Annotated in this window: 39 protein-coding genes, 1 tRNA gene and 2 pseudogenes; 16 read left to right on the top strand and 26 right to left on the bottom strand. The window is 32.8% G+C overall.

Annotated features, from left to right (window positions below):
• Window positions 1-102: 102 nt before the first annotated feature.
• From ACKOWY_RS06015 to ACKOWY_RS05980, 8 genes are all read left to right on the top strand, one after another.
• Entirely contained in the window at window positions 103-738 is a 636-nt protein-coding gene (locus ACKOWY_RS06015; protein WP_408940535.1) for a Crp/Fnr family transcriptional regulator, read from the top strand.
• A 64-nt stretch (window positions 739-802) separates the two neighbouring features.
• Entirely contained in the window at window positions 803-1,606 is an 804-nt protein-coding gene (locus tag ACKOWY_RS06010; RefSeq protein WP_408940534.1) for a sulfite exporter TauE/SafE family protein, read from the top strand.
• Between the two features lie 125 nt (window positions 1,607-1,731).
• Window positions 1,732-3,138, top strand: a complete 1,407-nt coding sequence (locus tag ACKOWY_RS06005; protein ID WP_408940533.1) for an MBL fold metallo-hydrolase — start codon at window positions 1,732-1,734, stop codon at window positions 3,136-3,138.
• A gap of 288 nt (window positions 3,139-3,426) precedes the next feature.
• Window positions 3,427-3,597, top strand: a complete 171-nt coding sequence (locus tag ACKOWY_RS06000; RefSeq protein WP_408940532.1) for a hypothetical protein — start codon at window positions 3,427-3,429, stop codon at window positions 3,595-3,597.
• Between the two features lie 109 nt (window positions 3,598-3,706).
• Window positions 3,707-4,369, top strand: a complete 663-nt coding sequence (locus tag ACKOWY_RS05995; protein ID WP_408940531.1) for a YggS family pyridoxal phosphate-dependent enzyme — start codon at window positions 3,707-3,709, stop codon at window positions 4,367-4,369.
• A gap of 41 nt (window positions 4,370-4,410) precedes the next feature.
• On the top strand, window positions 4,411-5,772 hold the full coding sequence (locus ACKOWY_RS05990; RefSeq protein WP_408940530.1) for an exonuclease domain-containing protein: 1,362 nt from the start codon (window positions 4,411-4,413) through the stop codon (window positions 5,770-5,772).
• On the top strand, window positions 5,772-6,707 hold the full coding sequence (miaA, locus tag ACKOWY_RS05985; RefSeq protein ID WP_408940529.1) for a tRNA (adenosine(37)-N6)-dimethylallyltransferase MiaA: 936 nt from the start codon (window positions 5,772-5,774) through the stop codon (window positions 6,705-6,707). Before ACKOWY_RS05990 ends, miaA begins: the two co-directional genes overlap by 1 nt.
• Window positions 6,698-7,423, top strand: a complete 726-nt coding sequence (locus ACKOWY_RS05980; RefSeq protein WP_408940528.1) for an acyl-[acyl-carrier-protein] thioesterase — start codon at window positions 6,698-6,700, stop codon at window positions 7,421-7,423. The genes miaA and ACKOWY_RS05980 overlap by 10 nt, the downstream gene beginning before the upstream one ends.
• Window positions 7,424-7,549: 126 nt before the next feature.
• On the opposite strand, the gene ACKOWY_RS05975 is transcribed toward ACKOWY_RS05980, so the two are convergent.
• The 13 genes and pseudogenes from ACKOWY_RS05975 to ACKOWY_RS05915 all read right to left on the bottom strand — a co-directional run bounded on the left by ACKOWY_RS05975 (window position 7,550) and on the right by ACKOWY_RS05915 (window position 22,282).
• Entirely contained in the window at window positions 7,550-8,254 is a 705-nt protein-coding gene (locus tag ACKOWY_RS05975) for a response regulator transcription factor (RefSeq protein ID WP_408940527.1), read from the bottom strand.
• Between the two features lie 5 nt (window positions 8,255-8,259).
• Window positions 8,260-9,843 (bottom strand): sensor histidine kinase, encoded by a 1,584-nt coding sequence (locus ACKOWY_RS05970; RefSeq protein WP_408940526.1) that lies wholly within the window; start codon window positions 9,841-9,843, stop codon window positions 8,260-8,262.
• Window positions 9,844-9,910: 67 nt separating this feature from the next.
• Window positions 9,911-10,585, bottom strand: coding sequence for a dephospho-CoA kinase (coaE, locus tag ACKOWY_RS05965; protein ID WP_408940538.1), 675 nt, complete (start codon window positions 10,583-10,585; stop codon window positions 9,911-9,913).
• Between the two features lie 18 nt (window positions 10,586-10,603).
• Window positions 10,604-11,599: pseudogene (locus tag ACKOWY_RS05960) on the bottom strand (glycosyltransferase); the annotation flags it as partial.
• 87 nt (window positions 11,600-11,686) lie between these two features.
• Window positions 11,687-14,515, bottom strand: a complete 2,829-nt coding sequence (locus ACKOWY_RS05955) for a GEVED domain-containing protein (RefSeq protein WP_408940525.1) — start codon at window positions 14,513-14,515, stop codon at window positions 11,687-11,689.
• 103 nt (window positions 14,516-14,618) lie between these two features.
• A complete protein-coding gene (gene fabV / locus ACKOWY_RS05950) occupies window positions 14,619-15,809 on the bottom strand; it encodes an enoyl-ACP reductase FabV (RefSeq protein WP_408940524.1) in 1,191 nt (396 codons plus the stop codon).
• Between the two features lie 75 nt (window positions 15,810-15,884).
• Window positions 15,885-17,537: a DNA repair protein RecN gene (gene recN, locus ACKOWY_RS05945; RefSeq protein ID WP_408940523.1), complete on the bottom strand. Its 1,653-nt coding sequence runs from the start codon at window positions 17,535-17,537 to the stop codon at window positions 15,885-15,887.
• 11 nt (window positions 17,538-17,548) lie between these two features.
• Window positions 17,549-18,433 carry a DUF4835 family protein gene (locus ACKOWY_RS05940; protein ID WP_408940522.1) on the bottom strand — a complete coding sequence of 295 codons (885 nt, stop codon included), beginning with the start codon at window positions 18,431-18,433 and terminating at the stop codon, window positions 17,549-17,551.
• Complete coding sequence (gene coaBC / locus ACKOWY_RS05935; RefSeq protein WP_408940521.1) at window positions 18,426-19,634, bottom strand: bifunctional phosphopantothenoylcysteine decarboxylase/phosphopantothenate--cysteine ligase CoaBC; 1,209 nt, start codon at window positions 19,632-19,634, stop codon at window positions 18,426-18,428. The genes ACKOWY_RS05940 and coaBC overlap by 8 nt, the downstream gene beginning before the upstream one ends.
• Window positions 19,635-19,650: 16 nt before the next feature.
• Window positions 19,651-19,959 (bottom strand): DNA-directed RNA polymerase subunit omega, encoded by a 309-nt coding sequence (locus ACKOWY_RS05930; RefSeq protein ID WP_353083639.1) that lies wholly within the window; start codon window positions 19,957-19,959, stop codon window positions 19,651-19,653.
• An 8-nt stretch (window positions 19,960-19,967) separates the two neighbouring features.
• Window positions 19,968-20,762: an outer membrane protein assembly factor BamD gene (locus ACKOWY_RS05925; protein ID WP_408940520.1), complete on the bottom strand. Its 795-nt coding sequence runs from the start codon at window positions 20,760-20,762 to the stop codon at window positions 19,968-19,970.
• A 121-nt stretch (window positions 20,763-20,883) separates the two neighbouring features.
• Window positions 20,884-21,762: a 4-hydroxy-tetrahydrodipicolinate synthase gene (gene dapA / locus ACKOWY_RS05920; RefSeq protein WP_408940519.1), complete on the bottom strand. Its 879-nt coding sequence runs from the start codon at window positions 21,760-21,762 to the stop codon at window positions 20,884-20,886.
• Between the two features lies 1 nt (window position 21,763).
• Window positions 21,764-22,282 carry a DUF6913 domain-containing protein gene (locus tag ACKOWY_RS05915; protein WP_408940518.1) on the bottom strand — a complete coding sequence of 173 codons (519 nt, stop codon included), beginning with the start codon at window positions 22,280-22,282 and terminating at the stop codon, window positions 21,764-21,766.
• A 47-nt stretch (window positions 22,283-22,329) separates the two neighbouring features.
• Here ACKOWY_RS05915 and ACKOWY_RS05910 point away from each other — a divergent pair, with 47 nt between their 5' ends.
• Window positions 22,330-23,109 (top strand): 5'-nucleotidase C-terminal domain-containing protein, encoded by a 780-nt coding sequence (locus ACKOWY_RS05910; RefSeq protein ID WP_408940517.1) that lies wholly within the window; start codon window positions 22,330-22,332, stop codon window positions 23,107-23,109.
• 4 nt (window positions 23,110-23,113) lie between these two features.
• Window positions 23,114-24,025 (top strand): bifunctional metallophosphatase/5'-nucleotidase, encoded by a 912-nt coding sequence (locus ACKOWY_RS05905; protein WP_408940516.1) that lies wholly within the window; start codon window positions 23,114-23,116, stop codon window positions 24,023-24,025.
• Between the two features lie 39 nt (window positions 24,026-24,064).
• Here ACKOWY_RS05905 and ligA read toward each other — a convergent pair whose 3' ends face one another.
• The 5 genes from ligA to rpsF form a co-directional block, all read right to left on the bottom strand.
• A complete protein-coding gene (gene ligA, locus ACKOWY_RS05900; protein WP_408940515.1) occupies window positions 24,065-26,059 on the bottom strand; it encodes an NAD-dependent DNA ligase LigA in 1,995 nt (664 codons plus the stop codon).
• Window positions 26,060-26,134: 75 nt separating this feature from the next.
• Window positions 26,135-26,605: a DUF6495 family protein gene (locus tag ACKOWY_RS05895; RefSeq protein ID WP_408940514.1), complete on the bottom strand. Its 471-nt coding sequence runs from the start codon at window positions 26,603-26,605 to the stop codon at window positions 26,135-26,137.
• A gap of 67 nt (window positions 26,606-26,672) precedes the next feature.
• A complete protein-coding gene (gene rplI / locus ACKOWY_RS05890) occupies window positions 26,673-27,113 on the bottom strand; it encodes a 50S ribosomal protein L9 (protein ID WP_408940513.1) in 441 nt (146 codons plus the stop codon).
• Window positions 27,114-27,179: 66 nt separating this feature from the next.
• The gene (gene rpsR / locus ACKOWY_RS05885; RefSeq protein WP_408940512.1) at window positions 27,180-27,473 is read right to left on the bottom strand and encodes a 30S ribosomal protein S18; all 294 of its coding nucleotides are present in this window, start codon (window positions 27,471-27,473) and stop codon (window positions 27,180-27,182) included.
• 2 nt (window positions 27,474-27,475) lie between these two features.
• Window positions 27,476-27,817, bottom strand: a complete 342-nt coding sequence (gene rpsF / locus ACKOWY_RS05880; RefSeq protein ID WP_408940511.1) for a 30S ribosomal protein S6 — start codon at window positions 27,815-27,817, stop codon at window positions 27,476-27,478.
• Window positions 27,818-27,988: 171 nt separating this feature from the next.
• Between rpsF and ACKOWY_RS05875 the strand changes: the two genes are divergently transcribed.
• Window positions 27,989-28,684, top strand: coding sequence for a LytR/AlgR family response regulator transcription factor (locus tag ACKOWY_RS05875; RefSeq protein WP_408940510.1), 696 nt, complete (start codon window positions 27,989-27,991; stop codon window positions 28,682-28,684).
• On the opposite strand, the gene priA is transcribed toward ACKOWY_RS05875, so the two are convergent.
• From priA to nadC, 4 genes are read right to left on the bottom strand one after another with little or no spacing between them, the layout of a single operon-like run.
• Complete coding sequence (priA, locus tag ACKOWY_RS05870) at window positions 28,681-31,128, bottom strand: primosomal protein N' (protein ID WP_408940509.1); 2,448 nt, start codon at window positions 31,126-31,128, stop codon at window positions 28,681-28,683. The genes ACKOWY_RS05875 and priA overlap by 4 nt on opposite strands.
• A 56-nt stretch (window positions 31,129-31,184) precedes the next feature.
• Window positions 31,185-31,619, bottom strand: coding sequence for a DUF2147 domain-containing protein (locus tag ACKOWY_RS05865; RefSeq protein ID WP_408940508.1), 435 nt, complete (start codon window positions 31,617-31,619; stop codon window positions 31,185-31,187).
• A complete protein-coding gene (locus tag ACKOWY_RS05860; RefSeq protein WP_408940507.1) occupies window positions 31,600-32,547 on the bottom strand; it encodes a YihY/virulence factor BrkB family protein in 948 nt (315 codons plus the stop codon). Before ACKOWY_RS05860 ends, ACKOWY_RS05865 begins: the two co-directional genes overlap by 20 nt.
• On the bottom strand, window positions 32,547-33,407 hold the full coding sequence (nadC, locus tag ACKOWY_RS05855; protein ID WP_408940506.1) for a carboxylating nicotinate-nucleotide diphosphorylase: 861 nt from the start codon (window positions 33,405-33,407) through the stop codon (window positions 32,547-32,549). Before nadC ends, ACKOWY_RS05860 begins: the two co-directional genes overlap by 1 nt.
• 187 nt (window positions 33,408-33,594) lie before the next feature.
• On the opposite strand from nadC, the gene ACKOWY_RS05850 reads away from it, so the two are divergent.
• From ACKOWY_RS05850 to ACKOWY_RS05840, 3 genes are all read left to right on the top strand, one after another.
• Window positions 33,595-38,676: a T9SS type B sorting domain-containing protein gene (locus tag ACKOWY_RS05850; RefSeq protein ID WP_408940505.1), complete on the top strand. Its 5,082-nt coding sequence runs from the start codon at window positions 33,595-33,597 to the stop codon at window positions 38,674-38,676.
• On the top strand, window positions 38,676-38,825 hold the full coding sequence (locus ACKOWY_RS05845) for an SsrA-binding protein (protein WP_408940504.1): 150 nt from the start codon (window positions 38,676-38,678) through the stop codon (window positions 38,823-38,825). Before ACKOWY_RS05850 ends, ACKOWY_RS05845 begins: the two co-directional genes overlap by 1 nt.
• 104 nt (window positions 38,826-38,929) lie before the next feature.
• Window positions 38,930-39,003 (top strand) — tRNA-Arg (locus tag ACKOWY_RS05840).
• Window positions 39,004-39,038: 35 nt separating this feature from the next.
• Here the strand turns inward: ACKOWY_RS05840 and ACKOWY_RS05835 are convergent.
• Window positions 39,039-40,328 carry an MFS transporter gene (locus tag ACKOWY_RS05835; RefSeq protein WP_408940503.1) on the bottom strand — a complete coding sequence of 430 codons (1,290 nt, stop codon included), beginning with the start codon at window positions 40,326-40,328 and terminating at the stop codon, window positions 39,039-39,041.
• Between the two features lie 147 nt (window positions 40,329-40,475).
• Between ACKOWY_RS05835 and ACKOWY_RS05830 the strand changes: the two genes are divergently transcribed.
• The gene (locus ACKOWY_RS05830) at window positions 40,476-41,048 is read left to right on the top strand and encodes a pentapeptide repeat-containing protein (RefSeq protein ID WP_408940502.1); all 573 of its coding nucleotides are present in this window, start codon (window positions 40,476-40,478) and stop codon (window positions 41,046-41,048) included.
• Window positions 41,049-41,177: 129 nt separating this feature from the next.
• Complete coding sequence (gene ygiD / locus ACKOWY_RS05825) at window positions 41,178-42,011, top strand: 4,5-DOPA dioxygenase extradiol (protein WP_408940537.1); 834 nt, start codon at window positions 41,178-41,180, stop codon at window positions 42,009-42,011.
• A 69-nt stretch (window positions 42,012-42,080) separates the two neighbouring features.
• Here ygiD and typA read toward each other — a convergent pair whose 3' ends face one another.
• The 3 genes and pseudogenes from typA to ACKOWY_RS05810 form a co-directional block, all read right to left on the bottom strand.
• The gene (gene typA, locus ACKOWY_RS05820) at window positions 42,081-43,877 is read right to left on the bottom strand and encodes a translational GTPase TypA (protein WP_408940501.1); all 1,797 of its coding nucleotides are present in this window, start codon (window positions 43,875-43,877) and stop codon (window positions 42,081-42,083) included.
• A gap of 193 nt (window positions 43,878-44,070) precedes the next feature.
• Window positions 44,071-44,322, bottom strand: coding sequence for a 30S ribosomal protein S20 (gene rpsT / locus ACKOWY_RS05815; protein ID WP_408940536.1), 252 nt, complete (start codon window positions 44,320-44,322; stop codon window positions 44,071-44,073).
• Between the two features lie 321 nt (window positions 44,323-44,643).
• Window positions 44,644-44,850, bottom strand: a pseudogene (locus ACKOWY_RS05810) (PAS domain-containing protein); the annotation flags it as partial.
• Window positions 44,851-44,873: the final 23 nt, after the last annotated feature.

The following is a 44,873-nucleotide window of genomic DNA, read 5'->3' as shown; positions in this document are numbered from 1 at the left end:
ATCGAATTCGATGCCTTTAAAAATGAGTCAGGGTCGAATAGCTTTGCACTTACTCCCCAAAAATGGATTGAAATGTACGAAAAGGCCTTCGTTAAAAAATAGATGAAGGAACTTCTCACTCCCATTTTCAAAACCGTTTTTGAAGAAAAATTAATTGATGAAATTGCGAATTTTGCAGTTTTCAAAAATTTTATTGAAGGTGAAATTCTTTTAGACATTGGAAACTCGTCAAATTGGATGCCTTTGCTCTTAAATGGAACTTTAAAAATATCTCGTGAAGATAAACATCAAGGCGAATTACTTTTATATTTTATTGAAAAAGGAGATACCTGTGCCATAACACTAACCAGTTGCTTCAACAAATCTAAAAGTGAAATTCGCGCCACTGCTGAAACAACTGGACAAATAGTTTTTATTCCACTTGATAAAATGGAAGATTGGTTGGAAACATTTTCTAGTTGGCGCAACTTTATTTTTTTTAGTTACAACAACCGAATGAAAGAAATGTTAACCGCAATAGATTCGATTGCGTTTTTGAGTTTGGAAGATCGAATTTGGAGTTATTTAATAGATAAATCTAAAATCAAAAACACAAGGGACATACATTGTACGCACCATGAAATTGCTATAGATTTAAATAGTTCAAGGGTTGTAATTTCAAGAATATTGAAACTTTTAGAACAAAAAAATCGAATTCAATTAAGACAAGGTATAATTACGCTAAAAGATCAAATCTAAAATTGATTAAATTTTTGAATTGAAATGTTGTATTTTTACAATTCAATAAATGCCCTAAATAGAAATGGAATTAAATCTGTTAATTGGTTACCTTTTTGCAACATTGGTTGGTATAACCTTAGGATTAATTGGTAGTGGAGGTTCCATATTATCTGTTCCTATTTTAGTATACATTCTAGGGATAGAACCTATTTTAGCCACTGCTTATTCCCTATTTATTGTTGGAACAACGGCTTTATTTGGAGGAATCCAAAAAGCAAAACAAAAATTAGTTGATTTCCAAATGGTGATTTTATTTGGTGTCCCAACTATTCTAAGTGTTTTTATAACACGAAGAATAATTGTGCCAAAATTACCCGAAATTATCTTCTCAACTTCTTTTTTCACCATGCATAAATCGGTGTTCATCATGATCGTTTTTGCTGTCGTGATGATTTTGGCTTCTATCAGAATGATACGACCAATTCGAATTGAAATTCAAGAAACCAACACTAAATTAAATTACAGCAAAATAATATTACAAGGGATTCTGATTGGATTAGTTGCAGGATTTGTAGGTGCTGGAGGCGGGTTTTTAATAATTCCAGCATTGCTTTTTCTAGCCAAAACGCCTATGAAAAAAGCAGTTGGAACTTCTTTATTTATTGTTGCCGCACAATCTTTAATAGGATTTTTAGGTGATTTACGAAGTGATCAAACTCTCGGTTGGAATTTACTCCTTACTTTCACTATCTGCTCAATAATTGGTGTTTTTATTGGTAGTTTTTTGTCAAAAAAAATAACCGGTGACAAACTAAAAACTGGATTTGGATGGTTTGTGTTATTCATGGGTGTTTATATTATATTGAAAGAATTATTCTTAAAATAAAGTATATTTTTAGGTTTTTATTAGGATTCATTTAAATCGGAATCACTACAATATTCCCTAACTTTGTAACAAAGGTTACCAATATCATAGGAAAGCCTTAATATCTTTACATAAAATTATTGCATATGAAAATTGAACAAATTTATACTGGATGTTTAGCACAAGGTGCTTATTACATTGAAAGCAATGGTGAAGTTGCTATTATTGATCCGTTGCGTGAAGTTCAACCTTATATTGATAAAGCAAATGCAGACAATGCAACAATAAAATACATTTTTGAAACCCACTTTCATGCCGATTTCGTTAGCGGACATGTTACTCTTGCTCAAAAAACAGGTGCGCCCATAGTTTTTGGACCAAATGCTACACCGGAATATGATTCAATTGTTGCTACTGATGGGCAAGTTTTTCAGTTGGGAGAAATTACCATTACTTGTTTGCACACCCCAGGGCATACCATGGAAAGTTCGTGTTATTTATTGAAAGACAAGACAGGAAAAGATTACGCTTTATTTAGTGGAGACACCGTATTTTTAGGTGATGTAGGAAGACCCGATTTAGCTCAAAAAGCAGCTCATATGACCCAAGAAGAATTAGCAGGAATTCTGTTTGATAGTATTCGAACTAAGATCATGCCTCTTGCAGATGATGTAATCATCTATCCCGCTCATGGTGCCGGAAGCGCATGTGGAAAAAATTTAAGCAAAGAAACTGTGGGCACAATTGGAGACCAAAAAGCTACTAATTATGCACTTCGTGCAAACATGACAAGAGAAGAGTTTATTGCTGAAGTTACAGATGGTTTACTTCCTCCACCCGCCTATTTCCCTATGAATGTAAAATTAAATAAGGAAGGATACGAGAATGTTGAAACCATAATTAACAATGCCAAAGCGCTTAGTGCAAAAGAATTTGAAATTGTGGCAAATGAAACAAACGCACTTATATTAGACGTAAGAAATGAAAATGACTTTGCACAAGGACATATTCCAAACTCGATTTTCATAGGAATTCATGGCGCTTTTGCCCCGTGGGTTGGAGCCTTAATATTGGATTTTAAACAACCTATTTTATTGGTTACCCCAGAGGGCAAGGAAACCGAAACCATAAAACGATTAGCACGCGTTGGCTATGATGCTACAATCGGATATTTAGAAGGAGGAATAGACGCATGGAAAAATTCCGGATTTGAAATAGACACTGTAAATTGTATTTCGGCTGAAACCTTAGAAGAAAAACTAAAAGAAGAAATAGCTGTATTTGATGTAAGAAAACCGGGGGAATTTTCTGCCGAACATTTAAATGAAGCTCCATCAACGCCACTTGATTACTTGAACGAGCACCTCTCTGAATTTCCAAAAGATATAGAATTTTATTTGTTCTGTGCTGGAGGATATCGTTCTATGATTGCGGCTTCGATTTTAAAAGCAAGAGGATACAATAATGTGATTAATGTGAACGGTGGATTCGCAGCAATTAAAAAAACCGGAATTAAAACATCGGAATTTGTTTGTCCTTCTACTTTGAAGTAATGAAAAATAGATTATTTACAAATTGGAATTTACTCCGAATAATTCGATTGGGGTTCGCTTTAATTTTATTTACACAAGCAGCAGATAAATTTGAGTGGTATTTAGTTGTTTTTGGATTATTTTTTCTAATTCAGGCAGTATTTAATTTTGGTTGTGGACCAAATGGATGTCTAATTCCTAGAAATTCAAAAAACAATTAAAACATTATGATATTTTTTTGAAATTCAAATTATTTTTTTGATACATTTGAATTCAATCTTTATAAATCAATTTAAAAACAATAAAAAAATGAAAAAAGTAATTTCAGCTATGGCTATCGCAGCTTTCTTATTTGCTGCTAACGTAAATGCACAAGAAAAACAAGAGAAAAAAGAGTGCAGTAAAAAAGAAATGAAATCATGCGCTAAAGACAAAAAAGGCGGATGTTGTTCAGGAAAAAAAATGGAAGAGAAAAAATAATTCTATAAATTTTTCATAAAAAAGTGTTTGAGAAATCAAGCACTTTTTTTTATGAATAAACCCAAGACTGCCGAGTTTTAACTATTTTTGTATTTCATAATTTGATATCATGTCAATAGCCCAAAATCTTTTACAAATAAAATCTCAACTTCCCAATTCGGTTACTTTAGTAGCCGTTTCTAAAACCAAACCGGTAAGTGATTTAATGGAAGCCTATACTGCAGGTCAGCTTATTTTTGGAGAAAATAAAATCCAAGAAATGACCGAAAAATGGGAACAGATGCCCAAAGAAATTCAGTGGCACATGATTGGACATGTACAAACAAATAAGGTTAAGTACATGGCGGAATATGTTAGTTTAATTCATGGCGTCGATAGTTTGAAACTCCTTCAAGAAATCAATAAGCAAGCCCAAAAATACAATCGTGTAATTGACTGTTTATTGCAAATGTATATTGCAAACGAGGAAACCAAATTTGGCTTAAACGAATCTGAATTACTAGAAATAATAAGTTCCAATGAATTTAAAGAATTAAAAAACATTCGAATTGTTGGGCTCATGGGAATGGCAAGTTTTACAAATGATCAAAATCAAATTGAAGCTGAATTTCAGCATTTGAAAGCACTTTTTGATAATATTAATAGTAACGAAATTTCAAACCTTAAACTAGATATACTTTCCATGGGGATGTCTGGCGATTATGAGCTGGCTATTTCTTGCGGAAGCAACATGGTTCGAATAGGAAGTAGTATCTTTGGAACTAGGAATTAAAATTCCTATGGAATGACAAACTGAAAACTGAAAACTGAAATTTGTACGCAATAATTGACATAGAGACAACAGGAGGGCAATTCAACGAAGAAGGAATTACCGAAATTGCTATATACAAATATGACGGCTACGAAATTATAGATCAATTCATTAGCTTAATCAATCCAGAAAAACCAATCCAGCCTTTTGTAGTGAAACTCACAGGCATCAATAATGCCATGTTGCGTTCGGCACCAAAATTTTATGAAGTGGCCAAACGCATTATTGAAATCACAGAAGATTGCATTTTAGTTGCACATAACACCTCATTTGATTATCGAATATTACGCACCGAATTCAATCGCTTGGGATATGATTTTGTAAAACCTACTCTTTGCACGGTAGAATTATCAAAGAAATTAATTCCCGAACAACCATCCTATAGCTTAGGAAAATTAGTTCGTGCATTGGGAATACCAATGTCAGACAGGCATCGAGCGAGTGGCGATGCATTGGCAACAGTAAAATTATTTCAATTGCTTTTAGCTAAGGATACCGAAAAAGAAATATTAATTGGATTAATCAAAGCGGAAATTAAAAGCGGACTTTCACCTAAACTTTTAGATATTGTTGAGAGTTTACCTAACAAAACCGGTATTTATTACATCCACAATGAAAAAGGGGATTTAATTTATATTGGAAAAAGTAAAAATATTAAGAAAAGGGTCAACCAACATTTTACAGGTAAAAACAATAAAAGCAAAAAAATACAAGCACAAGTATTTACGGTAACCTATGAAGAAACCGGAAGCGAATTGGTTGCTTTATTAAAAGAAAGTGAAGAAATAAAAATCAATAAACCTATATATAATCGAGCGCAACGAAAAAGCATTTTTCAATGGGCTTTGTATGAAGTGCTTGATGATAATGGATATTTGAATCTAAAACTTCAAAAAGCTGATGGTAGAAAAAAAGAAATTACTTCTTATACATCCCTGCAAGAAGGAAAAAATTCATTGTTTCGAATTACAGAAAAATATAATTTATGTCAGAAGTTAAACGGACTGTATGAAACCCAAAATGGTTGTTTTCAACATAAAATAAATGAATGCAATGGTGCTTGCCTAGGCAAAGAAACACCAGAAGAATACAATCTAAGAGTTGAAGAATTTCTGAATGAAATGAGTTTCAATAATCAGAATAAAATCATCGTTGATCGCGGTAGAAAGATCAATGAACGAAGTGCAGTATTAATTGAAAATGGGATTTATAAAGGATATTGCTTTTTTGATTTGAATTATCAAATAACCAATATGGAAGTGTTTAAAAACATCTTAATTCCGATGCAAAACAATCGCGATACGCGTTCTATCATTCAGGGTTATTTAAGAAAAAATAGAGTTCAAAAAATTATTACTTTTTAATGGCTCAAAATTATTTAATTACCATAATTGGCCCTACTGCAATTGGCAAAACTTCGTTAAGTATTGACTTGGCAAACCATTTTGGTTGTGAAATACTATCTTGTGATAGTCGGCAGTTTTTTAAAGAAATGAAAATTGGAACTGCGGTACCTACTGCTAATGAATTGAAAGCCGCACCACACCATTTTATTCAAAACAAATCGATTTTTGAAAGCTATTCGGTTGGTGACTTTGAAAAAGAAGCACTGGTTCAACTTGATGCTTTATTTAAAAAAAATAACATCCAAATATTAGTTGGGGGTTCTGGTTTGTATGTAGATGCAATTTTAAAGGGACTTGATTCCTTTCCTGATATTGACCCAAAGATTCGTGAAGAAGTACGTTTAACTTATGAAGAAAAAGGTTTGGATTACCTTGTTGGTGCTTTAAAAGAATTGGATTCTAACTATTATTATTTACTTTTGGAAACCAATCCACAAACCTTGCAAAATCCGCACAGAATGATGCGCTTTGTGGAAGTTTGCTTGGGTACAGGAAAACCCTATTCAACTTATTTGAATAAAAATTCAACAAGTAGAAACTTTACTCCTATAATAATTGGTTTGGAAGCCAATAGAGAAATTATGTACCAGCGAATAAACCAAAGAGTTGATCTAATGATGGAAGAAGGACTGCTCAAAGAAGCTGAATCACTTGTTCAATATAAAGAATTAAACGCCTTGCAAACGGTTGGATACAGAGAACTTTTTGATTATTTTGAAGGGAAATCAACTTTAGATTTAGCAATTGAAGAAATAAAGAAAAATACAAGACGCTTTTCTAAAAGGCAGTTAACTTGGTTTAAGAGAACTGAAAATGCTGTATGGTTTGATTATTTAACCGATAGAAAAGAGATTGCAAATTACGTTGAAAATTATATTGAAAAATGCCAATAGCATCCAACTTCACATCGACATTATCTAGAGATTGGGAAATTAATTTTTTGCAATGCTATCCCAGTGGGTATTTAAAGTACACTGAATTATGTAATTTATTTCAGCTTACAGCAGCTGCGCATTCTGAGCTTGGTGGAATTAGCTTTAGTGACATGCAAGATTATGATCAGTCGTGGGTATTGAGTAAAATGCGAATTGAAATCAAGCAATTACCAAAATGGAAAGATAACGTAACGGTAAAAACTTGGATCAATTCATTAGAAAATTCAAGATCTACTCGTTGTTTAGAATTGTATTTGGGGGATGAAAAAATTGTGGGTTGCGAAACCTATTGGGCAGTTTTTAACACTACTACCCGAAGACCTGAAACCTTGGCATTGCCTCATGAACACTTTGAAATATACCCAGAAAATAGAGCAGTTCATATTGGATTTTCAAAAATTAATATTGCTCAAGAATTTGAACTTGTACAACAACGGGTGGTTCAATTATCGGATTTGGATATTGTAAATCATGCCAATAGTGTGAAATATTTAGAATGGTGCTTGGATTGCTTAGAACCTGAAGTGTTATTAAAGAAGAAAATTACTAGTTTGGATATGAATTACTTGAAAGAAGTATCCTATCTTGAAGCTGTAGCAATTAATAGAAAACAAAATACTTTTACTCTAAGTAAAGAGGGAAAAACTTGTTTTGCATTGGAATTGGAGTATTAATCTCCTTTTTGACACTACTAATCAGCCCTAGCCCAGATAACAATGGAAAGCTTTGCGAAGCAAACTTGAAATGAATAGCTGGAATAGCTCCAAATAAAAAAACTCCAATTTCTTGGAGTTTTTAATTTATTTCTTCACTACTAATCTAAATCCTTCGCCGTGAATATTAAGAATTTCAACGTTTGGATCTTCTTTTAGATATTTACGCAACTTGGCAATATAAACATCCATACTTCTGGAAGTGAAGTAGTTATCGTCTCTCCAAATTTTAGTAAGCGCCAATTCTCTTGGCATTAGATCTTCTACATAGATCGCCAACATTTTAAGCAACTCATTTTCTTTAGGAGACAATTTTATTGGCTCATTTCCTGGGAAATTTAGAAAACGAAGTTTGGAATTTAAATGGAATTTACCAATTTGGAATTCAAATTGAACATTTTCTGGTTTCACCTCTGCCGATTTACGTTGCATGATGGCTTTGATTTTCATCAACAACACTTCCGAGTCGAAAGGCTTGTTAAGGTAATCATCTGCTCCTACTTTATATCCTTTAAGAACATCTTCTTTCATAGTTTTGGCAGTCAGAAAAACAATAGGCACTTCTTTATTTTTATCTCTAATTTCTTTAGCAAGAGTATATCCATCTTTGTAAGGCATCATCACATCCAAAATACACAAATCGAATGTGTCTTTTTTGAATTTTTCAAAACCTTCCATACCATTTTTAGCCAAAGTAACATCAAAGTCATTTAGCATTAAGTAGTCTTTAAGAATCGCACCAAAGTTTTGGTCGTCTTCAACTAATAATATTTTTTTGTTTTCTGCTTCCATATTTTTTAATTTATTAATGGTAATTTAATAATAAACGTACTTCCTTTTCCTTTTTCGCTTTCAACGAAAACTTGACCGTTATGGTCTTCTACAATTCTTTTTACATAAGCAAGACCTAAACCGTGGCCTTTTACATTATGCAAATCTCCAGTGTGCTCGCGATAGAATTTTTCAAAAATTCTTTTTTGTGCAGCTTTGGTCATTCCGGCACCTTGATCTTTTATTTTTATTAAAATAAAATCATTGACATTCTCCGTATAAACATCTATAACAGGATTTTCTGGAGAATATTTTATTGCATTGTCTAAAATGTTTACCAAAACGTTGGTAAAATGCATTTCATTTAATAAAACCGAAGTTCGTGTTGCTTCAAAATGGGTTGTCAAAATACCATTTCGATCTTCAATAATTAAATTAACATGATCAATTGCTGTTTCAATAATATCTTGAATATTTTGAGATTCTTTACTAATGTCTAATTCTTTCTTCTCTAGTTTAGAAATTCTTAGAACATTCTCTACTTGGGCATGCATTCGTTTATTTTCATCACGAATCATTTGCAAATAGCGTAAAATCATATCTTTATTATCAATAACCTTTGGATTTTTAATTGCATCTAAAGCTAAATTTATTGTAGCAATAGGTGTTTTAAATTCATGAGTCATGTTATTAATAAAGTCGGTTTTTATTTCTGAAATCTGACGTTGCTTTATTAACTGTTGCAAGGCATTAGCATAAGCTATGATAATTATTAAAGTAAAAATCACTGATAATAACGTAATTCCTAATATCTCTGAAAACAAGAACTTCTTTTTTTGTGGAAAGGTTACTAACAAAGAGTATTTATTATTTCCATCATTGTCTATAAAGATAGGAATAGAATAAGTAGCATAATTATCATAGGTGAAATGATCTGACTTAATTTTTGTAGCCAATCCATTGCTGTACACATCAAACTCAAAAGGAGTTTTCACACCATATTCAAGCAATTCGTTCTCCAATAGTCTCTGTAACATTTCTTTGGAAACTCTATCTTGGATAGAAAAATTTGCTGCAATATCTTTATAAGCAATTTCAAATTGAGCACTTTCTAAAATATCCAAACTACCTGATTTTTCAATGGTTACATCGGGTGTTATTTTATTTTGAATTTGAGAATTATCAAGTGAGTTGTTATTAAAAATCTCGGTTTTACGCTTGGCTGTGAAACTTTTAATTTTAATACTATCTGCCTTTTTATCAAAGAACGTTGAAAATATATCGTAATCTTCGGATAGAATACTATTCGAATAAATTATGGTTTGATTCGTTTTGGCATTTCGTTGGTAGTAACCATATTCTAATAAATCATTTTTTAAGGGTGCTTTTCCTATACTATCCTTAAGTTTTTTATATTTATTATAAAAGGTGTACTCTTCTTGTTTTTGTAGCTTTTTAGCTACATCCCCTAAAACTTGCTTAACATGAAAACGAAATTGCTCTTCGTTGTTTTCTAGAGAGGTATGAAACCAATATACTTGTACCAAGATTATCCCTAATAAAGATAAACTCATTAACAAGACTAACAATCTAAAAACAAACTTATTCATTATTCAAATTTATAATTTTAACATTTATACTGTTAATGTATTAACCAAACATTAACATTGACTGCTATTATTGTATATTTTTCAAAGAATTAAGAATTTTATCGATTTGTAGTTTTGTTTGCTCAAAATCTTCATTATTAATTACATACTGACTTTTAGCGATTCGTTGCTCATCGGTAAGTTGGTTATTAATTCGTTGCTGCACCTTTTCTCTAGTGGTTGCATCTCTTTGAATTACTCTTTCAATTCGAGTTTCAATAGGAGCACAAATTGTGATTACCGCATCACAATCTTTATAGCTTCCGCTTTCAATAAGTACAGCTGCCTCTTTAACAAGATACGAATAATTTTTATGTTTAACAACCCATCGATCAAAATTGTTTTTGACTGCAGGATGTACAATGGAATTTAGTAATTTAAGTTTGTCTGGGTTATTAAAAACAATTGAAGCAAGTTTTTCTCTATCTAAAGTTCGGTTGGAAGTAACAATACTTTCTCCAAACGCTGCTTCTATTTTAGAAACAATTTCAGGAAGCTCCATTACTTTTTTTGCTTCCAAATCAGAAATATACACAGGGAATCCTTTTGATTGAATGTAATTAGCAACCCAAGTTTTCCCGCTTCCAATCCCACCTGTTAATCCGATGATTTTAGGTTTCTTGGCTTGCTCTTCAACTTTCTCAACTTTTTTTGGCTTAATTACAGTATCTTCTTTATCAAGTATTATTTTTGGTTTATCCAATTCATCAATTGAAGAATTAACTTTAAAAAATAACTCCGGGAATGCAATTTGAGGTTGTTGTCTTAAAAAATGAATTTTAAAATAGGAAGTCATAAATCCAAATCCGTATCCAAAAAATTGTTTCCAAACTGCAACAATAGATAATAGTCCAATTAATGGATTTTTATGTAGCACACTTGACATAATAAAAATTGTAAGAAAATACAGAAAATATAATTTAAGCGGCCAGTCAAAAAGTGCAAAAATCAATACTAAAGAGGCAAATAATCCAATAATAAAAAAAGTTGGAAACCAAAATGTAACTTTACTATACTCGGGATACCATAAATTTAATATGGGCCTTGCTTTTCCAAATTTGGTAACTTGTAACGTGAATTTTTCCCAATCTATTCTTCTTTTATGATAAACAAATGCAGAAGTAAATAATCGAGTTTCGAAGCCTAATTTCCACAAACGAATAGATAAATCGGGATCTTCCCCTGGGTGTATGTTTCCAAATCCTTTGGATTCTTTAAATGCTTTTTTAGAAATTCCCATATTGAAACTTCTAGGTTGAAACTTACTTATTTTTTCGGATCCTCCTCGTATTCCTCCAGTTGTTAGTGTGGAGGTCATGGCAAAATTAATTGCCTTTTGAATATTTGAAAATGAATCTAAAGCAGCATCAGGACCACCAAAACAATCTACATAATTTGATTTTAGTTCTTTTTCAACTTCAGATAAATAATTTTCTGGAATGATACAATCGGAATCAAAGATGATGAAATAATCACCTTTTGCTTTATGCATTCCAAAGTTTCTCGAATCACCGGGACCTGAATTTTCTTTATAATAATAGGATATGATTAATTTATCAGCGAAGGTTGCCACAATTTCTTCGCTTGAAACGGAAGAGCCATCTTCTACAATAACAATTTCGTAATCTTCTTTATAAGTTGATTTTAACAAACTTGCTAATAGTTCGTTAACTTCATCAGGTCTATTATAAACAGGTATTATTATGGAAAAATACATTCGTATAAAATTTTAACAAATATACTATTTCTTAAAAAGAAAAGTCCTGCATAAGCAGGACTTTTAAGAATATTTTAAAACGTAAACTTACTCTTTTATAACTTTGATAGTTTTAACTAATTTATCTGAAGTTATTTTAACCAAATAAGTTCCGGTTGACAATCCAGACATATCTATCTGTCCTTGGTTATCATTAACTGTTTTAACAATCATTTCTTGTCCTAGTAAATTAATTACTTGAACTTTTGAAATGTTTTCAGAATTTGAAATAGTTAAAACATCTTTTACTGGATTTGGATAGAAGGTGAAGTTTGAGTTACTAAAACTTGTATTTGCTAATGAAGCGTCATAAGCAGAAATTTTAAATGTTCCCATCGTATCATTCCCATACTCCCAAACATTTACATAAAGTGTATCACCAGGATTCATATTATTTAATGTAATAAATGAGAATAAACCATCAGAACTTGAATCATCATCACATGCTTCTAAAAACAAACTATTACAATTTCCGCTGTAAACAGCCATCCCAGTATCTAAAATTTGACTTCCATTTGCGCCATCATTATTAGTCTCTAAAGTAAGACTTCCAGAGGCAGGAACTACAACTTGGTACCATACATCTCCACCGTTAAATGAAGCACAGCCAGGAGTTGGTGGATTAGAATTAGTTGCCCATTCGTTTGATCCTGTTACAATGTTATCTCCAAACACACCGCCAACTATTAATGTATCTGGGGTTGAACATTCATCATTTGAAGGAGGTGGAGGCAACGTACTTACACAAACATCAAAAGTTGTAATCTCTGGACTTGAACTATAGGAATATACTCTAACATAATAGGTTTCACCAACAACTAATCCAGATGGAACACTTACGTTAGGATCTGAACATGAATTTGGAACTAATGTTAAATTATCACAATCAGGTCCAGTCCACAATGAATGGTATAAATCGGTAGTAGTACCTACAACATTTATTAAACTAATTTGATGCGCTGTTTGAGTTGCCACAAAAGAGAACCACACATCATCATTAGCATCACCAAAACATGTAGTATCATTTACTGTTGAAGGTGTTGCAGCATTAATAGTTCCTGAAGTAACAATTCCACAATTTAAATCTGGATTTACAGTTAATGGATAAGAATTTATGCAGTCGTCATTACTAGGCGGAATTGCTGTAGTTGTAAAAGTAAATGGACCTGTCCAAACACTATAACCATTACCTTGGCAATTAGCTCTAACATAAAAATCGTATGCCGTTTCAGGGATTAAATTATTAACTAAATAAGGACTAGTTACATTTACACCAGAAGGAGCTCCAACAGGTTCACCACCTCCAGCTAATGTTACATGAACATCCCACATAGTTTCTGTACATCCTGTATTCCAAGATAATAATGCAGAAAATGCACTAATATCACTCACAGATAAACCAGATGGTTGCGGACAAGGAGCAGCAGCTGTAATAGTTACATTGTAATCTTCTGTTTCTCCATATCCATATGATGAACAAGGATCAATTTGATCACCTGCAGTACTATAAACATCTCTAACACGCATTCTATGAACACCTAAAGGAGGCGAACATGACAAAACAATTGGAAAAGTTGCAGTACCATTAGCTCCAATATAAGAAGTAGAATATCCAACTCTTTCTGTTGTATCAAAAACCCCATTATCATTATAATCAATCCAAACAGCAACATTTTGAGAACCAAAAGTCCCAACTGTCACTATTACATTATAATTAGCTCCTGCTTGTAAAGTAGCTGTATAATTTGGTTGACCTGTAAAATGGGTATAAGAAGGACCTGACGTATCTGTTCCTGTATTATTTGACAAAGTAGTATTAGTAATTTCTATATTAGAAATCATATCACCATAAGTAATTCCAGTAGTATAAACTGGTGTACAATAACATGTTAATGGATCATTTAAACCGACCATAACTGGATTACTTGAAAAAGTTAATCCTGAATTGGTACATGTAACAATACATTTATAATAATTTACTGTAGATTGTATTGCAGTGTAAGTGTTTGAAGTTGAATTTCCTGGTGCATTAACATATGAATTAGCAGCTCCTGTAGGAGAAATTTTCCATTGGTAATTTATTCCTGAACCAAGATTATTTTGAAGACTTAATTCAAATGGAACTCCAATACAAACTGTGGAAACAGTTGACACGGTGTCACCCGGCATTGGTAATCCAGTACAGGGAGATGGTGGAGTAAAAGTATATTTAACACCTACTAAACTAGATGTGCTTGAAATAGAGTTATTAGCCGTTCCTCCAGAGACAGTAGCTGTCACGTTTGGACCTGGAGTTACACTCAAAAAAGTATTTGCTCCATTCAATCCTATTGAAGCAGATAAGGTACCAGCATTATCCATTGTAGATCCATAAATAAAATCAATTTCATTAGTGGTTTGGTGTAATACTATTTTGAAACTTGCATAAGCAGAAGAACTTGTAGAACCACTTCCACCAATGTTAACATTATCCCAACCAATTTCTAAAATTTGATTTGGTGATACACCAGAAACTGCATACTGAATACTTCCAGTTCCTCTATTATTATCATCCCAAAAAGGACCAATTAAAGGGCTAAATGCACAAGAATTAGACAAGGAATTCATATAAGACCCAAATCCAATAGTTCCTCCTAAATTTATAAATCCATTAGTATTTACACTAAAGGTAGTGTAATTAACCCCCTCAAATTTAAAAGTAAAACCGATCGGAATACCATTTTCACTTCCATCATCTCCTGTAGCAGCAACATCTGTTCCATTAACAGAATTGTAGGTGTCTGTAGATTCTGAAAAAGAATAAAGTGAAACTTGCTGAGCAAAACCCACATTCATTACCATCAGAATAAATACCCATAAAAAAGTAATTTTCTTCATTATTTATTATTTAATATTAGTAAAGTAAAAGTATAAAAAAAATGCTTGAAATAATAATTTCAAGCATTTTTAATTGTATATTAATTTAATCTTATGTGTTTTCTTAATTAATACTTTGAACCATAACCATTTCATTGGTATCTGCATCATAATTTACGCCTTCAAATCCAAAACCAAATAAATTTAAAAAGTCTTGTTTATATCCTGCTAAATCCCCTATTTCAACTAAATTCTCGGTTGTTGCTTTTTCCCATAACTCCGAAACTTTCGCCTGAACATCTTCACGCATTTCCCAATCATCAATTCGAATTCTTCCATTTGAATCAGTAGGGACCGCTTGACCTGTATATAATCTTTGGCTGTATAATCGTTGAATTTGCTCAATACAACCTTCATGAATTCCTTCAGCTTTCATGATCTTATACAATAATGAAATATATAATGGAATCACAGGAATAGCTGAACTTGCCTGGGTAACTAATGCTTTATTAACCGAAACATAGGCTTTACCATTAATATCTTTTAACGAATCAGTAATTGTAAAAGCTGTAGCCTCCAAATGGTCTTTTGCTCTTCCAATAGTACCTTTTCTATAAACCGCTTCAGTTACAGCAGGCCCAATGTATGAGTAAGCAATTGTAGTTGCTCCTGGAGCTAATAAATTGGCTGCTTTTAATTCATCCATCCACATAGCCCAATCTTCACCCCCCATAACCACAACTGTATTGTCTATATCGTCTTGGTTTGCTGGCTCAATAGACACTTGAGAAACTAAACCCGTATGAAAATCAACTGTTTTATTGCTAAAAGTTCCTCCAATTGGTTTTAAAGTAGAACGATGTAAAACACCTGTATTAGGATGCATTCGTACAGGCGAAGCCAAACTATAAATCACTAAATCAATTTGACCCAAATCAGCTTTAATTGTATCTATAACTTGCTGCTTCACTTCTTTTGAGAAAGCATCTCCATTTATACTTTTAGCATATAGTCCCTCTTTGTGCGCTTCATTTTCAAATGCAGCCGAATTGTACCATCCCGGAGAGGCAGTTTTACCCTCTGTTGGCGCCTTTTCAAAGAACACTCCAATTGTAGAAGCTCCACAACCAAAGGCACTAGAAATTCTTGAAGCCAATCCAAATCCTGTAGAAGCACCTACGACTAATACCCTTTTTGCACCGTCAATTGGACCTTTAGATTTAACATATTCGATTTGATTTTTCACATTTTGTTCGCAACCTTTTGGATGAGCTGTCAAACAAATAAAGCCACGCATTCTTGGTTCTATGATCATAATTTATATAATTTCTAATTAAAATAATTGCTGTTTTTGTTATAAAAAAAGAGCAGACAAATATAATTCTATTTTTTAGTTAAGCAATTCCTTGGCATGATTTAATGCGGTTTCGGTTACATTTGACCCCGACAACATTTGAGCAATTTCAATTACACGCTCTTCATGAGTAAGTAGTTTCAATTCTGAAAGCGTTTGTTCATCTTTAATCACCTTATAAACCTTAATATGCTCCTTCCCTTTTCCAGCAATTTGTGGCAAATGGGTAATGGCAAAAACCTGCATATTAGTACTCATCCCTTTTAATATTTCACCCATTTTATGAGCAATTTCACCTGAAACACCTGTATCGATTTCATCAAAAATAATGGTCGGAAGTTTAGAATATTGCGATAATATTGATTTCACAGCTAGCATAATTCGAGACATTTCACCGCCCGATGCCACTTTTTTAAGGAGACCAAATTCAGATCCTTTATTGGCCGAAAACAAAAATTGAATTTCATCTTTACCATTATAGAGATAAACTTCCTTTTGAATCAATTGAATATCAAATCGTGCATTCACCATTCCAAGAGTAGAAAGAATGTCTTCCATTTTTTTGGTTAACACAGGCAAAGATTTTATTCGGTTATTGTGCAATGTTGTTGCCAAATCATCTAGGTTAGATTCGGTGTTTAGCAATTGCTTCTCTAAAGCACTAATTTCAGATTCTAAAGTCACTGAAGAAATTACTTTTGAATCCAATTCATTTTGAATAACCAATAATTCATCAACTGAATTTACTTGATGTTTTTTTTGTAACGAATAAATCAATTGCAATTTTTCGTTTAACAACTGTAATTCCTCGGGATCGGAATGAACTGATTCGGCTAAACCAGAAATTTCTCTTTCAATATCATCAAATTCAATTAACAAACTAGAAATTCGCTCACTTAAATCACTAAATTCTTGAGAATAAGAGGCAATTTTTTGAATAGAAACTTTAATCTCTTTAAGACCTTGAATTACCCCAAACTGTTCTTGATTAGACAAAGAAAGTATACGAGATAAATTCTCATTTATTAATTCAACATTATTCAGTTTTTCAAACTGCGATTCAAGAAGTTCTTGCTCTCCCGATTTTAACTTTGCAGCCAACAATTCTTCTAACAAAAACGAATTATAATCTTGCTCTTTTGACAAAGAAAGTAACAATTCTCTTTTCGATTTAATGTCAGAATTTATTTTTTTATATACTTTTAATTGAGTAGCATACTCTTCTAAAACAGCTTCATTAGACGCTACCGAATCAATAATTTGGAATTGAACCGAATCATCAGACAATTCCTGAGTTTGATGTTGGGAATGAATATCAATTAAGAAATTGCTTAATTCCTGCAATTCATTGAGATTAACTGGAGTATCGTTAATAAAAGCTCTGGATTTTCCTGAAGGAAGGATCTCTCTTCTTATTATGGTTTCATCTTCGTAATCTAGATCATTTGCAATAAAAAAATCTTTAAGATGATAATTAGCAATGTTAAAATGCGCTTCGATTACACATTTTTCCTCTTTATTTTTTAGTGATGATAAATCAGCTCTTTTTCCTAAAACCAATCCTAAAGCTCCGAGCAATATGGACTTCCCCGCTCCTGTTTCGCCTGAAATAACTGAAAATCCATCAGAAAACCGGACGGATAATTTTTCAATCAAAGCAAAATTTTCAATAGATAAGGATACTATCATAAACTGACTTCCTATTTAATATTTGCCCATTTAGTGGAATTAGTTGGAGAAATTTTAGACAATTCATCAACCAACCCTTCAAGAGGAACACTAGGTCCAGCAGTAAATATTGAAACAATTTCATCTGCTTTAGCGTCAAAAAATATTCTAGCTAAATAGGAATTCGGACGAATTTCATGCAATCCACTTAAAGAATTAAAAGAACTTAATATTGCCTCCTTAGCAGACTTCAAATCCTTACTCATCATATCCAATCCATTAAAATGATATTGAAACATTGTTTCTCTTATAGGCTTGAATGTGGTAGATAAAAAATCGTTAACTAAATAATATCGATTATTGGTTTTGCTCGTTTGAGACCACCCTGAACCACCACTTGGTGCAGCTAAATTTAATATTTGTTGCGCTGATTGAAAATAATCTGTTCCGCTGTCTAAATCGAAAGTTTCAGCATCAGCTCCTAAGATGATATAACTATAAAATGCAATGGTAGATATTAAATTCGATTCGTAAGTATTTGGACTATAAAAAAGATTTTGAAATTCTACATATTGAAAATTAAAATCGTTATCGTTAATATTCAATATTGGAGTAGTAAAGCTTGAATTATGAACCGGTCGCGAACTTTGCACCTGTATAGTTGCTTCAAAATTATTGGAATCGTAAGAATTTAAAGTAATAAACATTGAGCAGTTTATTCTTTCATTTGGCTTGAATGTTTTTTCCGTCCAAACTGTTTTGTTTACAAATTCATTTAAAGAAGTCTCTAAACTTTTAAAAATTTGGTTGTTGGTATTGGTGATTTTATCATAATTAATAATCACTTTGCAATTCAACTCTTGAGAATGTGCAATTGCAAAAAGACAAACAAAAAGAAAACTAAAAATTTTACGCATGATAATGTTTTATTACTTTATTCAATATATCTATTGCAACCTCTTCTTTCAACTTTAATTCTTTAGGTTCAATATTGAAGTTTTTATCAATAAATGTAACCTTATTTGTAGTACCTCCAAATCCAGCCCCTGCATCTTGAAGCGAATTTAAAACTATCAAATCTAAGTTTTTTTTCTGAATTTTCAACTTTGCATTTTCAATTTCATTTTCTGTCTCCAATGCAAAACCTATTAGAAATTGATTTTTCTTTGTTTCCCCTATGGCAGCTAAAATATCTTTAGTTTTTTCAAGCTCTATTGAAAATGTATCTTCCGATTTTTTAATTTTATGATTAGCTGTAGTTTTTGGTCTGTAGTCTGCAACAGCAGCTGCTGCAATGACCACATCCATTTTTTCATACCACTCCATACAATGATCATACATTTCTTGAGCCGAAACAACTGGCACTACCTTAATCAGATCATTATTAACGGAAAGTGCTGTAGGACCCGAGATCAATGTTACTTCGGCACCTAAATTGGATGCTTCATTAGCCAAGTCATACCCCATTTTACCACTTGAATGATTCCCAATAAAACGTACAGGATCTATAGATTCGTATGTAGGACCAGCAGTTATTAATATTTTTTTTCCTCTAAGAGGTAAACTTTTAGACAAATCGGCTTCTAAAAAAGCAACAATATTCTCTGGCTCAGCCATTCTACCTTCACCACTTAATCCACTTGCTAACTCACCACTTTCCGCTGGAATCATTATATTTCCAAATTGCGATAACGTATTGAACGATTGAATTGTAGAAGGATGTTTATACATATCTAAATCCATTGCAGGTGCAAAATAAACGGGGCATTTAGCAGATAAATAAGTTGCTAGAACTAAATTATCGCACGTGCCATTCGCCATTTTAGATAAGGTATTGGCTGTTGCAGGTGCAATAACCATCAAATCTCCCCATAATCCAATATCAACATGGTTATTCCATTTTGAACCATTTTCTTCATCAAAAAAAGTGGAGTAAACTGGATTTTTTGAAAGCGTTGAAAGTGTTAAGGGGGTTATAAAATCTAAAGAAGCAGGTGTCATAATCACTTGGACCTGAGCACCTGCTTTTATAAATAATCGAACTAAATTTGCTGTTTTGTAAGCGGCAATTCCACCAGTTATTCCCAGTATAATTTTCTTACCCCTTAATACAGACATAGCTCTATTGGTTTGTTTATTCTTTGTAATAAATCTTTCCGTCTAACCACTCTTGAACAGCTAAAGCGTGTGGTTTTGGAAGCTTTTCGTAGAATTTTGAAACTTCAATTTGTTCTTTATTTTCAAAAACTTCTTCTAAACTATCATTGTAAGTAGCAAATTCTTCTAACTTCTCAATTAACTCTTTTTTAATTTCAGAATTAATTTGATTTGATCTTTTAGCAATAATTGTAATTGCTTCGTAAACATTACCAGTTGGTTCTTCTATAACATTTTTATTATAAGTTATAGTGTTTACTGGAGCATTTGTTTTCTTTAAATCCATGGATGTAATTATTTAGAAAATTGTTGTAAATCTTTATCTATTTTAGCTAACATGTCATCAGCTTGTGTTTTGTATTTTGTATCTGCTTTAAACTTATTTAAACTCGCATAAGCAGATTTAGCGTTTCTTAGACGTTCTTCCATTTTAGAAGGAATACTGTTTATTGCCAACTTATAAGCTGAATCTAATTTATAATACAAGGCATCCTCTTTGAATGAAGTACCTGGAAAATCTGAAATAAAATTATCAAAAGCTATTTGTGCCGCTTTAAAATCTGAAATCGTATTGTATTGTTTGGCATTTTCAAATGCTTTTTTCTCCAACTTATAACGCATTTCCTTTACTAGAGCATTTGCCTCTGGTAAATAAGCTGAATTAGGATAGGTATCAATGAAATTTTGAAGTTTATCCACAGCTTTATCTGTATCCGTTTGATCCAAACTATATACTGGAGATAATTTTGTAAAACATTGAGCACCTAAAAATAATGCTTCTTCTTGTTTTTCACTTTTTGGATAGCTAGATGCAAAACTTTCAAATTGATATCCCGCTAAATAATATTGTTTTGTTTTGTAATACGATTGAGAATACATATAAAACAATTTCTCTGCTTGTGGTTTTCCCTTGTATGAAGGAGCAATTTGTTCAAATAAACGAATTGCTTTTTCGTATTTTGCTTTATCATACATCTTTACAGACACCTCATATTTAATAGCAATATCATCTGTTTTTAATGCTTTTTGATATTCGCTACAAGACGAAATAAAAACAACCAATACAATAAGTGAAATTATTTTTTTCATTTTTTTCTTAAATGGATTCGTTTTTAATTTATTTTGGATACTAGCTCCTAAAAAACGAACCGCAAAAATAGTTAATAAATAGTTACAATAAAAGATTTTTTTATTGTTTTATTTGAAATAATTATTGAAGGTTTTTAATGAAATTAGAAAGCCTATTTGATAAATCCGAATTTACATTCACTAGCGGTAAACGTAGCGTATTTTCAGACAATCCTAGCAATTTATGAACTTCTTTAATTCCTGCAGGATTTCCCTGTTCGAAAATCATATCAATAGCATCTGCTAATTTATAATGAATTTTATAGGCTTCATCGACTTTTCGTTCCAATCCTAAGCGTACCATATCCGAAAACAATTTAGGAAATCCTTCCCCAATTACCGAAATAACTCCACTTCCGCCGGCCAAAACCATTGGCAAAGTGACCATGTCATCACCTGAAATCACCAAAAAACCTTCTGGTTTGCCTTGTATTAACTTCATCGCCTGAACCAGATCTCCTGCAGCTTCTTTAATTCCGATAATATTCTTAAAATCATTAGCCAATCTAATCACCGTTGAAGGCATCATATTACAAGCTGTTCTACCCGGAACATTATACAAAATAACAGGAATTGGAGACGCTTCTGCAATGGCTTTAAAATGCTGATAAATACCTTCTTGTGTTGGTTTATTGTAATAGGGAGAAACCGATAATACCGCAACAAAATCAGAAAAATCTCTAGTTTTTAACTCCTCTACCAATTTATGTGTATTATTCCCTCCCACTCCAAGAACCAAAGGAAGTCGTTTATTATTGGCAGCAACTACCGTTTGAATCACTAACTCTTTTTCATCCGGACTTAAGGTGGCATTTTCAGCCGTGGTTCCAAGAACTACAAGGTAATCTATTCCATTATCAATCTGAAAGTTTACAATTCTTGTCAAAGCTTCTGTATCAACAGAAAAATCTTTTTTAAAAGGGGTTACTAACGCAACACCAGTTCCTATTAATGCTTGCATGTTATATTTTGTTTAATATTTTTAAATATTTAAATAATTCAGAAACGAAAACCGTATAATTTTCTGCATTCGTATTTATCATAAAATGATTGATACGTTTATCTATACTTGAAAATCCAACTTTAAAATTAGCTTTTGAAAGTTGGGTTATATCCAACAAACCTGCCTTTTCAATATCATAGTAACTAATCAATAAATCAAATTCTGTTTCAATAAAATCAACGACTTCTTTTTTATCGATTTCACCAGACCAATTCATATCTTGATACGAAAAAAAGGGCAAATCATTTTTTTCATTCTTCTTAATAACGTCTTTAAAAATCAATACCGAAATATTTTCGGCAACTATTCCGTTATCAATTAACTCTGTAATTAATTTTTCTCTTTCAAAAAAATAAGTTTCATCAAGCAGTAATCCAACTTTGGCAACCATAGAATTTGATGCTAAATGAGGCACATTTAGTAACTTTTTCTTAACGATTTTTTTCGCCCAATATTCCTTTATTTTATTCAAAAACATAGTACATTTACCGAATTACAAATTTAATTGATTTTAGTCGTATAATAATGGTAAAACTAAAAAACTATACTGTTGAAATAAAACATTTTGTTTTATTATTAACATTTGCAACTTTAATTGCCTGCTCCAGCCACCCTTTTTATGTCACCAAAATAGAAGGAAAAAAAATTGGCATTCAAAATCAACAATCCAGTAATTCAGAAATTGAAAACTATATCAAGCCTTATCGTGAACATATCGATAAGGATTTGAATGAAGTTTTAGCATATTGCCCTGAAAATTTAGAAAAATCTAAGGGCCAATGGCAAACCAATATTGGCTGTTTTCTTGCCGATATCACTATTGAAAAAAGCAACCCAATTTTCTTTCAAAGAGAAAATAAAAATATTGATGTTTGTTTTTTAAATCATGGCGGTATAAGAACAATAATCCCTAAAGGAAATGTAACCGCTAGAAATGCCTATGAAGTAATGCCTTTTGAGAACAGCGCGGTGGTAGTTGGCTTAAAACAAGAACAGATCATTGCCATTGCGAATTATATTATTTCTGAAAAAAAACCACATCCTTTGGCTGGAATGAGTTTTACAATTTCAAAAGAAAATAAACCCATTAATATATTAATCCAAGGAAAACCATTGGAAGAAAATAAAATCTATTATGTAGTTACATCCGACTATTTATCTAATGGTGGCGATAACATGGACTTCTTTAAAACTAATGTTTCCCGAAACGATTTGAATTATAAACTACGCAATATAATGATTGATTATTTTAAGGATGTGGATACCCTAAAAGTAAATACCAACATTAGAATAACCAAAGAATAAGACTATGAAAAGAAGAGATTTTATACAAAAAACAGCTGCAACTTCTGCTTTTTTAGGATTAACAAGCTTTTCCTTAAGTAGTTTTAAAAGTGAAAAAGTAAAACACATTACTATTTTACATACCAATGATGTACACAGCTATATCGATCCGTTTCCAGCAGATCATCCAAGAAATCCAGGAATGGGTGGCGTAGCAAAAAGAGCTACAATCATCGAAACCATCCGAAAAGAAAATCCAAACGTACTTTTATTGGATGCGGGCGATATTTTTCAAGGAACACCCTATTTCAACTATTATGGTGGGGAATTGGAATTCAAACTAATGAATATGATGGGTTACGACATTGTAACCCTTGGAAATCATGATTTTGATAACGGAATTGATGGTTTGCTTGCGCAAATGCCTAACGCAAAATTTGATTTTGTTTCCAATTATGGGTTTGAAAACACCGTATTAGATGGACATGTGAAACCCTACAAAATAAAGTATGTAGACGGAGTGAAAATTGGTGTATTTGGATTGGGAGTTGAACTACAAGGCTTAGTAGATAAGAAAAACTGCAAAGAAACCGTATATAACGATCCTATAGAGTCGGCTACAGATATGGCGCGAATACTAAAACAAGAAAACCAATGCGATATTGTAATTTGTCTTTCTCATATTGGTTATACTTACAAAGAAGATCCAAATAAAGTATGTGACTTAATTCTGGCTAAGAAAACTAAAGATATTGATTTAATTATTGGAGGTCACACACATACTTTTCTTGACAAACCAGTGATTGAAAAAAACCTAGATGGAAAAGATGTTCTGATTAATCAAGTAGGTTGCTACGGATTGAATTTAGGACGTATCAATTTTTATCTAACTTCAGATAAGGAAATAGCAAGCCAAGGAAAGTCTATTATAGTATAAAAAAAATCTCTATAAAACTAAAAAGGGTAATGCAGCGCGTTACCCTTTTATCATTTCTACAAAATCGTGTTCTGAAATAATTGGAATTCCCAATTGATTGGCTTTTTCTAATTTGGCCGGACCCATATTATCACCAGCAATTACATAATCGGTTTTAGCAGAAATTGAACCTCCTACTTTACCTCCATTATCTTCAATGGATTTCTTTAAATCATCTCTTGAAAAAAGTTCAAAAACACCCGAAACGACAAAGGTTTTCCCAACTAATAAATCGGTGGCATCTGGATTGAATTTTTCAACAATTTCAAATTGAACACCAAACGATTGTAACCGCTCGATTATCTTAGTATTGTCTTGATTTTCAAAAAACTCAATTACACTTTGAGCTATTCGATCTCCAATTTCATCCACCAAAATCAAGTCCATCATGGAGGCCTGACTTAAAGCGGAAATTGTCTTATAATGTTTAGCTAATTTTTTGGCTACTGTTTCACCTACATAGCGAATTCCTAGTGCAAATAATACCCGCTCAAATGGAACTTCTTTTGACTTTTGAATTCCATTTACTAAATTCTCAGCACTTTTTTGAGCCATGCGCTCCAATGGTATTACTTGCTCTACGGTTAACTCATACAAATCAGAATAATCTTTCACTAATCCATTTTCATATAATAACGCCACCGTTTCCCCACCTAAGCCTTCAATATCCATTGCCTTTCTAGAAATATAATGCTGAATTCTACCAATAATTTGAGGCGGACATCCATAATAATTTGGACAATAATGTTGAGCTTCCCCTTCTTTTCTAGTAAGTTCTGAATTGCATTCTGGGCAATGGGTAATGTATTTTGTAGGTTCAGATTGCGTACCTCTTTGCGACACACCAATAATTTTTGGTATTATCTCCCCTCCTTTTTCAACAAAAACAGTATCTCCAATTCGAATATCTAACTTTTCAATTTGATCGGCATTGTGCAAAGAAGCTCTTTTTACAATAGTCCCTGCCAATTGCACAGGCTCTAAATTGGCAACAGGCGTAATGGCACCAGTTCGGCCCACTTGGTATGAAATGGAATTCAATTTGGTAACAACTTGCTCCGATTTAAATTTATAAGCAATAGCCCATCGCGGTGATTTAGCCGTATAACCTAGTTCATTTTGCAAATTAAAATCATCCACTTTTATCACTACCCCATCCGTTTCATAAGGCAAATCATGGCGATGCACATCCCAATAATTTATGAATTCAAAAACCTCCTCTAAGTTATCTGCCAACTTGGATTGATTCGGAACTTTAAATCCCCAATTACGAGCGGCTTCCAAACCAGAATATTGTGTTTGAAAAGGCAAATCCGTTCCGGTAATGAAATACAATAAACAATCTAACGGACGCTTGGCAACTTCAGCACTATCCTGTAGTTTCAAACTTCCAGATGCGGTATTTCTTGGATTGGAATACGGTTGCTCTCCAATTTCAATCAGTTCTTGATTCATTTTTTCGAAACCATCCAAAGGCAAAATTATCTCCCCTCGAATATCAAATTTGGTAGGAAAATTACCTTTTAGTTGCAATGGAATAGATCGGATTGTTTTAATATTATTGGTAACATCATCACCTTGAAATCCGTCACCTCGAGTAACAGCTCTTAAGAGTTTTCCATCTTGATACGTTATAGAAATGGAAGCTCCGTCGTATTTTAATTCGCAAGTATATTTTAAAGGTACATTACCTAAAACTTTTTGAATTTTGGTTTCCCAATCTTGTAAATCTTCTTTGGAATACGAATTATCTAGCGAATACATTCGGTTTTCATGAACTACCGTTTGAAAGTTTTTGGTAATAGCCCCACCTACACGTTGAGTTGGAGAGTTTTCATCAAAAAATTCTGGATGGTGTAATTCAAGATCTTGAAGCTCCTTTAATTTTACATCAAACTCAAAGTCAGAAATAGTAGGACGGTCCAAAACATAATAATTGTGATTGTGTTGGTTTAATTCCTCTCGAAGTTGCTGAATTTTTGTTTGAATTTGCATAAAAAAAGAAATGGCTATTTAGTAAGTTTCGCGTACTAAAATAGCCATTTATTTTGAATCTAAAAAGAAAAAAACTTATTGAATAATAGAATTTATTTGAAGGTACAATTGTCCATCGCTTAAAATAGCACCTTCCTTAATTAAATTAAATATTGAAGCATTTCTATCTCCGTCATACCCTTTTTTTCCTGTAAGCATTTCAACGGTTTCTGTAAATAAATTATCACTCAACCACTCCATTCCCGATTTTTGCAAAAAATCCACATCTGATACTAATGATTTAATCACCATGGAATCAATATGATTTTCTTGACAGTGAAACAAGAAGATATGGTTTTTAGAAAAGTGCTCTAAATATTGAGCATTAGTCAACACGTTTTCCCAAATCAAATCAGAAAAAACATCCAATTCTTGCTCAGCAACTTCTGGGGTATTCACTTTTATTTCATCCCATTCTTTTTTATCAATGGATTGAGTTGCTAAAAAAGTAGCAAATTCTTGGTGCAATTCTTCAAATTGCTCTTTTGTTAATCTTTTATATTTCATAACACAAATGGTTTACAAAAAAAAGTCCCGATTTACATCGAGACTTTTAGATTATAGTAGTAAGTTATTATACTTCAGCTACAATTTCATAAGGTAATTCAACTACTACATCTCTGTGTAATCTCACAGTTGCAGAGTATTTACCAGTTCTTTTTACAGTTCCACTAGTGATGAATTTTCTATCAATAGTTTGTCCCGCTTTTTCTAATGCTTCAGCAATATCAATATTGGTTACAGAACCGAATAATTTTTCACCACCTGCTTTAGAAGAAATTTTAATTTCTAATGCTTTTAAAGCTTCAGCAACTTTTTGAGCATCTGCTACAATTTTAGCTTCTTTGTGTGCTTTTTGTTTTAAATTTTCAGCTAAAACTTTTTTAGCAGAAGGAGTAGCTAATTGAGCAAATCCTTGTGGGATTAAGAAATTACGACCGTAACCAGCTTTTACTGTAACTACATCGTCTTTAAATCCTAAATTCTGAACGTCTTGTTTTAATATAAGTTCCATGTTGTTGTCCTTAATTATAGAAGTTAGGTTCCCTTATTGGAGAAACCAACAACTGTTGATTTTAAATTATTTTAATAAATCGGCTACATATGGCATTAAAGCTAAGTGACGTGCTCTTTTAACAGCAACAGACACTTTTCTTTGATACTTCAATGAAGTTCCAGTTAAACGACGAGGAAGAATTTTTCCTTGCTCGTTAACAAATTTTAATAAGAAATCTGCATCTTTATAATCAATATATTTGATTCCAGATTTTTTGAAACGACAGTACTTTTTAGTTTTGTTAGTTTCAATATTTAAAGGCGTTAAATATCTAATATCTCCGTCTTTTTTTCCAGCTGATTGTTGTAAATTTGCCATGATTACGCTTTTGCTACTTTAAGTTTTTCTCTTCTTCTTTCTGCCCAAGCTACCGCATGTTTGTCAAGACTTACAGTCAAGAAACGCATCACTCTTTCGTCACGTCTAAATTCAGTTTCAAAAGCAATTAACACTTCTGGTGCTACTTGGAATTCAAATAAATGGTAAAAACCACTTTTTTTGTTTTGGATTTCATAAGCTAATTTTTTTAAGCCCCAATCCTCTTTAGATACCATCTTTGCTCCTCTGCTTGTAAGAAAATCTTCAAATTTGCTTACTGTTTCCTTTACCTGAACTTCAGATAAAACGGGATTTAAGATGAAAACAGTTTCGTAATGATTCATAATAAATATGTTTTTAATTATATAAAATTGGGTGCAAAAGTAAGTATTATTTATTAATAAACAAGCGTAATTAAATAATTATCGCTAAAAAGCAAAAAAAAGCTACAAAGATTAGGTTCACACTTTTAAAAAAAATATATTAGCAACACAAAATCACTAAATTAGCTGATAATGAAATTAAACTGTGTTGTAATTGAAGATAGTTCGCTACAAAGAATAGTTATTACGAAGTTAGTTAATAATCACCCAAACCTTAAGTTGATTGGTGATTTTTCGAATCCTATTGAAGCAAAGAGCTGCATTACGGCCAATGCGATTGATGTAGTACTTCTAGATATTGAAATGCCTGTCATTAATGGGTTTGATTTTATTGATAGTTTAAAAGTGAGACCTCAAATAATCTTTGTTACTGCCAAAGCCGAATATGCCCTAAAAGCATTTGATTATGATGCTACCGACTACCTTCAAAAACCAGTTTCTCAAGATCGTTTTAATATTTCTGTAAAGAGAGCTTTGGAAATTCATCAATTGAAAAGAGAGCATTTTGAAGAAGAAGGTGAACATATTTTCATAAAAAGCAATCTCAAAAAACTTAAAATTTTCACTAATAAAATTAAATGGATAGAAGCTTATGGTGACTATGTAAAAGTAGTAACCGAAGAAGATACCCATTTAGTATTATCAACAATGAAATCTTTTGAAAAAGATTTACCCTCAGAGCGATTCATACGCGTTCACAAGTCCTACATCATCAATATTGAAAAAGTAGAGCGATTTAACAGCAAGTTTGCAGAAATTGGTCCTACGAAAATTCCGCTGAGTAGAAATAAAAAAGAAGGATTGATAAAAGCACTTTACATCGATTAATAAAAATCTACATTTAAAGTAACTTTAATAGATCGATATTGAGCTACCGCCTCAAAACTATTAAGAATTTTCTGAATTGTTTTTTTGGTAGAAACCAGAGCTCCGTCTTGTGGAATCTTAACCATAATTGTTCGAATGTATTCATTTCGAATACGATTTATTCCGGGTTCTTCTGGCCCCAACACAGGAATTTGTAGGTTCTGACTCAACACTTGATACAACCACATCGAACCTTCTTTAAGCTTTTCAAAATCTTTATGCTTTAAAGTTAATTTGATCAACCTAAAATAAGGTGGGTATTTGTATATAAGTCGCTCATAAAGCTGCTCTTTATACATTGCAGCATAGTCATTATTAGTAACCTGCTGAATAATATTATGATTTACATTATAGGTTTGAATAATTACCTTTCCTCGTTTTTCTGCTCTACCTGCCCTACCAGAAACCTGTGTCATCATTTGAAAACTTCGTTCAAATGCTCTAAAATCGGGGTGATACAACATATTATCTGCATTCATTATTCCTACCAAAGTCACGTTGTCAAAATCCAAGCCTTTTGCAAGCATTTGGGTTCCCACAAGAATGTCAATTTCACGATTTTTAAAACTATCAATTAATTTTTCAAAGCTGTATTTCCCACGAGTGGTATCTTGGTCCATTCGCTTGATGTTTTTTGTAGGAAATAACTCAGCCAATTCCAATTCAATTTGTTCGGTCCCAAATCCTTTGGCTGTGATATCAACACTTGAACACACATGACAATTGGTTGGTTTTGCTATGGCATATCCACAATAATGGCAACGCAATTGATTCTTGAATTTATGATACGTCAAACTCACATTACAACTCGTGCATTGTGGAATATGTCCGCAAGTGATGCATTCTAAAACTGGAGAAAAGCCGCGTCTATTTTGAAACAGAATAACTTGCTCCCCCAAACTTAATGCTTCGGCAATGGCTTCAATTAAAGTCAAACTAAAATGACCTTTCATTCTTTTTTTGAAGTAGCTTTCTTTTAAATCAACCAGTTCAACATCTGGCAATGGCGCTTTTCCATATCGCTCTTTAATAGAAATCAATCCAAATTTACCCGACTGGGCATTAAAATAGGTTTCAATACTTGGCGTAGCCGATCCCAATAATACTTTTGCTTTTTGGGCTTGCGCCAAAACAATCGCAGCATCACGAGCATGGTATCTTGGTGCAGGATCTTGCTGCTTGAATGTTTGTTCGTGTTCTTCGTCTATAATAACCAATCCCAAATTAGAAAAAGGTAAAAATAAAGCCGACCTTGCTCCTATTACAATCTTTGCTTTATCGGATTTCTCTAATACTTGATTCCAAACTTCGATGCGTTCATTATTTGAATATTTCGAATGAAAAACCGCTACTTCATTTCCAAAATGCTGCGTCAATCTTGAAACCAATTGGGTGGTCAACGCAATTTCGGGCAACAAATACAAAACTTGCTTTCCTTGAGCAATATAATCTTCTATGAGTTTGGTATAGATTTCGGTTTTACCCGAAGAAGTAACACCGTGTAAAAGAGAAACTTCTTTAGATTGGAAACTCTCTTTAATTTCCTCGTATGCTCGGTTTTGAACCTCACTTAATAATAAGTTGGATTCTATTTTTTTGGAATCAAAATTTACGCGGTCGTGCTGGATAAAATATTCCTCAAAAATATTTTTATCTATTAATGCTTTTATTATAGTGGGAGTTGATTGAGATACTTCAGTTAATTGTTTCACCGAAATGGGTTTCTTCTCTTTAGCATTCAACTGAAAATAATGCATCAGCACCTCCTTTTGTTTGGCTCCTCTTAAACTATCTAATAAAGCAATTAAATTGCTTTCGGCAACATAATCCTCATGCAATCGAATATAACGTACTAATTTTGGTTTGTATTCTTCTTGGATTTCCTCTTGAAGTGTTAAAATGTTTTTTTGAAGCAACTTTTGAATTACTGGAAAAATATTTTTCTTATTCAAAATTGAAATTACATCTTGAACTTTGAGTGAACTTTGCTGCTGCAAAGCTTCATAAACTAAATATTCGTCATCCGATAAATCGGTAATAGCTATTGTTGAATCTTTTTGAGAAGAAATTGTGGTTTCACTTTCCAAGATAAATGCTGATGGCAATGCACCTCGAAAAACATCCCCAATAGCACACATATAATAAGTTGAAATCCACTGCCAATGAGCTATTTGAAACTCATTTACAATTGGCTTTTCATCTAATATCTGATGGATTTCTTTCGCATCATATAATGTGGGCGGAACCTGATGAAGATCAATTACAAGAGCGGTGTATATCTTGTTTTTACCAAAAGGCACCGCAACCCGCATTCCTTTTTGAATGTAGTTATACTCAGCTTCAGAAACACAATATGTAAAGGTTTTTGGTAGAGATAACGGTAAAAGGACTTCTATGAAATGCATTATTTGTTTTGGGTATTGCGAGTTAAAATAACTGTTTACTAATTATCTCAGAACAATTAACTTTTTACTCGGTACCAATATTGAGTTCTACCAATTAAAGAAAAACCTATGTAGCCTCTTACTTTGAGTTTGTCTTTATTTTCTAAAGAAATAGAACATTTGTAGAGTTTTCCGTTTTTAGGATCTAATATTTTACCATCAGTATATTCTTCTTCCTCTTTTATTAATCCTTTAATAATTACGAGACCTTGAATCGACTTATTCTTATCTTCTCCTTCACATTGCTCGCATTTTTTATTCTTACCAACAGGATCTAATATTTCTAATACACGGCCAAATATTTTGCCGTTTTTTTCAAAAATTTCTACAATAGATTTTTCTTTTCCTGTTTGATCATCAATAGTTTTCCATTTCCCAACAATACCTTGAGAAAATGAAATTTGGAAAATAAAAAATAAAATAAAAAATAATTTAATTCTGATTTGATTCATTTTTATCATGATTTGTTTTTTTTCTTAAATAATGAATAGATGCATTTAATTCAAAACCCAACAACAGAATCATACTGTTTATCCAAATATAGAACATTACAATCAATAGCGTTCCAATAGACCCGTAAAGTTCATTATATTTTGAGAATTTCACAACCCATATTCCAAAGAAATAAGAAGATAAAATAATTAAAATTGTAGTTAATACGGCTCCTATTGAAAAAAAAGAACGTTTCTTTTCTTGTTTAGTACCAAATTTAAACAACAATGAAGTAGTAATCAATATCATCAATATTAAAAAAATATAACGCCCCATTTCTATTAAAGGAATACTATCTGAAAGGACGTCTTGAATTTTTGATTTTTGTATAAATACTTCAAAAATTACAATGGCCGCTACTGTAATAATTAACAACAACGAAAGTAAAATTGACAAAGCCAATGAAATAAAATACTGACTGAAAAATTTTCTTTTTAAAGTAACATGATGCGAACTTTCAAATCCACCCAATATAGCGTTTACCCCATTAGCCATTAAGAATATAGCCATGAAAAATCCAGTTGAAATTAATCCGGAATGACTGTTGTGCAAAATATCATTTATAATTTTTGAAACAGCGTCAAATGTAGTTGGGGGTAAACTTTGATGTACAAAGTCCATGAAGTCGTTTTGAAAACCTTTAATAGGTATAAACGGAATTAAATTTAGAATAAATAAAGTAAATGGAAATAAAGCCATGAAAAAACTAAACGCAATGGCAGCAGCACGATAGGAAACGGCACCTTCAACAATCCCAATCACATACAATTCTAACAAATCATAAAGAGACAATCCATGCAACCAAGGTAATTTTATTGATTTACCAAAGCCAACCAATTGCTTTAGCACTGGAATCTTCAAGAGTTTATTTTCTATTTCAACACTCATTATTGAATTGCTTTTAAACTTAAGTCCATGTTATATACCGAATGCGTTAATGCACCTGATGAAATGTAATTCACTCCACATTCCGCATAACTACGAATCGTATTTTCATTAATGTTACCCGAGGATTCGGTTTGGCATTTATTTCCAATTAAAGCAACGGCTTCTTTTGTGTTTTCAAAATTAAAGTTGTCTAACAATATGCGATAAACACCTACATTCTCAAGAATTTCTTTAACCTCGTCTAGGTTTCTTGCCTCTACTATTATTTTTAAATCTTTATTATTTTGAATCAAATACTCCTTAGTTTTCTGAATTGCTTTTGTAATTCCGCCTGCAAAATCATTATGATTGTCTTTAAGCATGATCATGTCATACAGGGCAAACCGATGATTTTCACCACCACCAATTTTTACAGCCCATTTTTCACACGCCCGAAATCCTGGAGTAGTTTTTCGGGTATCTAAAATTTTAGCATTAGTTCCTTTTAGTAAATCAGCGTAACTTTTTGTTTTGGTTGCTATGGCACTCATTCGTTGCATCGAATTAAGAACCAAGCGTTCCGCTTTCAAAATAGATTGTGAACTTCCCGAAACTACAAAAACAACATCTCCATAATTTACGGATGTTCCATCCTGAATTTGAACATCCAATTTTAAATTGGAATCTACATAGTTAAAAATCATTTTAGCAAATTCAACTCCAGCAATAATTCCAGTATCTTTTACTAATAATTTGGCTTTACCTTCAGCTGAATTTGGTATGCAAGCTAAGGAAGAATGATCTCCATCACCTACATCTTCTCGAATGGCATTTTGAATAATTAATTGTAGTTCGTTTTGGAATTGAATTTCAGAAATCATAATTGTATTTTGATTTGCTAAAATAATTAAAAAAAACAACATCCCAAAGGGTAAATTTATCCACAAAATAACTCATACAATTAAACCAATATTATTTTTTATAGTCTTAAAAACTTTGAAGTTAATCAACAATTGTTAAAGAGTTAATTTGTACTTTATTTAAATAAAAAAATAGTACTTTTACGACATGAAAATCCCTCAATTTCTATATATATTATTAACATTTTGCTTGTCTTTAAATTGTTTTTCACAATTTAGTAAGACGCATTATATTCCACCATTATCTAATTCTGATAGTCAGGAACCACAAGGGCAATATATTTATATTTCTACTCCAAGCACCACTCCTATTAGCTTTGTAATTCAGGAGATTGGCGGGAATTCTATTTCAGGAACAGTAAGTAGAGACACGCCTTATGTTTATAACATTGGTAATGGATATGACACTCAATTATTGATTTCAAAAAGCGATGTAAATACCATAAAAAACAATAAAGGATACATTATTAACGCACAAGATTTAATCTATGCAAATGTTAGATTAACATCTACGCAACAAAATAATCAAGCAGGTGGATTGGTTTCAAAAGGTAAAGCAGGCCTAGGAACTCATTTTAGAATTGGAGCTTTCATCAATACAGGGGCGTCAGCAACAACAACAAATCACTACACTTTTGCAACAATATTAGCTACAGAAAATAATACTACAATTTCATTTGGTGATATCAAACCCGGAGTACAATTAATTAATAATACTGCTGCTGGCAATAATCCTGCAAACATTATTCTTAATGCCGGGCAAAGTTTCGCCATGGCTGTGGTAGGACCCACTGATGCAAATAGAGATGGATTAATTGGTGCATCAATCACATCAGACAAACCAATTGCGGTTAATTGCGGTTCTTTTGCAGGAAGTAATGGAACTACTTCCAATTTAGATTTAGGTATGGATCAAATTGTTTCTGCTGAAAGAACCGGAATGGAATATATTTTCGTTAAGGGCTCTGGTTTAGATGTAACCGAAAGACCTTTGTTAATCGCCGATTTAGACAATACTGAAATTTATCTTAATGGAAGCACGACTCCAACTACAACTCTTAACTCTGGGCAATATTTAGCTTTAAGTGGTGCAGATTTTTCAGGGAATGGCAATTTATATGTTAGAAGTTCTAAAAATATTTTTGCATATCAAGGAATTGGAGGTTCGGATAGCCAAGCAAATCAAAACATGCACTTTGTACCACCATTAAGCTGTCAGACTCCAAAATCAATCAACAACATCCCAAAAATAAATGAAGTTGGTAATTTAACCGATTTCTCCGGGACTGTTTGTATTGTTACCAAAACAGGTGCCAATTTAACTTTCATTATTGATGGTGTTAATTACACTTCAACTACATTACCTGGCAGTTACAACCTAACGGGACCTTTAAGTGTTACTGGAAAGCCCGATTTTGTTACTTATACCATGGAAGGATTAACCGGAAATATTTCTATATTTTCAACTGAGCAAGTATATGTTTCTTATTATGGATCTAGTGGTGCAGCAACTTATGGTGGATTTTATTCTGGATTTACCTTTAAACCTGAAATAGTTTTTCAACCTGTTGCAGGTTCTTCTTCAAATTGTATCCCAAACATTAATCTTAATGTTAATGCTATAAGTAACTTTGATTCCTATCAATGGTATTATAATGGAAATCCAATTTCTGGAGCAACATCCAACAACTACACTCCTCTTCAACCCGGATATTATAAAGTAAAAGCTTCCTTAATAGATTGTGGAATAGATTATTTTTCTGATGAGATTCCGGTAAGTTCATGCCCAACTGATAACGACAATGATACTGTTATTGATAATTTAGATAGTGATAATGATAATGACGGAATCACAAACTGCACTGAGGCATATGGAGATCAGGCCATTTCATTAATTAACCCCGCATCGGGGACTATTTCGGTTTCCAATTATTCAAATACTTTCACCGGAATTACAACTACTACAGGAGCGGCTAGCGCTACTCCGTTTATTGGAAGTGCTGATGGTAGTTTTATTTCAGAAATTCCTGCCGGAAAAACAAATCAGGTTAAATACGAAATGACATTTAACCAACCTATTTCTTTGGATTTAGAATATGTATCTACTGCAAATTCATCTGATTTATTAAATTCAAATGGAAATTTTATTGTTAATTCACCAATCAACAAGACCATAACAGTATTAAATCCTAACAATCAATTATTGATTGACACCAATTATGACGGAATTTACGAAAGCGGAATAACTCAATATTCTTCATTTGAAATTCGTTTTAGACTCAATAGCACCACACCGCTTGCCGCAGGAACAGGAACCTTCAAGTTTGTGACAAATTATTCCAATACTTTTATTTTTACTCATAGCAATCTTTCTGATTCTGTTGCAGATAAAGCTACCTTTAAGCTAAAAGCAAGTTGCGTTTCAAAAGATACTGATGGAGATGGTGTTCCAAATCAAATGGATTTGGACTCTGATAATGACGGAATTCCAGATGCTGTTGAAGCACAGGGAGCTACAGTGATTCCAACTTCTGGTGTTGATGCCAATCACGATGGAATTGATGATGCTTTTGGTGCTGGACTTACTCCTGTAAATTCCGATAATGATAGCGCAACCGATTACTTAGATTTAGATTCTGATAATGATGGTATATTTGATTTAAATGAATCGGGTTCTAGTGCTTTAGATGCAAATTTAAACGGTGTTATTGACGGAAATAATTTTGGATTAAATGGACTAGCCAATTCTTTAGAAACTTCTGTAGATAGCGGAGTACTAAACTATACTGTTACCAATACCGACTCTGATTCTTTATATAATTATTTAGATATTGATAGTGATGGAGATGGATGTTTGGATGCTGCTGAAGCGGGTTATTCACAATTTGATAGCGGTACCGGAACATTAGGAACCGCAGTTCCCCCAACTGTTAATTCAAATGGAGTGGTAACTAGTGGACCTGCCTATATAAATCCGAATCAAGATTATATAATAGGTGCACCAATAATAATTACAACCCAACCTCAAGACGCAATAACCTGTGAAAACCAAAGTGCAACATTTAGCATTGTAACTAATGCGGTTACCTCCTATCAATGGCTTGTATATAACGGTACCACATGGGCCAATGTTACAAATAATGCTATTTACTCGGGAGCGACAACAAATACACTAACAATTTCGAGCGTAAGTGTGGCAATGTTTGGTTACAAATACAAAGTAATATTGGTTAAAAGCGGAAATCGATGCGGAATGATATCAGCCGCTGCAACACTTACAAGTTATGCTTCACCGTCACTTACAAGTCCAATAACCGTTAAACAATGTGATGATGACACAGACGGAATTTCTAATTTTAATTTAACTGTAAATAATCCTCAAATTTCTAGTAATTACGCTACCGAAACATTTACCTATTTCACAACACAACCTGGAGCGATTACTAATGATCCTTCTGTAAAAATAAACAATCCATTAGCTTATTCTAGCGGAACTGGAACTGTTTGGGTACGTGTTGAAAACATTCACGGTTGCTATACAGTGGGTCAAATAAATTTATTGGTTTCTGCCACACAAGTAAATGCAGCTACTTTCCATAGAAATTTTACTTTATGTGATGATGCTGTTGTTGGAATTTCTACGGATACAGACGGAACCACATTATTTGATTTTAGCAGTGTGACCAATGATATTAATTTGATTTTACCTCCTCCAAGTTCAAATTATACCATTAAATATTATGCAAATAATGCAGATGCATTAGCGCAAGTTAATGCAATAAATCCTGCATCATATCGAAATACTGTGCCAAATCAACAACAAATTTATGTTAGAATTGACAGCAATAATTTCCAAGGATGTTATGGTCTAGGTCCATTTATTACCATAACTTCTGAAGCTTTACCAATTGCCACTCCTGTTAATTCTACCAACACGATAAGACATTGTGATGACGATCAAGATGGCATTTATACATTTGATACTTCCACCTTGCAATCTTCAATATTAAATGGGCAAACAAATAAAACAGTAACCTATTATGATGCTACAGGTGCAGTTATCAATCCAATTCCAACTTTTACTGTAAACACAACCCAAACCATTACAGTAAGAGTCACTAATAACATAACACAAGCTTCTAATGGCCCTTGCTATGATGAGGAGACAATTACTTTTATTGTAGATAAATTACCGCAAATTTTTCCTGTGTCGCCATTTCAATTAATTAAATGTGATGACGAAATTAATAATCCGGCAATGCAAAACGGAATTTATCCATTTGACACAAGCACAATTGAAAGTACACTAATGGGATCGCAAACCGGAATGACTATTTCATATACTTTAGCTAACGGTCAGGTGCTACCTCATTTGCCAAATCCGTTTAATACGGCCACACAAAATGTGATTGTAACTATTGTAAACCCTATAAATACTTCATGTCCTGCAACAAGCACTTTAAGTTTTGTAGTGAATCCAATTCCTAAAATAGATTTAAACACGAATGGAGAAGCCAATGAAATTGTATGTACAAATCTTCCAACTTTTAGCGTAACCATAAATGCTGGGGTATTAAGTGGCACACCAACAAATTTATATACCTACCAATGGTACTTGAATAATGTTCTAATTCCTGGTGCTACAAACTATTCGTTGAGTGTTTCACAAAGTGGAAATTATTCTGTAGTAGTAACAACAGCTGCTGGTTGTAGTGAAATAAGACCAATAACGGTAACCTCTTCGGTTATTGCGTCTATAGATCAAGTAAATGTGGTAGATTTAACAGATGTTAACTCGGTGGAAGTTATTGTTTCGGGTAATGGTGGAAACTATGTATATAGCATTGAAGATTCTTATGGGCCTTTTCAAACTTCCAATTATTTTCAAAATGTCCCAATGGGATTCCATACAGTTTACGTAAAAGATTTAAACGGCTGTGGAGTTGCTGAGCAAGAGATTTCGGTTCTTGGTGCTCCTAAATTTTTTAGTCCAAATGGTGACGGCTACAATGATACATGGAATATTAAAGGTGCTAACTACAAATTTTACTTCAACACCCTAATTAAGATTTTTGACCGATACGGAAAATTTGTTAAACAAATTTCTCCTGTTGGTGAAGGTTGGGACGGAACTTTAAATGGGTATCAATTACCATCTGATGATTATTGGTATAACATTCAATTAGAAAATGGCAGAAATGCCAAAGGACATTTTAGTTTAATAAGATAATGGTATCCCTATTTAGAATAATAGCCAAGCTAAACAAATTGCTTTTACCAAGTTTTACTAAGCAACAACTGGATATAACCAAAGCCAAAAAATGGCAACTTGCTATTATTGGATGGCGGTATTATGTAACTAAACGAGCTTTAGATTAATTCTTCCCTACAACTTCAAGTGGAAATCGAATTAAAAAGATGGATAATTTTGATATTCCATTTGCAAATAACAGATTAATGCCTATATTTGCACCCACAAAAAAGGCCTCGTGGCGCAACTGAATAGCGCATCTGATTACGGCTCAGAAGGTTACTGGTTTGAATCCAGTCGAGGTCACAAAAACCCTTATAAACATTGTTTATGAGGGTTTTTTATTTTTCATCTTCACGATCATTATTGAAAGTGAAATTTCGCAATTGGGGCACTTTTACAAAAGTGAATGCCACGACTCCAAGAGTCAAACAACCTCCAACTACCACCGCCCTAACGGTGCCCAACCAATTGGCCATTACCCCACTTTCAAAATCACCAAACTCGTTCGAAGAACTAATGAAAATGGTATTAACAGCAGAAACTCTACCACGCATGGCATCCGGTGTAACCAATTGCAATATGGTACTTCGTATTAATACACTAACCGCATCCAACATACCCGATAACAATAGCATCGCAAAGGATAAATAAAAATTAGTTGAGATTCCGAATACAATGATTGACAAAGCAAAACCGGATACGCATAAAAACAACTTTCTTCCCGGATGTGTTTTTAAAGGAATATAAGCCAACAGACCTAAGGTAATTAATGCTCCTATTCCAGGTGCTGCTCGCAAGATTCCAAAACCCACCTCATTTACATGCAAAATTTCTTTTTGATATACCGGCAAAAGAGCCACGGCACCACCAAAAAATACCGAAAACATATCCAAACATTGCGCGGCCAATAATGTAGGCGTATTCATAACAAAACGCAATCCCTCTTTGATGCTTTTTAATGCAGGTTCTTTTTCAAGTTTTAATATAGGCTTTACACTAATTTTAAAAATCGGAATATAAACTAGCATCAAGAAAATTAATACTGCAAAAAGTCCGATTGTTATACCAGTCCAAGCAATAAAAATTCCGGCAACAAGAGGGCCAAGTACCGAACCCATTTGCCAAGACATACTACTCCAACTTGTAGCATTAGGATAATGTTCCCTTGGCACCACCATTCCGAAAAGGGAAAACATAGAAGGTCCAAAAAACGAGCGAAGTATCCCAGCAATAAATACAAAAAAGTAAATTAAGCCTACTAAAATTGTAGTAGAAAGACTTTTTTGTACAAATGGCAAAGCGATGACAAACAAACAAATGGCGGTAATAAAATATCCATAAAGACAACGCACAACCATTTTTCTTTTTTCGTTATGATCTACAAAATGTCCTGCAAATAAAGAACAACCAATTGCTGGAATTACTTCGGCAAGACCAACTAATCCTAAAGATAGTTTGTTATTGGTAAGCGAATAGACCCAAAAATACAAAATGGTAGATTGCATGTGCAACGCAAATATCAATCCGAATCGAGTTGCAAGAAAGGCTTGAAACTCTTTAATTTTGAGCGCCGGATTTTTATAAAAAAAACCGGAAACCGAAATCGATGAGGGATTGACTTTATTCATAGAGAATTCAATTAGAAAATGCTAACAATTGAATTTCAAAAATACCACTTTTGACTTACTAGTAATCCGATTAAAATTATTTTTATCAACAATCAAAACCACTATTAAGAACAAATTTTCATTAGTTTTACAATCTTATTTTTCATTATGCACACTGATTATATTTTAGACCAAGAATTTAGAAACGAAATTCTAGACGACAACAACACCAAGTACAAAGATTTTGAAAATTGTAACTTCTACAATTGCGACTTTAGAGATTGTACCTTTAAAACAATCACCTTCATCGACTGCAATTTCTTTGATTGCAACTTTCAAGATACAAAGATTAATTATGTGTCGCTACGCGGTGTATTTTTCAATAAATGTAATTTCACAAATGTGAATTTTGCAATGACCGATCAAGTGATTTATGAATTTCATTTTACAGATTGCTTGCTTGATTACGCAAAGTTTTATGCTTTAAAAATGAAAAAAATGAAATTCATCAACTGCAGTTTGATTTCAGCCGACTTCATGTCGAGTGATTTAACCGAAGTATTATTTGACAATTGCAATCTCCGAAGAGCAGTGTTTATTGACACCATTGCTAATAAAGCCGATTTTTCTACCAGCTATGATTATAGTTTTGATCCCGAAAAAAACAAAATTAAAAAAGCTATTTTTTCAATGGAGGGATTAAAGGGACTACTAGAGAAATACGATATAGTAGTTAAATAACAGTCCCCTATCCATAAAAAAATCCTAACAAATTCAATTAATTCAAATTCAATTCATACATTTGTATATACAAGTGTTATTATTTTGAACCGAATTACATTTATTAAAACATTAATTGGAGGAGCAACTATGGCATCATTACAGCCTTTTTATAATTGGACCAAAGAATTATCCGAAGAAGATTACAAACATCCTGTACTTTTTATTGGTCATGGTTCTCCAATGAACGGAATAGAAGATAATGAATTTTCACAAACTTGGAAGAAATTCGGAAAAGAAATACCAAAGCCTAAAGCGGTTCTTGTAATTTCTGCACATTGGTTAACCAATGGAACCAAAATTACTGCAATGGAAAATCCGAAAACAATTCATGATTTTGGAGGTTTTCCTAAAGAATTATTTGAGGTGCAATACCCTGCAAAAGGAAATCCCGAATTGGCTTTAGCAACCCAAAAGTTAATAACATCTACACCCGTAGAACTAGATCATGACTGGGGATTGGATCATGGAACATGGACAGTAGTTCGGCATATGTATCCCAATGCGGACATTCCGGTATTGCAATTGAGTATAGATTACAATAAACCTGCGCAATATCATTTTGATTTAGCGAAACAACTGGCTACTTTGCGTAAAAAAGGCGTATTAATAATTGGAAGTGGCAACATGGTGCACAATTTAAGAATGATAGCTTGGGATAAACTCAATGAAAATAATTATGGCTACGATTGGGCAATAGAAATGAACTCGATTTTTAAAGATAAAATTGCCTCTGGTGATTTTAAATCACTTATTGCGTATGAAAAATTAGGAACTGCAGCTCAACTTGCTATTCCTACCCCCGATCATTATTTTCCGTTGCTTTACAACCTTGGATTACAAGATAGCGCCGATTCAATTAGTTTCTTTAATGACAAATCGGTTGGAGGATCGTTAACCATGACCTCTGTTAAAATTGGATAATCAATAAGTTATAAAAAACAAAAAAGTCCTGATTTCTCAGGACTTTTTTTTATGAACTAGTTTCATTAATTATATTTTGAAACGCTTTCTATCATTTTCGTTTAAGTAAATTTTACGCAGACGCAATGATTTAGGAGTCACTTCAACATATTCATCTTTTTGAATGTACTCCAATGCTTCCTCTAATGAGAATTTTATTGCAGGAATAATTCTAGCTTTATCATCTGCACCAGATGAACGAACGTTAGATAATTTTTTAGTTTTAGTAACATTTACCGTCATATCATCGCTACGGGTATTTTCACCAATAACTTGACCTTCATAGATATCTTCATTAGGATCAACAAAAAAGCGACCTCTATCTTGTAATTTATCAATAGAATATGGAATAGCTTTTCCGTTTTCCATAGAAATTAACGAACCGTTATTTCTTCCTGGAATTTCACCTTTGTAAGGCTCGTATCCAATAAAACGGTGCGCCATGATTGCCTCACCTGCAGTTGCAGTTAACAATTGATTTCTTAAACCAATAATTCCACGAGATGGAATATTGAATTTAACAATCATACGCTCCCCTTTTCCTTCCATTGAAAGCATTTCTCCTTTTCTAACAGAAACAAACTCTACCGCTCTACCCGAAAGGTTTTCAGGTAAATCAATAGTTAATTCCTCAATTGGCTCGCATTTCACACCATCTACTTCTTTAATGATAACTTGTGGTTGACCAATTTGAAGCTCATATCCTTCTCTTCTCATGGTTTCAATAAGAACAGATAAGTGAAGTACACCACGACCAAAAACCATAAATTTATCAGCAGAATCAGTATCTCCTACACGCAACGCAAGGTTTTTCTCTAATTCTTTTGCCAAACGATCTTTAATATGTCGCGATGTTACAAATTTTCCTTCTTTACCAAAGAATGGAGAATCGTTAATAGTAAACAACATACTCATAGTAGGCTCGTCAATGGCAATGGTTTGTAAAGCTTCTGGATTTTCAAAATCGGCGATTGTATCTCCAATTTCAAAACCTTCTACCCCTACAATTGCACAAATATCTCCTGCTACAACCTCAGCTACTTTTTTACGACCTAAACCTTCAAAAGTATGAAGTTCTTTAATTCTTGACTTGATTACTTTGCCATCTCTTTTTACTAATGAAATTGGCATACCTTCTTTTAATTCTCCTCTTTCTAATCTACCAATTGCAATACGACCTGTAAATGAAGAAAAGTCTAAAGAGGTAATCAACATTTGAGGTGTACCTTCAGAAACTTTAGGAGCAGGAACGTGTTCTACCACCATATCTAAAAGAGGCTCAATATTGTCTGTTACATTTTCCCAATGATCCGACATCCAATTGTTTTTTGCAGAACCATATACAGTTGGGAAATCCAATTGCCATTCTTCTGCACCCAATTCAAACATTAAATCAAAAACTTTTTCATGCACTTCTTCTGGAGTACAGTTTTCTTTATCTACTTTATTGATAACCACACAAGGCTTCAAACCTAAATCGATTGCTTTTTGCAATACGAAACGCGTTTGAGGCATTGGTCCTTCGAAAGCATCTACCAAAAGGCAAACACCATCGGCCATATTCAATACACGCTCTACTTCTCCACCAAAATCGGCGTGACCAGGAGTGTCAATAATGTTGATTTTAGTACCTTTATAAACAACCGATACGTTTTTTGAAGTAATAGTAATACCTCTTTCACGCTCAAGATCGTTGTTGTCTAATATTAGGTCCCCTGTATTTTCGTTTTCACGAAATAGTTGACAATGGTACATGATTTTATCAACCAAAGTAGTTTTACCGTGGTCAACGTGGGCAATAATTGCAATGTTTCTGATAGATTCCATCTTGTTTTTTTAGGAGGTGCAAAGGTACACTTTATTTTGACAAAAAAAACCCTACACCCAATACTTTACATTTTAATAACCAATTGGTAGTTTATTTAGCTGAAGTAGAGTATTAATAGGATAATAGAAAGGTATAAACAAAAAAAAACTCTCATTACTGAGAGTTTTTAAAGTATTTTGAAAAGGAAAAATATTACATTTTCGCAACGTGCTTCGTTAATTTAGATTTTAAATTAGAAGCTTTGTTATCGTGAATGATATTTTTCTTAGCTAAACGGTCAATCATAGAGATCACACCAGCAAGTTTAGAAGCAGCATCTGCTTTATCAGTAGCTAGTCTAATTGCTTTGATAGCATTACGAGTAGTTTTGTGTTGGTATCTATTTAATACTCTTTTCTTTTCGTTACTTCTAATTCTTTTTAAAGCTGACTTGTGATTTGCCATTTTTCCTTTTTTTATAGAAGGGTTGTCTTTTATGATTACTATTTTAACTAAATCATTAACGGTTTCATTCAGTAAATAGGTTGATTTTGAAAAGCCATTTATAATTTCTTTGAGCTCAGGATCTTCAATTGTCAAATCATCTATTAAATTCAATAATCCTGTAAGGTTAGAAAGAGGAGCTCTCAAATTGTGTGAAGTAATATAAGAAAACTGCTTAAGATCCTTATTATTTTGTGTCAACTCTCCAATGAGTTGTTCACGTTCTTTTTCGCGCTCTTTTTCCTCTGTAACATCTCTCTGTATAGAAATCCAGTGGGAGTGCTCACCTTCTTTATTTGTAACAGGAATCATTGAGAAATTAACCCAAAACTCCTCCTTATTCTTTTTATAACTAATTGTCTCAACAAAGCATTCTTTGTATTCTTGTATAGCAGTTTTTAATTTATCAAACTCTAAGATATCCGATTTTGGTCCAAAGAACATGGCAGGCGATTTACCAATTACCTCCTCCGCAGGATAACCAGTCATATCAGTAAATGCTGAATTGACGA

Source organism: Flavobacterium sp. (assembly GCF_046073885.1).
Lineage (GTDB): Bacteria > Bacteroidota > Bacteroidia > Flavobacteriales > Flavobacteriaceae > Flavobacterium.
Note: the sequence above shows the minus strand (reverse complement) of the source record. Positions and strands in the feature narration are given on the sequence as shown.

What these genes read in the sequence shown, in the direction of transcription:
- ACKOWY_RS05895 (WP_408940514.1), bottom strand. Translation starts at nt 26,605, where the DNA reads ATGAAATATAAAAGATTAACAAAAGAGCAATTTGAAGAATTGCACCAA.
- ygiD (WP_408940537.1), top strand. Translation starts at nt 41,178, where the DNA reads ATGGCATCATTACAGCCTTTTTATAATTGGACCAAAGAATTATCCGAA.
- ACKOWY_RS05865 (WP_408940508.1), bottom strand. Translation starts at nt 31,619, where the DNA reads ATGAATCAAATCAGAATTAAATTATTTTTTATTTTATTTTTTATTTTC.
- ACKOWY_RS05975 (WP_408940527.1), bottom strand. Translation starts at nt 8,254, where the DNA reads ATGGAAGCAGAAAACAAAAAAATATTATTAGTTGAAGACGACCAAAAC.
- ACKOWY_RS05930 (WP_353083639.1), bottom strand. Translation starts at nt 19,959, where the DNA reads ATGGATTTAAAGAAAACAAATGCTCCAGTAAACACTATAACTTATAAT.
- ACKOWY_RS05955 (WP_408940525.1), bottom strand. Translation starts at nt 14,515, where the DNA reads ATGAAGAAAATTACTTTTTTATGGGTATTTATTCTGATGGTAATGAAT.
- rpsR (WP_408940512.1), bottom strand. Translation starts at nt 27,473, where the DNA reads ATGGCAAATTTACAACAATCAGCTGGAAAAAAAGACGGAGATATTAGA.
- ACKOWY_RS05835 (WP_408940503.1), bottom strand. Translation starts at nt 40,328, where the DNA reads ATGAATAAAGTCAATCCCTCATCGATTTCGGTTTCCGGTTTTTTTTAT.
- ACKOWY_RS06005 (WP_408940533.1), top strand. Translation starts at nt 1,732, where the DNA reads ATGAAAATTGAACAAATTTATACTGGATGTTTAGCACAAGGTGCTTAT.
- ACKOWY_RS05875 (WP_408940510.1), top strand. Translation starts at nt 27,989, where the DNA reads ATGAAATTAAACTGTGTTGTAATTGAAGATAGTTCGCTACAAAGAATA.
- ACKOWY_RS05980 (WP_408940528.1), top strand. Translation starts at nt 6,698, where the DNA reads ATGCCAATAGCATCCAACTTCACATCGACATTATCTAGAGATTGGGAA.
- rpsF (WP_408940511.1), bottom strand. Translation starts at nt 27,817, where the DNA reads ATGAATCATTACGAAACTGTTTTCATCTTAAATCCCGTTTTATCTGAA.
- ACKOWY_RS05860 (WP_408940507.1), bottom strand. Translation starts at nt 32,547, where the DNA reads ATGAGTGTTGAAATAGAAAATAAACTCTTGAAGATTCCAGTGCTAAAG.
- nadC (WP_408940506.1), bottom strand. Translation starts at nt 33,407, where the DNA reads ATGATTTCTGAAATTCAATTCCAAAACGAACTACAATTAATTATTCAA.
- ACKOWY_RS05995 (WP_408940531.1), top strand. Translation starts at nt 3,707, where the DNA reads ATGTCAATAGCCCAAAATCTTTTACAAATAAAATCTCAACTTCCCAAT.
- ACKOWY_RS06000 (WP_408940532.1), top strand. Translation starts at nt 3,427, where the DNA reads ATGAAAAAAGTAATTTCAGCTATGGCTATCGCAGCTTTCTTATTTGCT.
- rplI (WP_408940513.1), bottom strand. Translation starts at nt 27,113, where the DNA reads ATGGAACTTATATTAAAACAAGACGTTCAGAATTTAGGATTTAAAGAC.
- dapA (WP_408940519.1), bottom strand. Translation starts at nt 21,762, where the DNA reads ATGCAAGCATTAATAGGAACTGGTGTTGCGTTAGTAACCCCTTTTAAA.
- typA (WP_408940501.1), bottom strand. Translation starts at nt 43,877, where the DNA reads ATGGAATCTATCAGAAACATTGCAATTATTGCCCACGTTGACCACGGT.
- ACKOWY_RS05830 (WP_408940502.1), top strand. Translation starts at nt 40,476, where the DNA reads ATGCACACTGATTATATTTTAGACCAAGAATTTAGAAACGAAATTCTA.
- ACKOWY_RS05845 (WP_408940504.1), top strand. Translation starts at nt 38,676, where the DNA reads ATGGTATCCCTATTTAGAATAATAGCCAAGCTAAACAAATTGCTTTTA.
- ACKOWY_RS05850 (WP_408940505.1), top strand. Translation starts at nt 33,595, where the DNA reads ATGAAAATCCCTCAATTTCTATATATATTATTAACATTTTGCTTGTCT.
- recN (WP_408940523.1), bottom strand. Translation starts at nt 17,537, where the DNA reads ATGATAGTATCCTTATCTATTGAAAATTTTGCTTTGATTGAAAAATTA.
- rpsT (WP_408940536.1), bottom strand. Translation starts at nt 44,322, where the DNA reads ATGGCAAATCACAAGTCAGCTTTAAAAAGAATTAGAAGTAACGAAAAG.
- ACKOWY_RS05925 (WP_408940520.1), bottom strand. Translation starts at nt 20,762, where the DNA reads ATGAAAAAAATAATTTCACTTATTGTATTGGTTGTTTTTATTTCGTCT.
- ligA (WP_408940515.1), bottom strand. Translation starts at nt 26,059, where the DNA reads ATGCAAATTCAAACAAAAATTCAGCAACTTCGAGAGGAATTAAACCAA.
- fabV (WP_408940524.1), bottom strand. Translation starts at nt 15,809, where the DNA reads ATGATCATAGAACCAAGAATGCGTGGCTTTATTTGTTTGACAGCTCAT.
- coaBC (WP_408940521.1), bottom strand. Translation starts at nt 19,634, where the DNA reads ATGTCTGTATTAAGGGGTAAGAAAATTATACTGGGAATAACTGGTGGA.
- ACKOWY_RS05910 (WP_408940517.1), top strand. Translation starts at nt 22,330, where the DNA reads ATGGTAAAACTAAAAAACTATACTGTTGAAATAAAACATTTTGTTTTA.
- ACKOWY_RS06015 (WP_408940535.1), top strand. Translation starts at nt 103, where the DNA reads ATGAAGGAACTTCTCACTCCCATTTTCAAAACCGTTTTTGAAGAAAAA.
- miaA (WP_408940529.1), top strand. Translation starts at nt 5,772, where the DNA reads ATGGCTCAAAATTATTTAATTACCATAATTGGCCCTACTGCAATTGGC.
- ACKOWY_RS05905 (WP_408940516.1), top strand. Translation starts at nt 23,114, where the DNA reads ATGAAAAGAAGAGATTTTATACAAAAAACAGCTGCAACTTCTGCTTTT.
- ACKOWY_RS05915 (WP_408940518.1), bottom strand. Translation starts at nt 22,282, where the DNA reads ATGTTTTTGAATAAAATAAAGGAATATTGGGCGAAAAAAATCGTTAAG.
- ACKOWY_RS05970 (WP_408940526.1), bottom strand. Translation starts at nt 9,843, where the DNA reads ATGAATAAGTTTGTTTTTAGATTGTTAGTCTTGTTAATGAGTTTATCT.
- ACKOWY_RS05940 (WP_408940522.1), bottom strand. Translation starts at nt 18,433, where the DNA reads ATGCGTAAAATTTTTAGTTTTCTTTTTGTTTGTCTTTTTGCAATTGCA.
- ACKOWY_RS06010 (WP_408940534.1), top strand. Translation starts at nt 803, where the DNA reads ATGGAATTAAATCTGTTAATTGGTTACCTTTTTGCAACATTGGTTGGT.
- priA (WP_408940509.1), bottom strand. Translation starts at nt 31,128, where the DNA reads ATGCATTTCATAGAAGTCCTTTTACCGTTATCTCTACCAAAAACCTTT.